Raw genomic sequence first — 57,671 nt, forward strand, 5'->3', positions numbered from 1 at the left:
TCGGCGCGGCGATCTTCGCTGGCTTGTCCATGAAACTCCTCGATCCTCAGAATGGGCCGCGCCGGCCGGCACCCGCCGCCCCGGCGCACAAATGGCCTAAGAAAACGCCAAACAAAAGTGTAATCATGCGCGAAGCGCACAGGATTTGCAAATTGGAAAACGCAAAACAACCCATTGCCATCGCGGGAGAATTCGCGGCGAATCGGGCATCAGGACCCAGGACGGAAAACAAAGGGGATATTGCCTGTCATCTCTTCTCCGCTTTACTTCACAAGACCTTTACGGATGGATTCCAATTCCTTCCGGCGCATTCTGCCTGCCTTCGGATAACTCATCCTGAGCTTCTTAAAGGTGTCGAGAATGACCTGGGAAATGATCAGACGCGCGTTCTCTTTGTCATCGGCGGGAACGATATACCAGGGTGCTGTTTTGGTGCTCGTCGCACCGAGACAGGCTTCGTACGCCTTCATATAATGCTTCCACAGCTTCCTCTCCGCGACGTCGGCCTGACTGAATTTCCAATTCTTTTCCGGATTATCGATGCGCGCTAGAAATCGCTTGCGCTGTTCCTCTTTCGACAGATGAAGAAAAAATTTGACGATCCGGGTTCCGTTTCGGTAGAGATGATTCTCCAGATCCACGATGGAACGATACCGCTCCTCCCAAATAGTCTTCTCGTCGAGCAGATCATCTGGAAGTCCCTCGCCGTGGAGAATCTCCGGGTGCACGCGAACAACCAGAACTTCCTCGTAATAAGACCGATTAAAGATGCCGATCCGCCCGCGCTCCGGCAGACGGCAGGTGCTGCGCCATAGAAAATCGTGGTCCAGTTCCTCGGCACTCGGGTGCTTGAAGCTGAAAACCTGGCAGCCTTGCGGATTGATGCCCGACATGACGTGCTTGATGGCGCCGTCCTTCCCGGCGGCATCCATCGCCTGAAAAATCAGGAGGAGCGAATAACGGTTGTATGCGTAAAGGAGGCTCTGCATCGAGCTCAACTTCTGAATATGTTCTTCGAGAAGTTTCTGATACTGTTCCTTCGATTTGTAAAGAGGCTTCACCACCGTCGGCCACTTTTTGAGTGTGATGTCTTTCCCTTCTCGCACGCGAAAGTCTTTCGAATCGATTTTCATCTTTATCCCCTCGGGGTGCTGGCCGTCTCAACTGCGTTTGCCCACTCATATCCTGTTGGAGAATGCCGAGTGCGCCCTCCCCGTGGAGAAGCCGCTCTCGATTCTCTGCCATAAATGACAGATAGAAGATTGCATAGAAGAACGCAAAAAGATATTGCTCGAAGAGTTGCGGATAAAGCTCCGAAGGAGGCAAGTTGAGAAGCGGCGGAAATGTAAATCCTTCGATCTTCAGGACAGTGATTCGTGGCCGACTAGAATGTTGAGAGTGAAGAATCTTCATTGCAGCTTAGGAATGTTTGGATGGTGCGCCTGAATCAATCCCTGTTTGTCAAAATGCCCAGAAGTTGTCCGTCCACCCGCGAAGATGCGGGCGATGCCGTGACGGATTTTGCAAATGGGCACAGAAAACCGTGCATACTTATGATGTGCAAGTAATTCCCACTGGTTGTCACGGGAAGAGAAATGAAACAAGCCTACGTTCGATTTTATGCTGAGTTGAACGACTTTCTTCCGCCAGTGCGACGAAGGCGGGCGACCGCTTATTCTTTTGTAGTCAGCGGGTCGGTCAAAGACATGATCGAAGCCCTGGGTGTTCCGCACACGGAGGTCGATGTCATCCTCGTCAACGGCGAATCCGTGGATTTCTCTTGCCGCGTGCAGGATGGGGACCGGATCAGTGTCTATCCGGCATTTGAATCGATCGATGTAGCGCCTGTGATCCGCCTGAAACGTCAGCCGCTTGGCGAGAAGTGCTTCGTTCTCGATACGCATCTTGGCAGACTGGCCGCGTATCTACGGATGCTGGGTTTCGACACCGTGTACCGCAATGACTGCCAGGATGAAGAGCTGGCGCAAATCGCATCGCGTGAAGGGCGAATTCTCTTAACCCGGGATCAAGGATTGCTGAAACGCAATCTGGTCACCCGCGGTTATTGCGTGCGGGCAACGCTCCCGCGCGAGCAGGTGGCCGAGATAGTGGAACGCTTTGCACTGGCAAGACTGATTGTTCCATTTCAGAGGTGCGTGCACTGCAATGCTTTGCTGCAACCGGTGCGCAAGGAATTGGTGCTTCACCGGCTGTTGCCGGAGACCCGGCAACATTTCGAGGAGTTTTACATTTGTCCGGCTTGCGAGCGGATCTATTGGAAAGGCTCGCACTATCGCCGGATGAGCCATCTCATTGAGACCATCCGAGCCAGGTCCCAGCGACAGCAGGAGGACAATCATCCCTGAGGCCGGGGCGTTGCGCGCGGCTAGTACTATGAATGCCTCTCGGCCATCGGCAACAGAGCGAGAAAAAACACAAGTCGGGTGAAATTGCTCATCTTGAGCGGTTTGCCACTAAACTGGAATCCGCGTATCCCCCGCAGAAAGAATGCTTTGCGGAATCTGGGCGGGTTTCAGCTCTGGCCCTCGGAATGCTCCCATCATTTGGGCAATATGGCCTAGCATAGATAGAGCGAACTCCAATGCTGAAGCCCGGTCTCCTCCGGTCTCTTCCCGCAATTCCCTCCCCCGTTCTTACCGTCTATTTGGACACGGACCGAGCTGATTCCGATAATCGCAAGCTCACTCCCGCCTACAGGACCTGGTTACGGTCCCAGGCCACTGCCCTAGCTGGGACTGTAACTCCAAGAGAGAAAAAACTCTTTCTCGAACAACTGGCGCGGGTCGAAGAATACCTCCGAGCCCATCGGCCACGCGAGCGCGGCCTTGCCATCTTTGCGGGTCCCACAACCTGGGAAGTCGTGTCTCTTCAATTGAAGCTCAGGAACGATCTCTCCTGGGGTCGTCCGTCGCTATCCCAATTGTTGTGGCTGATGGATGAGCATAGGGCGTGCGGAACCGTGGTTGTGATCCGAAAGGGCGCGCGCTTTTATCTGTACTGGCTCGGAGAACTAATCGAACTGGAGAAAAAAGAGTTCGTGGCAGACGTTTTAGAGTGGAAGAAGAAGGATCTCGGAAAATTTGAGCGCACCGGAACACGTACGCTCCCCGGAATACACAAGCCTCGAGGGTCGCAGCACGATGTTTTCGACCATCGCATGGACGCCCAATACCAGCACTTTTATCGTGAAGTCGCCGAAGGCATTCAGCTTCACTGGGCAGAGAAGGGCAGTCAGCGCACCGTGTTCTTGGTCGGGCTGGAGGAAATGGCGAACGGTGTTCTGGAAGAACTTCCAGAAGCGTTCAAAGACCGTGTTGTTCCAGTCCGAGAAGATCTGGGGTGGGGCTGGATCTCCCGCGCGGAACTGCAACGTCGCCTTGAACCGATAATCCAGCAGTGGGAGCGGCAGCGAGAAGTCGCGCTGGTCGAGGCTTTACTCAGCAGTGAGCGTGGCGTCGTCCTGGGCATAGACGAAACGCTGGTTCGTCTCCAGCAAGGGACTGCGCGCAATCTAGTTGTCGAGAACGATTTAGAGGCAGGCCTGCATCGGTGTGAAAAATGCGGATGGCTGGACCGGGTCGCAGGCCCTCCTTGCACCGTTTGCGGTGGGGAGCGCCAGGCTGCCAGTTTGCGAGAGACACTGCCCGAATTGGTGCGCCGCTTCGGGACATCGATCGAAATCGTGGCCGGTGAAGCGGCTCGCAAATTGCATGAAGCAGGCGGAATGGGTGCCTGGCTTCGGCAGGCCGAAACCGCATCCCTTCCACGGGAGACTGAGAGCAGCGCTGTCTTACGAGGAACCATTGCAGAGTGATGCCACACAAGCGCGTCCTCTTCGCCGCAAGCAACTTCGGCGGCTGCATGCCTTGTGGCATCGCTGGACTGGCCGGCTGCGGCTATCGCACGAAGCTGATCGCGACTTGCGCCATTACTGCATCGAGCGCTTCACTGCCGGCCGGGCGCGAGAAACGCGCGAGCTGACGGAAAGCGACGCGGATTGCGTCATCCAATGGCTGATGAAATTGGTGCATCACGCGGAGATGCGCCTGGATCAGGCTGCAGGAACTGCGGGACGCCATGGTTATCCCAAGAGCGGGCGTGTGCCACCGAATGCGGCAGCCTGGCGTGCACTATGGGGCTGCGCCGCAGCGCTCGGAATGAACCGTATGGAATTGGAGAAGTTCGTCCAGAGGCACTATTCTGGAGTCGGTCTGCGTGGTTTGGACAACGTGCGCACAATGGCGGACCTGAACCGTATTCTTTGGGGTCTGAAGGCAATGCTGCGGCGCAGGTCGGACAAGGAACCATCACTGCGAACACAAATGCTGGCAGCGTAGTGCCGCTACTCCGATGCCAGCAAGGATTCGGCCTCTGAAGTTTCCAATAGCAGGAGGTGTGAAGTGGCAACCTATGTGATTCTCAGCCGTTTTTCCCCGGAAGCGTTCCGAGATCCGAAGGACTTCAAGAAATTAGCCGATGCCGTGTCCAACAAGATCAAGAAGGAATGCCCGAATGTGGAATGGAAGCATAGTTTCGCAACCATGGGTCGGTTCGACGTCGTGGATGTAGTTGAGTCCAACGATCCCAAACAGATCGAAAAAGCGGCGATGCTCATCCGCGCCTATGGACACTCGACGACCGAGACACTTTTTGCAACGCCCTGGAAGGAATTCCTCGACATGCTGTAAGAGGATCCCGGCTTGACCGTCCTTGCGCAGGCCCAGGAGGAAGGCCTCTGGCCCACGGGTCCCAAGGCATTTTTGTTCCAGAAAAGTGGGAAATTTCGCTGCGAACACTGCGGGGTAAATCATGAGAATTCTGCTGGCGATCGATGACTCCAAGTTCTCGGAAGCGGCCGCGCAAGCGGTGGTCGCGCAGGCCCGGCGGCCGGATACGGAAGTCCAGGTTTTGCATGTGATAGAACCGCCGACCATATTGGTCGCCCGGGAAATGGGGGCCTATGCCTCTGCCATGGAGGCGGAATGGCAGAAACATCGCAAGCAGGCGGAAGAATTGGTGGCGAATACCGCCAAAATGCTGCGCGAGGCTGGTTTGAAGGCGAGCACGGCCGTCGAGCAAGGCGACCCCAAATCCAGAATCCTCGACCTCGCCACGGAATGGCAAGCCGATTTGATCGTCCTCGGCTCGCATGGGCGAAAAGGCCTGGACCGTTTTCTGCTGGGAAGCGTTTCGGAGGCCGTGGTGCGCCACGCTCCCTGTTCAGTGGAAATTGTTCGAATTCGCTCAGGACAGTGAATCTTCGTGAACGGTCAGAGAAGGGGGAAGGATTTCGGTGCCCTTCTCACCGCGCAGGGCCTCAACTATGTCTTCCGCGCAGGTGATCACGGCGCGGAGTCCGCCTGCCTCGAGAAACTCCAGGGCTGCTTCAATCTTCGGCCCCATGCTGCCCGGAGGGAACTCACCTTGCTGCAAATACTGATTCGCGCGCTCCGCGGTGAGACGCTCAAGCGGCAACTCATCGGCCTGACCGAAATGCAAGGTGACTCGATCCACGCCGGTCACGAACAAGAGCAACTCAGCCCCCAGGTTTCTAGCCAGCAAGGAGGAGACGCGGTCTTTGTCGATCACTGCTTCGATCCCTTCCTGGCCTCCCCGCTGGCGCACGACCGGGATGCCTCCCCCGCCGGCACCGATCACGACGATACCTGAGTCCAAACAAGCCCGGATGGCATCGAGCTCGATGATTTCCAGGGGGCGCGGAGAAGCCACGATCCGCCGCCACCCGCGGCCGGCGTCTTCGGCAATTGTCCAGCCGAGAGTCCGCTTGCGCTGCGTTGCGATCTCAAGGGAGAAAAAAGGCCCGATGGGTTTGCTGGGGTTGCGGAATGCCGGATCCTCTGGATCCACAACCACCTGCGTGACCATGCTGACCACGCCGGAACGTAGTCCGCGTTCGGCCAGTGCGTTCTCCAAGGTCTGCTGCAGCAGGTAGCCAATCAGGCCCTGGGTTTCCGCGTCGCAAACATCCAGGCGCAGCGGCGACAACGCTGGCTGTGCCAGCTCGCTGCGCAGCAGCGCATCGCCCACCTGCGGCCCGTTTCCATGCGTCAAAACCAGGCGATAGCCCGCAGCCAATACCTCCGTTAGCCCTTTGCAGATGGTGCGCGCACGGCTTAGCTGTTCCTCGAACGTTCCCCGCTGGCCCGGAAGAACCAGCGAATTACCGCCGATGGCGATGACCGCAATGGGCTTCATTGTTTCTCCGCAGCCAGCTCAGTCGGGTGCTTCTGCCAGCAAGGACAACAAGATAGCCTTGTGTGCGTGTAAACGGTTCGCGGCCTGTTGCAGCGCCACGGATTGCGGGCCGTCCAGCACTTCGGTCGTCACCTCTTCGCCGCGATGCGCCGGCAAGCAGTGCAGAAAGACGGCGTCCGGTTTGGCCAGCGCCAGCAGCGACGCGTTCACCTGGTAGGCTGCGAAGATGATTTTGCGCTCTTCGGCTTCTTGCTCCTGCCCCATGCTGGCCCATACGTCGGTATAGACAGCATCGGCATCCCGAACGGCTTCGGCCGGGTCATTCATTACGCGGATAGTCGCGCCTGTGGCGTTTGCGTCCGCGAGCGCCTGCATCAGAATCGTGGATGCTGGTTCGAAGTTCGGTGGGGACGCGATGGTCAGGTGCAAACCAACTTTAGCAGCGCCATGTGCCAGAGAGTGCGCGACATTATTGCCGTCGCCGATAAACGCAACCCGGAGCCCTTGGAGTTGCCCTTTGCACTCGCGGAGTGTGAGCAAATCCGCGACCGTTTGGCAGGGATGCAAGAGATCCGAGAGCGCGTTGATGACCGGGATGCGTCCCTGCAGGGCCATGTCTTCCAGGATACGCTGCGAGAACGTGCGCATCACCAGCGCATCTACCCAGAGAGCCAGATTCCGGGCCACATCTTTCACGGCCTCCCGCTTACCCAGTCCAATGTCGGCCGGCGCGAGATAGATGCCGTGTGCGCCCAACTGCAGTAGACCCACTTCGAAGGACACGCGGGTGCGCAACGAAGGTTTTTCAAAGATAAGTGCCGCCGTCCGGCCCTCCAGAGCCCCCGCAAAAGCAGATGGGTGAGCTTTCACTTCCGCCGCGTGATCGAGCAATGCCGCCATTTCCGTTACCGACAGGTCGTGCAGAGACAAAAAATCGCGCTTCTCAACTCCGGGAGCCCGGCCAAAAGGCCGGAATGGAATCGGAGAGGTGTGCAGGACTTGTGACATATAGAAGCCTCGCAAATCATGCGGTGACCGGCGCATGTTCCGCCACGAATTCCCGGAGCACCTGCGCCAAAGTGAGCGTGCTTCGCTCGACCACGTCGTAGGTCACGCGCACAGTCGGTTTGGAAATTTGAACGATCCGTCCCAGATCGATCGGAGTGGCGATCACGACAACGTCACAGGGTGTCCCACGGATCGTCTCCTCGAGTTCACTGAGTTGCCTCTGGCTATAACCCATAGCGGGAAGCAGGGGGCCGATGTGCGGAAAGTGCGCAAAGACCTCGCGTAGGCTTCCGACCGCGTAGGGCCTGGGGTCCACCAACTCGGCTGCGCTTTCCCGGCGGGCTGCAATCACGCCCGCGCCGTATGCCATTCCGCCATGAGTCAGCGTCGGGCCATCCTCAATGATCAAGGCGCGCGCGCTCCGCAAGCTTTCGGGATGATCCACCGCGATGTGCGAGACGGTCTCGATCAGGCGTGCTTTCGGGTTGCGTTCCCGGACATTGTGCCGAATGATTTCAACATTTTCATCGACAGCCGTATCTACTTTATTGATCACAATCACACCGGCTCGCAGCAGGTTGACCTCGCCTGGATGGTAAAGCAATTCGTGTCCGGCGCGATGCGGATCCGCCACTACGATTTCGAGGTCGGAGCGGAAAAACGGCGTGTCGTTGTTGCCGCCGTCCCAGACAATGACTCCGGCTTCCTTTTCCGCCTCCGCCAGAATCCTTTCATAGTCCACGCCGGCATAGACGATAGTGCCGGCTTCCAGGTGCGGTTCGTATTCTTCGCGCTCTTCAATGGTGCAATGATGCCGGTCCAGATCGGCGAATGCGGCAAAACGTTGCACGGCCTGACGGGCCAGGTCGCCATAGGGCATGGGATGCCGGATGACGACCACTTGCACCCCCATTTCTTTCAGGAGTTGGACAACTCGGCGGGAAACTGGTGTCTTGCCGCAACCCGTGCGCACGGCACAGACGGAAACGACGGGTACGCGGGATTTCAACATCGTGCGATCGGCGCCCAGCAGCAGGAAGTCTGCCCCGGCGGCGATCGCGCGCGAAGCCAGATCCATCACCTGGTTGTGCGAGACATCGCTATACGAGAACACCACCAGGTTCACCTTTTCCGTCACGATCAAATGTTCCAGTTGTTCCTCCGCGACGATGGGAATGCCATTCGGGTAGAGTGGCCCCGCCAGTTCGGGTGGATAGCGGCGGCCGGCGATCTCCGGGATTTGCGCCGCTGTGAAAGCGATCACGCGGTATTGAGGATCCTCGCGAAAGCAGACATTGAAGTTGTGGAAGTCCCGGCCCGCCGCACCAAGAATAGCTACGTGCCGCTGCATGAGAACCTCCTGAAGAGCCCGCCTCGCGATCTGCCTCTTATCGGCCGACAAGGGCACAACGTTGCCGCGCCCTGTGACTCCGACCCTCATTGGAGCAGTTGGCTGCCCAGCTCAAAACTAAATCTCTGGCCCACCATAACCAATTGCAAATAAAAGACTTGTCACTTCCTGAAGAGGGAAATAAAGGTGGGACTTATAGCAACTATTTGAGCGAAGCAGCCCAGATTAGTGCGGGAGTGGTGCGCGAAATAACCCAAGACGCGCGGATTTGGCCATCGGACTTGGCCAAAGGATTAGAAGTGGTGCGCCCGGGGGGACTCGAACTCCCGACCTTCTGGTTCGTAGCCAGACGCTCTATCCAGCTGAGCTACGGGCGCACTGTGTAAAAAAATTCTACCACAGCCCCGCGCTTGCTGCCAGCCGGCCGGACGGCTCGGATTTCTCACCCTGCGGGAGCTGCACCTTCCCGGAGTGCACTGTCCGGCGCGGCTGTGCGCAGAAAGCTGCGCCCACGCGCCTCCGTACCGATGAGCAGGAGCATGGCCAGAGAGACAAGGGTGACGATCTCAAAGCCGGCAAGGGCCCACTGATAACCGATATGGTCGCGCAAGGCATACTGGATGGAATTAGTCGGCGCGGCAAAGAGAATACCCAGTTGGTAGGCCATCCCGGGCATTAAACCGCGCGCCGCGTCTGCCGCCAGCTCATTCAAGTGCACGGGGATGACGCCCCACGCGCCCTGCACGCCCATCTGCATCAGGAAAGCACCGAGGACCAGCACACCGAGACTCCCGCCGAATGCCCACAGCGGAATCGCCGCCAGGGAAAGCGCCAGCGCCGCCATCATGCTTTTCCTGCGTCCCGCCAGTTCGGAAAAATGCCCGAAGATGACCGCGCCTACGATCGCGCCCACGTTGTACAGCATGGCCATATTCGCGCGCATCGCCTGCGACACGCGGTGAACCTCCTGCAGAAAGTCCGGGTAGAGATCCTGCGTGCCGTGCGAGAGAAACATCATGAAGGTCATCAGCACCACGAGGTAGGCGAAGCGCTTCCATTCGCCGGCCACGACGCGCAGAACCTTTCCCGTGCTCTCCGCGCGGTGCTGCCGCCAGGCTTCGGACTCCGGCACCTTGGTGCGGATATACAGCGCCAGCAGCGCGGGCAGCGCGCCGATCCAGAACATCGGGCGCCAGCCCCAGTGCGGCAGGATGAAGCGCGCCGCAATGGCCGCCAGCAGGTAGCCGATGGAGTAGCCGCTCTGCAGGATGCCGCTCAGGACCCCGCGCCAGCGCACTGGCGCCGCCTCCATCGCCAGCGACGCACCGACGCCCCATTCGCCGCCCATGCCGATGCCGAACAGCGCGCGAAGCACCAGAAAAAAACTGTAGTTCGGCGCGAAGCCGCACAGCAACTCGATCACCGAAAAGAAGATCACGTTGGCCATCAGCGGCACGCGCCGGCCGAAGCGGTCCGCCAGCAGGCCGAAGAGCAGCGCGCCGATCGGGCGCATCGCCAATGTCGCCGTGGTCGTCAGGACGATCTCTTTCTTGCTGACCCCAAACTGGTGCGCCAGCGTGTCGATCAAAAAGACGACGACGAAGAAGTCGAAGGCATCCAGCGTCCAGCCGAGAAAGCCGGCCAGGACGGCATGGTGCGCTTTGGAGCCTTTTGTCGTGGAAGTGGCGAGTGGCAACGGTGAACGATCCCCCTGGTTTCGGCCGCGAAACTCTACTTTGTGAACGGGGCGCGGGCCGCGCGCCCCGGAAACACCCCGTCCACAGACTTGCCGTCGCGCACGACGGGCACGCCGCTGACAAGGACAAACGAAATGCCGTCGGAGGCCTGCAGGGGTTCCTCGAACGTGGCCCTGTCAATGACCCGCCCAGGATCGAAGACGGTGATGTCCGCATCGGCCCCCAGGCGAATCCGGCCCTTGTCGCGGAAGATTGCGGCGCGCTTTTCCAGCCGCTGTGCCGGAAGCAGGGTCATCTTGCGCAGTGCGGTCATCAGATCCAGCGCCTTTTCCTCGCGCACGTAGTGCCCCAGCACGCGCGCGTAGCTTCCCTGCCCGCGCGGATGAACCTTCGCTCCGGTGATGGGCATGCCGTCGCTTCCGATCATCACCACGGGGTCGGCCACGGCCATGCGCGCGGCCTCTTCGGGAATCGCGTGGATCACCACCACGCCCCCCTGCTTGCGGTATTTCTCAAACGTCTCCGCCGTCAGCCGCTCCCCCGTCGCGGCCCACTGAATGTCCTTGTAGGTGATGCCCATCCGCTCCTGCCAGCCGGGATCGAAGATGGCCGACTCCAGGCTCGTGCTCGCTGCGGTGTAGGGATAACACTCCGTAGTGACGTCCAGGCCGCGCTTTTGCGCCCCTTCGATCATGGCCAGGAGCTGCGGCGTGTGCTTCAGGCCCATGCTGGTGATGTGCACGACGTGCAGCGGCGCGCCCGTCGCAGCCGCTGCCGCAATTACTTCTTCCAGCGCCGCCAGCCCCGTTTCCGGCTCTTTCCCGCCGGCGTAGCGCAGGTGCACGTGCACCGGCGCGCCATATTTCGCGGCCAGCTGGAACATCTCCACGATCTCCTGGTGCGACGCGCCCGGCGTGTAGTTGATGCCCATGCCTTCGCCGAGAGCCCCCTCCCGGAAACCCTTCTCCATCTGCTCGCGGATCTTGACCATCTCTTCCGGCGTGGCCTCCCGATGATTGGCCGCCTCCATCGCAGCGATCTCCGGTCCCGTGGCCATTACCCGCTCGCGCACCGGGATATGCCCGATGCTCACGCCAAAATTGATGAGCGCCTTCCCCTCGCGCTCGGCGTACCACGCTCCCACATCTTCCGTGCCGCCCTCCAGTTCGAGCGAAGTCGTCACACCGTCGTGCGCCTGAAACGCGTAATTCCGCGGCTCCTGCCCGTGCTCGTGGAGATCGATGAACCCCGGCGCGACCACCAGTCCCCGCGCCTCCAGCGCCACCTTTCCGCGCAAGGGCTGCGTGGAAATGGCGCGAATCTTGCCGCCCGTGATGCCGATATTGCGCACCGCGTCCAGCTTCGATTCCGGATCCATCACCCGGCCGTGCAGGATCACCACGTCGTAGCCGCCCGCGGCGGTGCTGCGACCCGCGGCGATCAGCGCCGCCGCCGCGGCCAAACACGCCCCCGCCAGCATCAGGATGCGCACACGCACCCGCCGTTCCCATTGCACCATTGCCTGGCCTCTCCCGGTTGGCCCGGCGCGGACGATGCTACGTTCCGCTCCGGCTGCCTAGTGTCATCAGCGCGTGCCCCGCTGTCAAAGGAAAACTCGCCCCCGCGTCTTCCCGGCAACTCCGCTCTTGACCCCGGGCGCGGCGAGCGATAGAACGGCGTACATGGCCAAGCGGCAGAAAACTCCCTCGATTGTCTGTTTATCCGATTACCAGCAGGCGGCACAGAACAAGATGAGCGCCGTCGCCCGCGAGTACCTCGACAGCGGCGCCGCCGATGAGATCTCCCTGCGGCGCAACCGCACGGCCTTCGACGAACTCCTCCTGCAGCCGCGCGTCCTGCGCGACGTCAGCAGCCTGGACACCACGCTCGAGCTCTTCGGCCAGAAGATGGAGCACCCCATCCTTCTCGCTCCCGCCGCATACCACAAGCTGTTTCACAAGCAGGGCGAGCTGGCCACGGTGCGCGGCGCGGGGAAAGCCGCCGCCACGCTGGTGGTCAGTTCCTTCGCCACCATCGCTCTCGAGGAGCTCGCCCGCGCCGCAACCGCGCCCCTCTGGTTTCAGCTGTACATGCCGCCTGACCGCGCCATCTCCAGGGACCTGGTGCAGCGCGCCGAAGGCGCCGGCTACCGCGCCATCTGCATGACCGTGGACCTGCCGGTGCTCGGCGTGCGCAACCGCGAAATGCGCACCGGTTTTGGCCTGCCGCGCGGCGCCCAGCGCGCCAATCTCAGCCGCTACAATACCGCCATGGTCACCGCGGCACATTTCGACGAGACCGGAGCAACCATTGCCACGCTGGACGCTTCGTTAACCTGGAAAGACTTCGAGTGGGTGCGCTCGCTGACCAAGCTGCCGGTGCTGGTCAAGGGCATCCTCGCCCCCGAAGACGCGCGCCTCGCCGCGGAGCACGGCGCCGCCGGAATCATCGTCTCCAATCACGGCGCGCGAAACCTGGACACCACGCCCGCCACCATTGAAGTTCTGCCGCGCATCATGGAAGCCGTGCCCGCAGACTTTCCCGTACTTCTCGATGGCGGTATCCGCCGCGGCACCGACGTGGTCAAGGCCTTGGCCCTGGGTGCGCGCGCCGTGCTGATTGGCAGGCCGTATCTGTGGGCTCTGGCGGTGCACGGTGAAGCCGGGGTGGAGCGCGCCGTGCGCATTCTCCTCGACGAGCTGCGCGCGGTGCTGGCCCTCTGCGGCCGCGCCTCGCTGGCCGCAGTGGACCGCAGCATCCTCTGGACGAAGGAAAACTAGCGGCGCAGATCCCGCGCGCGCTGCTGCTCAGGGCTTCTGGCTCGCTTTGCGTGCCGGCTCGAACTCATCGCCGGGCTGCCAGCTGGCCAGTCCCGGCAGCGTGGCGGCTTTCCATCCCAGCGCGAAGCCGAACCGCGCCATCTTCGCATCGCCCGTGAAATCCATCTCCGGCTTGTACTCGTCCGTGGGCTGATGGTAGTAGTGCTCGTTGTAATCCTTGTGCTGCGCCAGGCCCCATTCCGCCGTATGCCCCGCGAATTTTACGCCTTCGTTGACCGAGAAGGACGGAATCCCCACGCGGGCCAGGCTGAAGTGGTCGGAGCGGTAGTAGTGCCCGGCCTCGGGCTGGGCATCGGGCGCAATGGCCATACCGAAGCTCTTGGCCGTCTCCTCGACCGCCGGATAAAAGGTTGTGCGCTCCGCGCCGTTCACTTCCACCTCTTCCGGGTCGCCCAGCGGCGGCAGGTCGTCGTAGTTCAGATCCAGTGTGATCCTGGACGGCGCGATTGGTGTGTGTTTGCCCAGATACTCCGAACCGAGCAGCCCCTGTTCCTCGGCGGTCACCGAAGCGAAATAGATCGACCGCGCCGGAGCCTCTTTCAACGAGGCGTAGGCGCGCGCCAATTCCAGCAGGATCCCGCAGCCTGTCGCGTTGTCCAGCGCCCCGTTATAGATGTTGTCGCCGGACATCGCCGGATCGATTCCCAGATGGTCGTAGTGCGCTGTGTAGAGCACCCCCTCGCCGCGCCGCTGCGCATCTGTCCCTGGCAACATCGCCAGCACGTTATGCGAGACGAACGGGCGCAGATGGCTGGCCAGATGCGCCTTCAAACGTACGGGCAGCTCGATCGGCTTGAAATCGCGCGATTGCGCCGCCTGAAACAGCTTGTTCAGATCGTACCCGCCAAAGCCCACCAGCCGGTTCGCCACATCCCATTGAATCCAGGCCGCCGCCTCCAGCTTCGGCGTGCCGTCGCGCTGCAGGTAGGAATGCTCGCCGCCCCAGGAGCTGCGCACCACCTCCCAGCCGTAGCTGGCCAGGTCCCGGCGGTGAATCACCAGCGCTGCCACTGCGCCCTGCCGCGCCGCTTCCTCGAACTTGTAGGTCCACCGCCCGTAGTAGGTCAGCGCCTTGCCCTTGAAAAACTTGGGATCGTCCGACGACGGTTCCGCGACGAACATCACCACGACTTTGCCGCGCAGGTCCACGCCCTTGAAATCGTCCCAGTTGTACTCCGGCGCCTGAATGCCGAATCCCACGAAGACCACCGGGGCGTCGATCTCCGCCGTTTCCGTCTGGCTTTCGTTGTTGGTCACGAAGTCGTCCAGCAGCTTCAGCCGCACCGGCTCGCCCTGAGCCGGCGTAAAGGTAAAGGATGTCTCCGGCAGGGTACGCACGCCTACCATGGGCACCTTCTGCATATACGAGCCGTGATCGCCCGCCGGCTTCAGTCCATACAGCGCGAACTGCGTCGCAATATATTCCGCCGCGATGTCCCCGCCGCGCGCGCCCGTGCCGCGCCCCTCCAGCAGGTCGTGCGAGAGGAAGCGCACGTGCGCGCCGATCTTCTGCGCGTCAATTCCCCGCATCGCCGCCCCCGCCGCCGCGGGCAGCCCCGCGGCCTCTTCCCCGGCGGCCCAAACGGCAAGATAGCCCGTGGCTCCGCCCAGCAGCAAAACGAACAACAGCCTGGCAAGACCCAGACGGGTCCTCTGCAATCGCATGTTTGCTTCTCCCAAGAGCGCGGCGGACCGGTTACTTCTTCGTCCGATCCTTCAGCAGCCCCTTCAGCTCGGACATGAATTCCTTCACGTCCTTGAAATCCATGTACACGGAGGCGAAACGCACATAGGCGACCTTATCCAGCTTTTTCAGCCGGTGCATGATCATCTCGCCGATTTCCGTGGTGGTCAGCTCGCGCTCGGTAGCTTCCTGCACCACGCCCTCGATTTCGTCGACAATGCCCTCGAGCTTGGCAGTCGGCACGGGCCGCTTCTCACAGGCTTTGAGCAGCCCCTGCAGAATCTTCTGGCGGTCGAAGCGCTCGCGCCGCCCGTCCTTCTTGATCACCATGTAGGGAATTTCGTCGATGCGTTCGTAGGTGGTGAACCGCCGGCCGCATTTGAGGCATTCGCGGCGCCGCCGAATCGTATCGCCGGTGCGGCCTTCGCGGGAGTCGATCACCTTGTCGTCAAGATGCGCGCAAAAGGGACATTTCACTCGGCCGCCTCTCCCCGCCGCCCTGCCGTCTAGGCGGCTTCCTTTTCTTCGCGCCCAACCATCCGGCGCAACTCCCCGAACGACAAACCTTCCTGGATCAGCAGCGGCACACCAGCCAGGCTGCAGGCCGCAAACGTAATCAGCCACACCACCACCGCCGCCACCACCGCCGGCTCTCTTTCTACTCCAAAGATTGCCGTGTAAGCAAGAATAGAACCGATCTGCGATCCCCCGCCCACTGCGGGCAACTGCACCACCGAGCCCACCAGCGTGAACGCCATCACCACCGTCGCCTCGCTGAAGGTGATCGCGCCGAGGCGGCCTCCGAAGCTGTGCGAGACCCAGTAATAGACCATCGCCACCAGCACCCAGTGCGCTCCCGAATAGAACACCGCGGACGCCAGGTCCCCCCAGCTGCGGATGGTCTGGATGCCGCGCACAAATCCCAGGACAATGTGCGCCAGCGTCGCCCGCCAGCCGTGCGCCGCCCGCCAGCCCTGCAGCCGCCGTTCCAGCATGGCTGTGCCGTGCAGCCGCAGATAGACGAGGAAGGCCACCATGCCGAAGACCCCGGTGAAGAGCAGTGTCCCGGCCGTCCGTGCCGCATGCTCCAACGCTCCCGCCGCGCCCGCCGTTCCGGTATGCACCGGCAGCAGGAACAGCCCGACCGCCGCAATCACGGCCATACTCGCCGCGTCGAACAGCCGCTCCAGGGCATAAATGCCAAACGTATCCGCCACTGGCTGCCGCTCCTTGCGCGCCAGCAGCAGCGGACGGAGCGGCTCCCCGGGCCTCCCGAACAGAAAGAGCAGGGAAAAGCCGGCCAGAGTCATGCTGTAGATGTTGCGGAAGGAGACCGGTCCGAGGTGCCGCGAAAAGCGCATCCAGCGCAGCGCGCGCAAGGCATAGCAGGCGTAGATGGCCGCCAGCCCGAGCAGCAGCAGCTCAAGGCGCGTGTGGTGCAAGGCCTGCAGCATCTCCCCGGCGTGAAATTCCCCGTGCTTGAGGCGGCCGCTCGCGTGGTAGAACACCGCGCCCAGCAGCACAATCCCCAAGCCGATCAAAATACCCCTGCGAGTCCCCGAGCGCATGAGGTGTCAGCGTACTGGCCGAGGGCTGGAAGGTCAAGAGCGGCTTGCCCTGGCCCTCTCCGGCAATCCTCGTAATCCCAAATACTTAGCCCAGGCTTGTACCCCGGCTCGGGGGTGGGTAAGATGCCGCCGAGGGGGGCCCCTTACCAGGTCCGCCAGCAGGGAACATTCCAGGAGCAGTTTGCGTTCCATAGTGTGGCAGGCCGAAAGACCTAGCAGGATTCGAGGCTAATGCAACGTTGGAGCAGGATGCCCAACTGGTCCAGCAATGCCTCCAGGGCGATGGTTCGGCCTGGGAGGAACTCGTGCGCCGCCACACCCGGCGCGTGTATAACCTTTGCTATCGCTTCACCGGCAATGGCAGCGAGGCCGAGGATCTGGCGCAGGAGGTTTTTTTGAGGATTTACCGCACGCTCGCCACTTACCGCTCCGCCCACGGCGGCTTTGCCACCTGGATGACCAGCGTGACCCGCAACCTCCTCATTGACCACTACCGCCGCACCAAGCGCGATCGCCTCACCGATTCCCTCGACTACGCCATGCCCGTGGTCGAGAACAAGGAGTCCTCGGCGCGCCGCCCCGATGAGCAGGCGCTGCTCGCTGAACTCAGCGCGCAGATTCAGGCTGGCCTGCAGAAGCTTTCTCCGGAACTGCGCGAAGCGGTTATCCTGCGTGACTTGCAGGGTCTGGAATATGTCGAAATTCGGACGGTACTTGGAGTGCCCGAAGGAACGGTAAAATCGAGAATCAACCGCGGCCGGATCGAACTGGCGCGCATTCTTCAGCAGATGGGAGTGCGGCCTCATTAGGGAGATGCTAGCGCGGAGCGAACCATGAGCTGGACCTGCGAACAAATCGAAACGAGCCTCAGCGATTACCTCGACGGCTTGCTCTCTCCCGCCGACCGCGAGGCTTTTCTCGCGCACGCCAGCTCCTGTGCGCAGTGCGCTCCGCTGGTAACCAGTCTCCCGCAGCTCCTGGCCGGACTTCACACTCTCGCGCCGGTGGAGACGCCCCCGCACCTCGTCTACAACATTCTCGACAAGACCCTCGGTCCGCGCGAATCGTCTTCCCCCTGGCGCTTCCTCCGCGATTTCCTGCGCGGCCTGGCGTCGCCGAAATTCGCTTATGGCGCCGCCTCCGTCCTCGCCACCTTGGCCGTGGTCCTGACCGCCGCGGGTTTCTCCTGGCGCAAGCCCCGCCTCGCGGAACTGCACCCGGTTACCCTCTACCGCAGCGCCGACCGTCAGGCACACCTGGCCTACGCCCGCGGCTCCAAATTCATCAGCGATCTGCGCGTGGTCTATGAGATCCAGTCGCGTCTGCGCCCGGATACCGAGAACCCCGCCGCCCCGGAAAACTCCGCTCCACCCTCCGCTCCGCCATCGGGTCCGGACGACCAGCCGGGCATTTCCAACACTCCGCGGCATTTCAATCGAACTTACGGCAATCGCCCCGGCCTGACCGTTCTGGCGACCATCTTGACGCCCTTCAGCCAGTTGACCGCTTCGCGGTCACGCATGCAAAGGAGCCTCCCATGAACTGCGCGGTCCATACGGAACACGAAGCCGTCGGCTACTGCCGCAACTGTGGCAAGGCCCTGTGCGCCGCCTGCACGCGCCCGGTCCGCGACGTTCTCTACTGCGAGGACTGCCTCGCCGCGGTCATGGGCCATGCCGCTCCCCCCGCCGCTCCGGCCGCTCTGCCCCCGGCAGCTTCCGGCTCCAACCCAGCCGTGGCCTTTATTCTCGGCTTCTTTCCCGGCTTGGGCGCCATCTACAACGGCGAATACAATAAAGGGCTGATTCACATCCTTGTTTTCGCCGCACTCGTGATCGGTCTCAGCACCGTAACCAACGAGAACCTGGAGCCGGTTCTTGGTCTTTCCCTCGCCGGCTTCATCTTCTACATGGCCTTCGACGCCATGCGCACCGCGCAGGCCCGCCGCGCCGGTCAGGCTGCTCCCGATCCCCTCGAAACTTGGGTCAAGGAAAAACCCATCGGCGCCATTCTGCTGATCGTGCTGGGCGCGCTCTTCCTGTTGAGCAATTTTGGCTGGTTTCCCTGGGACCGCCTGGGACAGCTCTGGCCGCTGATTCTCATCGTGGCTGGGATCCTGATGCTGCGCAAGCGCCTGGGACGCGCCGCGTGAGAGGAGTCTGACAATGGCTGATCGAATCCGCTGTGCGTGCCAGCGCTGCATGCTGCACGGGCTGATGGGCCCGGCTGTGCTCATCACTCTGGGCGTGCTCTTTCTGCTCAACGAGTGGCGTGGCGACTATTTTGGCTTCCACTACACCTGGCCGGTCCTGCTGATCGTCATCGGCCTGATCAAGCTGGCCGAATCGCTGGCCTCCACGGAAGGCCACGGCGCGGCCAGGGTGCAACCGCCGGCGCCGGGCAACCCGGGACAGGGGCGATAGATCCTCATGGCCGCCAACCGCACACGCCGCAGTTCACTCTTCAGCGCCTTGGTACTGCTTCTCTTCGGCGTACTCTTTCTCATTCATAATTACCGCGGCGGCCTCGACTTTGGCCACCTCTTCCGCCACTGGTGGCCCCTGCTCCTGATTCTCTGGGGGCTCACCAAGCTCTACGAACGCACCGCCGCCCGCCGCCTGGGCGCCGCCGGCTCCGGCGCCATCACCACCGGCGAAGTTTTTCTCGTGCTTCTGCTGCTGGCCCTCGTCGGCATTTTTGCCGCCAGCGATTTTGTTCTGCGGAAGAACCCCGAGATTGGCGACGTCTTCGGCAACTCCTACACCTACGACCTGGACGTCGCTCCCCGCGCCGTGCCCGCAAACGCACGCATCACCATCCGCAACGGACGTGGCGATATCCGCGTGCGCGCAGGCGACACCGCGCAGATCCGCCTTTCCGCCAAGAAGAACATCCGCGCCTGGAGCAAGAGCGAAGCCCAGCGCTTGGCCGCTCCGGCCTCCCTGCAGATCGTTCAGGAGGGCGACGCCTACGAGGTCCGGCCCGCCGGCTACGATCCCGGCGACCGCCGCATCGCCATGGACCTGGACGTCGAGGTGCCGCGCAAGGCCATCCTCACTATCCGCAAGGAAGGAGGCAATGTGGAAGTTTCCGACGTCGCCGGAGAGATTGACATCACCTCGCAGACGGGCGATATCGAAGTCCGCGAGGCGGGCTCCGACGTCAGCGTGGACCTTCGCCGCGGCGACGTGAAAGTTTCGGGCGTGAACGGGGATGTAAAACTTTCCGGGCGGGGCGGCGAAGTCGAAGTGATCAACGCCACGGGCGGGCTGACGCTCGACGGCGAGTTCTACGGCCCGATCCGCGCGGAGAAGGTCGCCAAGGGCGTGCGTTTCATCTCCCACCGCACCGATTTGACGCTTACTCAGCTCGCCGGCCATCTCGAAGCCGGCTCCGGCAACCTGGACATCTTCGATTCCACCGGCAACCTGACCCTGCGCACCAATTCCTACGACATCACCCTCGACAACGTCACTGGCAAGCTCAAAATCGACAACCGCGACGGCGACGTCAAGCTCCGCTTCGCCTCGCCCCCCAAGGAAGACGTCGAAATCACCAACAAGTCCGCGGGCATTACCCTCATGCTCCCCGCGGCTTCCGCCTTCACCATCGCGGCCGACTCCCACTCCGGCGACATCGACTCCGAATTCGACGCCGCCTCCCTCAAGAAGACCACCACCGAATCCGGCGACGCGCATCTCGAAGGTCAACTCGGCGCGCACGGCCCCAAAATCACCCTGAAGACCAGCTACGGCTCCATCGCCCTCCACAAGGGCACCTAAAAAGAGTTCACGAGTACAAGAGCCGGAAGAGTCCAGTCATTTGCAGTCACCGTCTCTTACACTCTCATGCTTTTGAACTCTTCTACTTTTTGCTTTTGAACTTACCTCTCCGCCAGCCGTTCCAGTTCCTTGTAGAACTCCGGATAAGACACCCCCGCGCACTCCGCATCCCGTATCCGTGTCGCTCCCTCCGCCGCCAGCCCCGCCACCGCAAACGCCATGGCAATCCGATGATCCCCGTGCGGCTCGATCTCCGCTCCGCGCAGGCGCCCCGCGGCGCGGCCCTCCACGCGCAGCCCGTCCGGCCGCTCTTCCACTCGCGCGCCCATGCGCTTCAGATTCTCCGCCAGCGCCGCGATGCGGTCGCTCTCCTTCACGCGCAGCTCTTTGGCGTCCCGGATCTCGATGCCCTGCTCGGTGAATGGCCCAAGCGCCGCGAGCATCGGCAGTTCGTCGATCACCAGCGGCACCGTCTCTCCTTCGATCACCCCGCCCTTCAGCTCCGAGCCGCGCACCACGATATCGCCGGCAATCTCCCCGTTGGCCACCCGCGGCGAAACAATATTGATGGTTCCCCCCATGGACGCCAGCAGGTCCAACACCGCCGTGCGCGTCGGATTCAGCCCGACGTTGTGGATCAGCAGGTTCGATTCCGGCAGCAGCAGCGCCGCGGCGATGAAGAAAACAGCGGAGGAAAGATCGCCCGGCACATCGAGCTGCCGCGCCTCCAGCCGCCCGCCGCCCTTTCCGAAGACCAGGCCCTGCACGCTCACCGTCCGCCCTCTTTTTTCCACGGGCACCCCGAAGGCCTCCAGCGCCAGTTCCGTGTGATCGCGCGTGCGCGCCGGCTCGCTGACCGACGTCGTCCCGTCCGCAAAGAGGCCCGCCAGCAGCACCGCGGACTTCACCTGCGCGCTGGCCATGGGCATCACATACTCGATCGGCCGCAGGTCCCCGCCGCAAATCTCCAGCGGCGCGAAATTATCCTCGCGCGCTTTGATCTCCGCACCCATTTCGCGCAAGGGCGCAATCACCCGGCGCATCGGCCGCCGCCGCAGTGAAGCGTCCCCGGTCAGTGTGGACGTGAATCTCTGCCCGCAAAGAATCCCCGCGAGCAAGCGCATCGTCGTGCCCGAGTTGCCCGCATCCAGCGCGCGTTTGCTCCCGCGCAGCCCCCGTGGTCCATGCCCCGTGACCCGCGCCAGGTCCTTCTCGCGCTGCACCGCGGCGCCCAGCGCGCGCATGCACTCCAGCGTGCTCTGGCAGTCCGCCGCGGAGGAAAAATGCCGCAACTCGCTCGTGCCCTCGGCCAGCGCAGCAAACATCGCGTAGCGGTGGGATATGGATTTGTCGCCGGGCGGCTCGAGGCCCCCGCTGATCAATCTTGCCGGTTCGACAGTATGTTTCCCCATCGGCTCAGTGTATCACGCACTTTTTACGGTCATGCCCCATGCAGCCTGCGTTATCGCCATCCCCTTGCCCCCTTCCTTGCCCTTTGGGCCAGCTATGCGATTGTGGAACACCGCCGCGAACGCCTTGCTATTCTCTGGCGCCCTGTTGCGTAACATGGTCAGGGGGAAAACGGGTATGACCTCTCACACCTGGATTCGACACATCACCAGAGCCCTGTTGACCGTCTGCGGATTGCTCGCGCTCGCCGTGCTGCTGGCGGCCATGCCCGGCCGGCGCTCTCCCGAGCTTCCGCAGCAGGAGCCTTCTCCCGCGCAGGTCCCCGCGCCGCAAGCCATCGAACACAGCGACGCCATGCAACACGATCAGATGCCCGGCATGGACATGAGGGATGAAAAAAGCACCGAGGGGAACGCCGTCAACGACATGATGCACCGCCATGCAGCCGGTCCGCACATGCACCTGACTGCGCCCCGGCCGCGCAACGAGGCCGATGAGCAGCGCGCCGCCCAACTCGCCGCGCAGTTGCGCGAGGCCATCGCCAAATACAAGGACTATCACGCGGCGCTCGCCGACGGTTACAAGATCTTCCTGCCCGGCGTTCCGCAGCCCGAATATCACTTCACCAACTACTGGCACGGCTTTCTCGAAGCCCTGACTTTCGACCCCGCGCGTCCCACTTCCCTCCTCTACAAGAAAATCTCAGGAGGCTACGAATTGGTCGGCGCCATGTACACCATGCCGAAAAGCGCCACCGAGGAGCAATTGAACGCGCGCGTCCCGCTCAGCATCGCGCGGTGGCATTTGCACACCAATCTTTGCCTGCCCCCGCGCGGCCAGAAAAAGTCCGCTGACTGGACCAGGTTCGGCCTGCACGGCTCGATCAGCACGCAGAGAGCCTGCGATGCCGCCGGCGGCCGCTTCCGGCCCTCGGTCTTCGGCTGGATGGTCCACGTTTACCCTTTTGAGGATTCTCCGGAAAAAATCTTCGGCATGCACTAGCACACAGAGTGATCTTTTGGGCCGCAGAGGCACAAGGGCTGTGCCTGCCCTTACTTGTTAGCTGTGGAGCGCGTACTGTTCTTGCGTTCACCGCATTGCGGTCACACTTATCGGTGACCGCTGAAAAATTCAGCCAACCGGGTTCGACTTGCTGGTTTTGCTTTTGTGTTCGGGAATGATTTCACCCATTGCCCCGCGTTTCCACGGCCGGTCGACTACCAGCTCAGGATGCTCGTGCCGGAAAGTTTCCGCGATGTGGCAGTCCCAGCAGACCGGCCAGTGCGTTTCAAATACTTCCAGCAGGCGCTCCGCGGGAATCTCATTCCACTGCACTGTCTTCCGATCCGGGCCCACCAGCGCCGGCCGGTGATCGTGCCAGTGGATCTCACCGAAGGGCTTATGGCAGTACGCGCAACTCTGCCCCGCATACCAGTTCGCAACCTTCGTCCACACCAGGCAGTTCTCCGGATCGGCTTCGATCTGGGTTAGGCATTCTTGTCCGCAGTTCTTGCGCTCCGGCCAGCGCGAGCATTCCTCTAGCCAGATATGCCCGTGGCCCAGCACGGACTCACGAACCGCCTGTCCAGTATTCACGCTCACCGCGGCAGGCTTCCCCGTTTCCGGGCAGGTCACCAGCATCTTCCCCCGATACCGCAAGTAAGTACGCACACCGACGATGCATCCGACCAGGAGCACTCCCGCAGCCACAACCAGCGTTGCAAGGAGCAGAAAGTTTCCCAGAATCATCGCAGCCTCCCTTTTCCGGCAGGAACCTCTGTCGGGGCCTTCCCGGGCATTTTACATAAAAGAGCACATCAGAGACCAAAAATCGCACGCCGCCAATACAAGCTATCACGCTGCAGAGAAAGCAGTTGCGAAATCAGCGGGCAGCCCCCGCCGTTCTCCGGAGAGATGTCTACCGCCAAATAGCGCAATTCAGCGGGCTATCTCTCACCCGCAAGCCGACCATCGCTCCGGTCAGGACTGCGCGATGGAGTAGCTGCTGGTTGTCCTGGCCGAAACGATGCGGGGCACCTCATCGCTCCAATTGCTTCCCGCTACCCTGCCAAGTATCATTGTAAATTCATGATGCCCGTCCAATCCCATCGAACCATGTCTCGCCCTATTTTGCATCGTCTTCTCGCCGCGCTTCTCGCGTTCGCGGGGAGCCTCAGCCTGGCCGCTGCCCTCTCCGCCGCCCCGAATGCCGGCGAGATTCTTCCTCTGGATCAGGTCCGCCCCGGCATGCAGGGCTATGCCTACACGATCTTTGCCGGGGACCAGATCGAAAAGTTTGACCTCGAAGTCATCGGCGTAATGCCCAATTTTCTCGGTCCGAAGCAATCGATCATTCTGGTCCAGCTCAAGGGCCCCAAGGTCGAGCACACCGGTGTAGTGGCCGGGATGAGCGGCAGCCCGGTCTATCTCGAAGGCAAGTTGGCCGGCGCGCTCTCCCTGAAACTCGGCATCTTCACCAAAGAGCCCATCGCTGGCGTCACCCCGATCCAGGACGTTCTCCAGCCGGAACCGGCTTCCGGCGAACTGCGCGCCGCTCTGCAGCCGTTTTCCCTGCCCGGCGACATCGCCAGCCATAACGCTCTCCCCAGCGGCTCTTCGCTCGAGCCCATCGACACGCCGCTGGTCTTCTCCGGCTTCCAGCCCGCCACGCTGCAGCAGTTTGCGCCGCAGCTCGCCGGATACGGCTTCGTCGCGGCGCAGGGCGGGACGGCGGCGCCCCGCGCCGATGACGCCCAGTTGCACCCCGGCGATATGGCCGGCATGGTGCTCGTGCAGGGCGACGCCTCCATCAGTTCGGCTTGCACGGTCACCGCCATCCGCGACGGCCGCGTCTATCTCTGCGGCCACCCGTTCCTCAAACTCGGCAGCGTCAACCTGCCCATGGCCCGCAGCCGCGTCCTCACCACGCTCTCCTCCGATCTCTCCTCGACCAAAATCGTGAACGTCGGCGGCCCCATCGGCGCTATCACGGAAGACCATCTCACCGCCGTCATCGGCAAACTGGGTCCCCCCCCGCCGCTCGTGCCCCTGGATCTGACGGTGGTCGCCGGCGCCGCCGAAAAAAAATATCATTTCGAGCTGGTGAACCACCCCAAGCTGACCCCGCTCCTCGTGGCCATCACCACCCTGAACGGCCTGACGCAAAACGCCCTCTACGGAGAAGGCACGACGCTGCGCCTGCAGGGTGAAGTGCGCATCAAAGGCCACTCCAGCGTGCACCTCGAAAACATCTACGCCCCCGGCGATACTCTTAGTCCCGACGGCTTCCCCGTGGCCATGAGCGTACAGAATGCCTTTGCCCGGCTCTTTGCCAACAGCTTCGAGGAGCCGTCCGTGGAAGGCATTGCGCTGCGCGTCGAAAGCACGCCGGGGCGTCGCTCCTACACCATCGAAACCGCCTGGCTGGAAAACGGCGAAGCGCACCCGGGCGAAACGCTGCGCGTGCGCGTCCTCTTGCGGCCCTATCGCGGGGCGTCGCGGATCCAGGAACTGGCCGTGCGCGTCCCGGAGCAGATCGTACGCGGCACCACGCTGCGCGTCGTCGTCAGCGACGCGGAATGGCTGACGCGCGCTTCGCGCGGCTTCTCTCCCGGCGGGGCCGGCTCCGAAGACGGCCTGGAACAGCTCATTTCGCAGCTGAACAGCGAGCGGCGCAACGACCGGCTGTATGCTGGCCTCTTCGTGCCCTCGCCGACACTGCTGTGGGCCGGCACGGAAATGCCCAACATCCCGCTGTCGCAGATCAATGTTCTCGACGGCCGGCCCGCGCCGGGCAGCGTCCGGATCCTGCCGGAATCGCTGGCTAGCGAGGATTCGGCGGAGCTCGGCGGCCCCGTTTCCGGGGTTATTTCGCTGACGCTTTCGGTGCGCTAGATGCCGGCAGCGCGCAAACTTACATGGAACCAATCGAGGAAACCGATGAAACCATCCCTTCGGCGCGGCATTTCCCTGGCCCTGGCGCTCGGCCTGCTCCTCGCGGGGGCCGCGGCGCTTCGCGCGGAGCGCACCCGCCGCTGGCGCCAGACGAGTTACGAGAACTTTCTGAAGGGCACGGCGCGCGGCATCGCTGTGCGCAGCGACGGGCACCTCGAACTGGCCCCGCGCATTCGCCTGATCGCCGATGCCGACGCCTCCTACCTCTGGTCGCTGCGCCTGGACGGCAAAGGCGGGCTCTATGCCGCGGGGGGTTCCCCGGCAAAAGTCTTCCGCTTCGATGCCGCCGGCAAGCCCTCCACGCTCTTTGAATCCACCGAACTCTCCGCACAAGCCATCGCCTTCGACGGCAAGGGCGGGCTCTACGTCGGCACCTCGCCCGACGGCAAGGTCTATCACGTTACCGCGCAGGGCGAAAAATCCGTCTTCTTCGAACCCAAGACGAAATACATCTGGGACCTGGTCACCGGACCCGACGGCACGCTCTATGTCGCCACCGGCGACAAGGGACAGATCTTCGCGGTGGCGCCCGGCGGCAAGAGCGAACTTTTTTACGCCAGCGACGAGGCGCACATCCGGGTCCTGGCGCTGGACGGCCGCGGCAACCTCCTTGCCGGCACCGAGCCCAGCGGGCGCATCCTGCGCATCGCCTTGGCCGCAGGCAATCCGGAACGCGGAGCCTTTGTCCTGCAGGAAACCTCCAAGCGCGAAGTCACCGCCTTGCTGGTGGCGCCCGACGGCAGCATCTACGCCGCGGCCATTGGCGAAAAACCGCGCCCCACTCCGGCTGGCGCGCCGCAGATCCAGACTCCTCCCCAGATGCAGCTTCCCGCCGGAGCCGCCACCGGAATTGTCGTTTCTTCCGGCGGCCTGCAGATGGCTGCTCCCTTCACGCCCTTTCCGCAGCTCATTTCCAGCAGCATCTACCGCCTCGCTCCCGACGGCGCTCCCGAAGAGATTTGGTCCTCGCGCGAAGAAACCGTCTATTCGCTGGGGCTGAACAGCGACGGCCGCGTCCTCGCCGGCACCGGCAACAAGGGCGCCCTGCTGGTGATTGACGGCCGCGGGGTCTTCGCGCAGCTCGCCAAGTCCGGCTCGGCGCAGATCACCGGGCTCGCGCGCGCCGCCGACGGCAAGGTCTATCTCTGCACCGCGAATCCCGGAAAAGTTTTCTCCGCCGGGCCGGAGTTCGAACCCGAAGGCACGTTCGAGTCGCAATCCTTCGATGCGCAGCTCTTTACCCAGTGGGGCCGCATCGAATGGTGGGGCCCGCCGCCGGCCAATGCGGCGAAGCAAGCCGCTGCCCCGGCAAGCGCCGAGCCGCGTATCTCCTTCTATGCGCGCTCCGGCAACACCGAAGATCCCGGGCGCGAGTGGAGCCCGTGGTCCGGGCCATACACAACATCGGGAGAAACCGTGCAGGCGCCGCCCGCGCGTTTCGTGCAGTGGAAGGCAGTGCTCCGCGACGCCCGGCCGGGCGCCGGCATCGACTGGGTAAGCATCGCCTATCTTCCGCGCAATGTCGCCCCGGTAATCGACGCCATCGTCGTGCAGGACCCCGGGGTGCGCGTACAGGGTGCGCCCTCTGGCAGCCCCATGCCCGGGCAGACGCCCGTCAACCTGAAGCTTCCTCCGGCCAGCAACGCCCCCGCCTCCCCCTTTCCCCAGCCGCTGCAGCGCGCGGGCGTGGCGAGCATGGAAGCGCCGCCCCAGGCCTTCGCGCAGAAGGGCTACCGCTCCGTCCTGTGGAGCACGCATGACGACAACGACGACGAATTGCGCTACGCCGTCTACTACCGCGGCGAAGCCGAGACCCAGTGGAAGCTCCTGAAGGAAGGCCTGGAGCAGAGGCATTTCAGTTGGGACACCACGGCATTCCCCGACGGCGCCTACTACCTGAAGATCATCGCGACGGATGTCCCGTCCAATCCGCCGGCGCTGGCGCTTACCGCAAGCCGCGAGAGCGAGCGCTTCGAGGTGGACAATACCCCGCCTGCCGTCGAACAGCTCCGCGCCGAAGCCGATACGAAGAAAGGCGCGGCCATGGCGCATTTCCTGGCGCACGACGCCGCCAGCGGAATCGACCGTGCGCAGTACAGCCTGGACGGCGGCGAGTGGACTCTGGTCGCACCTGTGGGCGGCATCAGCGATGCTCCCGAAGAGCGCTACGAGTTGCCGCTCACCGGCCTCTCCTCCGGCGAACATACGCTCGCCCTGCGCGCCTACGATCGCTTCGAGAATGTAGGCAGCGCGAAGATCGTCTTCAGCCTGCCGGGCGCCAAACCCTAGCGCCGGGCGGCAAACGCTCCCTGCCGGCGCCTATGCGATAATGAAGCTGTGCGAGGACGCGTTCCTGCGCCACACAAAGCCATGACCACCGCGCCTGCTCCGGAAACATACGACGGCAGCGGCCCCAGCCCGGCGGAGATCGCCGCGGCTCATGCACGCATCGCGCCGAGAATTCACCGCACGCCGGTCCTGACCAGCGCTTCGCTGGACGCCCTGGCCGGGGCACGCCTCTATTTCAAGTGCGAGAACCTGCAGAAGACCGGGTCGTTCAAGATTCGCGGGGCGACGAATGCGATTTTTTCGCTGAGCGACGCGGAGGCGGCGCACGGCATCGTCACGCACTCCAGCGGCAACCATGCCGCCGCAGTGGCTTGCGCGGCGGGCTGGCGCGGCGTGCCGGCCTGGATTGTCATGCCCAGGAATGCTGCGGCGGTGAAGTGCCGCGCCGTCGAAGCCTATGGGGGAAAAATCACGTTCTGCGAACCCAAGGTTTCTGCGCGCACGGAAGCTGCCGCGCGCATCCAGCAAGAAACCGGCGCGGCGCTGATCCATCCCTACGATGACGACCGCATCATCGCCGGGCAGGCCACGGCCGCGAAGGAATTGCTCGAAGAAATTCCGGATCTGGACGCCGTGCTGGCCCCGGTCAGCGGTGGCGGGCTGCTCAGCGGCACGGCCTTGGGGGCCAAGGGCCTTCGCGCTACGGTGCGCGTCTTCGGCTGCGAGCCCGAGCGCGCCGACGACGCCTGCCGCTCGCTCACCAGCGGCACACTGCAGGGACTCGACCACAGCGATACCATCGCCGACGGCCTGCGCGCTTCGCTGGCCCCGCGCACCTTCGCCATTTTGCGGCGCAATGTCGAAGGCATCCTGCTGGCGAGCGAAGAGGAGATCATCGCCGCCACGCGTACCGTCTGGGAGCGCATGAAGATCGTCATCGAGCCGTCGTCCGCGGTCGCCGTGGCGCCTCTGTTGAAGCCGGGCGGCGTGGCGGCGCTGCGCCTGCCGGCGCGCGGCGACGGCGCGGCGCCCAGGATCGGCGTCATTCTCTCCGGCGGCAACGTGGATCTCGCCTCCCTGCCCTTCTAAACAGCGTTCTTCCGGTATCTTGCCGCCTCCTTTTTTCGACACACTGTAAAACCAAAAAATGGCGGCATAAACTCGCCGCTACAAAGCATTCGAAAAAGAAACGGCGCGGCTCGTCGTGAGCCGCGCCGGGAATGGATTCCGGCCTGTGAAGCTTCAGTTGACGACCAGCGTTACCGTTGCCCTGGACGTTGACGCCCCTGACGTGCCGGTCACCGTAATCGTGTAAGTTCCCGCCGTCGTGCCGGTCGCTCCTCCCCCGCCGCCCCCGCCACTGCCACCACCGCAGCCCGCCGCCATGGCGGCAAGCAACAGGAGCAACCCTGCCAACGGCAGGGAAAATGCCAGAGCGTGCCGCGGCCGGCGCGCCACAGATACCGCGAAGAAGAGAACCAGAATGGCGAGAAGCCCGAGCGGGGCCCTGCGGCCGAGCGGACTATAGCGCCCGGGAAAACGCGGCGGCGGCAACGCGCCGCGCCGCGTGGTGGCCACGGTTACCGTCACGTTGGTGCTGCTGCCCAGTGTCACGGAGGTCGGATTGACCGAGCAGCTCGTCGCCGGCGCGGGCGAAGAGCAACTCAGCATCACGGTGCCGGTGAATGCGTTAGCCGGCGCGACCGCAATCGTATAGCTGGCCGAATTTCCGGCGGAGACCGTGACACTCGTAGGTGCCTGCGGGGTCAAAGAGAAGGGCGGCTGCCCAAACTGGAAATTGAGAACGCTCTTTCCGCCGAGCGCGATGGGGTTGGGATCGGGCGGGCCGAACGAGCTGACCATGATGTAGTAGGTCGTCCCGCCCGTGAGTGCTACCCCGCTCAATTGCGACTCGAGCACGATGCCCGGAGTGATGTCGTCGTTGCACCCGCCGGAAACGGCCGTCAGGCTGGCCTGCGAAGAACCGGTCCAGACCGAGAGGACGGAATCGTAGCTGCTTCCGATCGTGTCCAGATTCAACGTGCCGCCACTGCTCGGGGCCGTGAATTTGTACCAGATAGTGTTGTAGAGACCGTTTGCATAGGGGCCGTTATTCCCCCCCTGGCCACTGGTGAATTGATATACGCAAGCCGGAAGCGGATCCGCAGCCTCGGTCGTCGCGCCGGAGCTGTCCTTCGTGTCCGTATAGCTATTCACCGTAATGTTGATGGCGTTGGCGAAGTTGTCGTTCGGCGGTGCGGGCGCAACCACCGCAAAAGTCTTCGCGTTGGAAGCCCCGCCCCCTGGCGGCGGGTTCACCACGGTGATGTCGTCCGTGCTGCCGTAGGGCCCGAGGAGCGCGGCCGCAAGCTGCGCCTTGAGCGTCGTCGGCACACCCGTGGTATCCGTCACCGTGACATTCGCAGTCGAGCCGTTGAACGCCACCTGCGAACCGGAAGTGAAGTTTGTTCCGGTCAGCGTGATCGTCGCCGCTGCCGAACCTACAGTGACCTGCGCCGGCACAATGCTGGTAAGCGTAGGTGGGTTGCCCAGCACCGTAAACGTCAGCGCGTTGCTGGTATTCGCGCCGGCAGTAACCGTAATCTTCGGTGTGCCACTCGCTGCTACCAGCGCCGCCGCGATTGTCGCCGTCAATTGCGTATCGCTCCCTCCGCCCTGCGTCACGTTTGTCGTCGAGCCATTCCACCGCACCGTACCGCCCGTCAGACCGCTTCCGGTGACCGTCAGGGTGAAAAGGCCATCGCCGGCATTGGCCTTGAAGGGTGCGATGGAACCTATCCGCAGGGCTGGTGTGCCCGCGGCAGGCCCCAGGTTGAGGTCCCAGACGCCGCGGCCGTGCGTTGCGGCCCGCAGGGTGCGCGAAGGATTGTGCAGCACCAGCGAGAGGATCTCCGAATTCGGCAGGGTGTTTGGCGCGCCCAGCACGGACCAGCTCGTGCCGCCGTCGGTGGTGAAAAACGCGCCGACATCCGTGGCGATGTATAGCGTGTTATGCGTCGGATCGTCGGGGTCGATGACGATGTCGTTCACCGGAATGTCCGGAAGGGCGCCAGCGCCAGTGCCGCTTATATCTGTCCACGGATTCGCGGCCAGATTTGTCGCATCTGCACTCATGAAGACGTGGCCCTTGCCGTCGCAGATTATCGCCACATTGCTGCAGGTACCGAAGCCCGAAAACGCCACATAGGCTTTCTTCGAATTGGCGGGGTCTACGGCAACCTGCGTGATGCTGCGCCCCGGAAGAGCTGAGGTGGTCAGGCTCGTCCAGGTGCTGCCGCTATTGGTCGTGGCTTCGATCTCGCCGTTATCCGCGCCCGTGTAAATTGTCGTCGAGGCGCTGGGCGCAGCTGCAATCGCCGTCAGATTTCCGCCCGTCGTGCCGGAGCAACCGGCGGTATGGGCCGATGTGGTGACATCAGGCGAAATCGCATTCCAGGTGTTGGCGCCGTCCGTGGTCTGCCAGACGCGGCAGGTGCCGAAATAGATTGTCTGCGGATTGTTCTTGTCCAGCACCAGAGGAGGGATGAAGCTGCCGCGGTCCGTCGGATCGATCCCGGTGGTGGCCAAATAGCCCTTGCCCAGTATCCCGTCTCCCGCATAGGAAACGGCGATCACGAGAATGCCGCCGGGATTCGGAATGTACTCGCACTCCCCATACGTCGTGCTGGGAATTTGCGGATCGATGGCGGTAAAGCCGCCGTCGCAGCCCAGCCCCGTGTCCGTCCAGACCAGGCTGCCCGTATTGCCGGGATTATAAAGCTGCACGCCGTTGTCCTGCGTGCCGCCCAGCGCGAAATTCGGCGTCGAGGGGTGAATGGAAAGGCCGGGATAGAACTGCGTGATGTTCAGCGAGCCGTTCAGATTGTTCCAGTAGCCGCCGCTGACCGTGCCTTTCGGATCGTTGGTGCTCCAGACGCCGCCATCGTTGCCCACATAGAGAACGCTTCCGGTAGTGTTGAAGGCGAAGGCATGCGTATCCACATGCAGGGCATCCAAGGCGCCCGAGACGTTATTGCGGGAAATTTCCGTCCAGGTGGAACCACCATCTAGGGAGCGGATGACCGTGGCGTTATTCGCCGCGCCCCCGGCGAATACCGTATTCGCGTCGGCCGGGTGCACGGCCAGCACCAGGTCGTAAAAGCATTGATCGTTGCAGAATCCATTCGCAGCGTTCACCAGCGATGCCGTCAGTTGCGTCCAACTGGGAGTGGCGTTACTGGCGTTCGTCGTCTTGACCACGCCCAGCAGTTTGCTGGAGCTCGTGGAACTGTCCGCAATCGCCGCGTACAGCGTGTTGTTGTTGGAGGGAGCAATCGCCAGCGCGATTCGCCCGATCTTCGAGGCAGCGACGCCCGCGGGCAAGTTCTGCAGGGTCCAGGTGATCGTGCAGGACGTGACCGGGGCGCTGGATTTGTAGATGCCGTTATTGGAATCGCCGAAGGGAAACCCCAGAGCCGCCCATGCCGTCCCGTCGCTGCCGAAGGCCACGTCGGTTCCCGGATCTCCCGTCGCCGTCGGTGCGATGACGGGAAGCACGTGAGTCCAGTTCACCCCGCTGTCTGCCGAACACCACACCCCGGACTGCAACGCCGCCCCGCGGCCGCGGACCGCGGCGAGCAGGATATTGTTCGCACCTGCCTTGCGGTTCACCGCAATCGCGCCGATCATCGGCCCCGCGCGAGTGTCGTCCAGCGGAGGGTTACTGGGCAGGCCGAAAGCGGAAAACGTGTTGTCGCGGGTCCAGGTCGCGCCGCCGTTGGTGGACTTGAACACTCCGGCGCCGTAAATGTTGTCGCCGCCGAAATTGTCTTCGCCCGTACCCACGTAAACGACGGACGCTGCGCAAGTATGCGATGTGGGGTCGATGGCGATCGCGCCGACGGAGATCAGCGGCTGGTAATCGAAGAGCGGCGTCAATATCCCGCTGCCATTGGTCAGCTTCCAGACGCCGCCGTCGGCTCCGCCGAGAAAGAACGTATTGCCCGTCGCGTCGCAGGGGTCCACGGCTAGCGCGGTCACGCGCCCCGAGGTGTACGGCAGATTGAAGGTTGAAATTGTGGCCTGCGGGCCGATGGCCGCCCACGCCGCTCCGGTGCCGCTAGGCGGCGGCGCGAAACCGGGCCCGGTGCCGCTGCCGGGGGCCGCGAGTTGCGCGCTACCCGAACCCGGGGCGCTCTGCGGCTGCACGGCCTGCAACTGCGCGCCCTGTATCGTGCCGCCCTGCGCCAACTGTTGCTGTTGCTGCATGCGGCGCACATGCGCCAGAGCCCGCTCGCGCGCCCCCGCGGGAATGAAGCCCAGGGGATAGGTGCGCGGGTGGAAGAACCACCGCTGGCGGCGCTGCAGAAAAGCCGCTCCTTCGCGCTCTTCGCCCGCCGCGTGCAGGGCGAGGATGCGGGGTCTTTCGGCCGTGGGTTTGCCGGCCGGGGGAGTCACCGCCGGCTTATCCTGCGCGCGCAAGCGCGGGGCGAACGAATCGCTGCCCAGGAGCAGCGCAGCAAGCAGCACCGCCATCCGACACAAGCGATTCATGTACATACGACGTGAGCCATCCAGTACGGCGCGGTGCGGGTTCATGGGCGAAAAAGACCTCATTAGTGTGACCGCGAACCGGTCAACACTCAGGGCGCTCTGCATTCAGATGGTCCGGAGGCGGCGGTGGTTGGCCGGGCCACCCAGCAAGAAAGCCACCCCGCGAGAGGTTACACCACTCTCTGCGTGGCAACAAAGTAAAGAATAGGCGCTCTCGTGAGGAAATAAACTGGCGTTCAGCTTCCCGATGGGGGGAAAAAGATGTTCCAGAAGGCCGGGGCGCGCGCCGCAAACTCCACGGGAACGAGCGAGCCTTCGGAACTGAATTGCGGGGCGCGGGTGACGCTGGCGCCGAGGCGCTTCTGCGACGTGGGATTTTCCACGATCAGCCTGGTACCCAGGGGCAGCGGCTCGGAAAGCACCAGCATGGCCCCCAGTTCGTTCACGGCCACGGTCATGCCGTTGATCGAGTTCTGCTTGCCGGGCACGTGCAGGATCACCGGCATGCGCAGCATCACCCGCTGGCTGCGGCGGCGCTCTTCCAGCAGCATGGCGGGCTTCGTGGGCCCTTCGTCGGCCCTCGCGGGTCTTTGCAGTTTCTGCGGCGTTTTTTCCGGCAGTTTCACAGTTCCAACCCCCAGAAATCCATCTCCGGCGAGATCAGTTCCACGCCGTATTCCCAACCCTCCGGCCGTGCCTTGCCCTTCCAGACGACGACGGCGACGTTGCTGCTCTGCGTCGCCAGATTGGTGAGCGCCAGGCGGTGCTCGATCTCCAGAGACTGCGGCAGCACCACCATGCAGCCATAAGGATTGACGACCCGCGTATGGGCTTCCAGACGAATGCGCTTGCCGTCGGCGGCGTCCCATTCCAGGCGCACCGGCACGCGGGAGTTCATCCGCCTGCCACGGCGGCTTTCATTCGCTGGGAGTTCGATCTTGCGTCCTTCTCGTGTAGGCACAGCCATTCTCGGGACCCACTGACCATGCTAGAGTTGGCATTCGATGCGGTCAATAGTACCGGGTCGTAAGATACATAGCTGTACCCAGGGACAGCGCACCCGGCCGCTCGCCGCTTGGATTCAGACACGGACATCTGTATGCGCGACCGCGAAGCGGTCAACTCTTGAAAGCACTCATCGTCAACGCCGATGACCTTGGCTGGACCGAGGACGTGAACCGCGGCATCGCCGAGGCTCACCGCCACGGCATCCTCACCAGCGCCTCCCTGCTGGCCAATGGCACGGCCTTCGCCGGCGCGGTGCAGCTGGCGCGCCTCGAAACGCGGCTGGGCGTGGGCGTGCACCTCAACCTGAGTGACGGACCGCCCATTTTGCCGCCCGGGGAAGTGCCCAGCCTGGTCAACGGCGAAGGGATGCTGCGCGCCGGCCCGGGAACGCTCTTCGTGCGCCTGCTGCGTGGGCGCCTGCATCGGGCCGAAGTCGAACGGGAATGGGAGGCGCAGGTACGCAAAGTGCGCGACGCCGGTATTGCGCCCACGCATCTCGACGGGCACAAGCACGTGCACATGCTCCCGGGGCTGTTCGAGATTGCCGTGCGCATCGCGCGGCGCCACGGCATCCGCGCTATCCGCGTCGCGCTGGAAGCGCCGCAGCTCAGCGCGCTGTTGGACAAGGGCGCGCCGCGCGTTACGCCCGGCCCCGCCAGGCGTTTCACCAAGGCGCTCGCAGTGCGCGGCCTGCGTCTGCTGGCCAGGGACGCCCGGGAGGAGGCGCGCCGCGCGGGCCTCGTGACCTGCGATTTTTTCTGCGGCATCACGCAGACGGGCTTGCTGACGGAGAGTGGCGTGGCCACTCTGCTCGCCAACCTGCCGCCGGGCCTGACCGAGCTGATGACCCACCCCGGCTACGCCGGGGAGGAGCTGCGCCGCACCCCCACCCGCCTGCAGGACTCCCGCCAGGCCGAGCTGGCTATTCTGACGGCACCGGGGATTCGAAATCTTGTCGCCAGCCAGGGCATCCGCTTGCTACACTACGGCCTTGCAGCCGATTGACATGAAAAGCGAAAACGCCATTCAATATTCTCTGGTCGTCCCGTTCTTTAACGAACAGGAGAACATCCCGCAGCTCTATCTGCACCTCACCGAAGTCATGGATGGGCTCGGCGGGACGTATGAGCTGGTGTTCATCGACGACGGCAGCCGGGACAATACCTACAAGGTGCTCCAAGACATCTTCGAGCACGACCGCCGGGTCAATCTGGTGCGGCTGCGCCGCAACTTCGGGCAGACCGCGGCGCTGAAGGCGGGTTTCGATTTCGCGCGGGGCGACGTGATCATCTCCATGGACGGCGACCTGCAGCACGATCCCGACGAGATCCCCAAATTCATCGAGAAACTGGAAGAGGGCTACGATCTGGTGAGCGGGTGGCGCGTGGCGCGCAAGGATCACTGGCTCACGCGGCGCCTGCCCAGCCGTGTCGCCAACTGGATGATGGCCAAGCTCTCCGGCGTCCCGGTGCACGATTTCGGAACCACCTTCAAGGCCTACCGCCGCGAGATCATCCAGGAAATCCAGCTCTACGGCGAGCTGCATCGCTTCATTCCCGCGCTGGCGGCCTCCGCCGGAGCGCGCATCGCGGAAGTGCCCATCGTCAATCTGGAGCGCAAGAACGGGAAATCGAATTACGGCATCGGGCGCACCATCCGCGTCTTTCTGGACCTGCTGATCGTGAAGTTTCTCCTGGACTACTCCACGCGGCCGCTGCAGTTCTTCGGGCTGATGGGGATGTTCGGCTCGGGCACGGGGCTGCTGATCTGCCTGGTGCTGGCCTTCAAGAAGCTGTTCTACCATACGCAGTTGCTGGCGCAGCACGGCCCCTTGCTCCTGCTGGGCATCGCGCTGTTCGTGAGCGGAATTCAGTTCATGTCCATGGGGCTGCTCGGCGAGATGATGGCGCGCACCTACTACGAATCGCAGAACAAGCCGATTTACTCGCTGCGCGAAGTGAAGAGCCACCGCAAGGAGATGGGCGACTCGGCCGAGTCCGCCCGCCCCTCCGGCAGTTCCGACCGCTAGCCCGCCCGCGGCGCTTCCCCGCTGCCGCATCCTTCCGGATTCAATGACAATTGGAGCTTTCCTGCGGCGGGATTAGTCCGCGGTCTGCTGCGCGGCCTGCGGGGTTCCTCTGCGGAAGCTGCGCGTGATCCAGCTTTCGAATTGATCCATGTAGATGAAGACCGCCGGCGTCAGGTACAGCGTGACCACCTGCGAGAGCAGCAGCCCCCCCACCACGGCCAGGCCCAGCGGGCGGCGCGATTCCGCACCCGCGCCGTAGCCCAGGGCGATGGGCAGGGTGCCCATCAGCGCGGACATGGTGGTCATCATGATGGGGCGGAAGCGCACGATGCAGCCCTTGAAGATGGCCTCCGCGGGAGCCAGGTTGTCGTGGCGCTGCGCTGCCAGCGCGAAGTCGATCATCATGATCGCATTCTTCTTTACGATGCCCACCAGCATGATCACGCCTACGAAACCGTACAGGTTCAGGTCGTAGTGAAACAGGTACAGCGTGAGCAGCGCCCCGAAACCCGCCGAAGGCAACCCGGAGAGAATCGTCAGGGGATGAATGAAGCTCTCGTAGAGAACTCCGAGAATAATGTAAATGACCAGGATGGACATGAGCAGGAGTACGCCCAGCCCGGCGACCGAGGATTCGAAGGCCTGCGCGGTGCCCTGAAAACTGGTGGTGATGGTCGCGGGCAGTGTCGTTCGCGCCAGCTCGCTGACCTGGGCCACGCCGGTGCCCAGCGCCACGCCAGGCTTCAGGTTGAAGGAAAGCGTGACTGCGGGAAGCTGCCCGAGATGCGTGACCGCCAGCGGCCCCACCGACGGGCGCAGCCGCGCCACGGCGTCCAGGGGCACAAGCTGTCCCGTGCCAGAACGGATGTAAAGCAGCGGCAGGGCCGCGGGATCCCTCTGGTAGCGCGGCTCAAGCTCCATGATGACCCGGTACTCGTTCGTCGGGGTGTAGATGGTGGAAATCTGGCGGGCGCCGTAGCTGGTGTACAGCGCGTCTTCGATCTGTGCCGCGGTCACCCCCAGCGCGGAGGCCTTGTCGCGGTCGATCAGCACGTCCACCTGGGGATTCTTGATCTGCATGTCGGTGTTGACGTCCTGCAGGCCGGGCAGCGTACGCGCCTTGGCTTCGAACTCCGCGGCCGCGCGGTACAGCGCGGTGGTCTCGGTGCTCTGCATGGTGAACTGGTAGAGCGCCTTGGTGAGCTGCCCGCCGATGCGGATGGGCGGCAGATTCTGCGGATAGGCGCGGATCCCCGGCACCACGGCGAGCTTCGGACGCAGATCCTCGATAATGCGGTCCACGTGGGGCCGCGTGTTGCGCGGCGTCAGCCGAATGAACAGCCGGCCGGAGTTCGATCCGCCGGCGGCGCCCGACGAGCCGCCGCCGATGCTCGAGAAAGCGTTGGCCACGTAAGGCTGCTGCTGCACGATGGCCATGAGCTGCTTCTGATGCTCGGCCATGGCTTCGAAGGAGATGCCCTCCTGCGCTTCGGTAAAGATAAATACCTGGCCGGTATCCTCGCTGGGCAGGAAGCCCTTGGGGATCACCCGGAAGAGCTCCACCGTCCCGGCCAGCATCAGCACGGAGAGCAACACCGTGGCCAAGCGGTGGCGCAGGGCGAAGCGCAGCGAGCCTTCGTAAGCGCGCTCCACCGCCTGGTATCCGTTTTCGAAGGAATTGTAGAGCCAACCGTGCTTCTGCTCGTGCGCGGAACGCAGGAAGCGGCTGCAGAGCATGGGCGTCAGGGTCAAGGAGACAAACCCGGAGACGAGAATGGCCATGCCGATGGTCACCGAGAATTCGTGCAGCAGCCGGCCCAGAATCCCGCCCATGAACAGCACCGGCAGGAACACCGCGGCCAGCGACAAAGTCATCGACAGAATGGTGAAGCCGACCTCGCGCGCCCCGCGGAAGGCCGCCTCCATCACCGGCTCACCCGCCTCCATGTGGCGGACGATGTTCTCCAGCATGACGATGGCGTCGTCCACGACGAAGCCGACCGAGAGCGTCAGCGCCATCATGGAGAGGTTGTCCACGGAATAACCGAGCAGGTACATCACGGCAAAAGTGCCAATGATGGACATGGGCACGGCCAGGCTGGGTATGACGGTGGCGGAGAGATTGCGCAGGAACAGGAAGATGACCAGGATGACCAGAGCGATGGTCAGCAGCAGCGTGGTTTTGACGTCGTGCACCGAATCGCGGATGGAGACCGAGCGATCATAGAGGATTTCGAGCTTCACCGAGGGCGGGATCTGCGCGCGGTAGACGGGCATGAGCCGCTTGATGGAATCCACGACCTCGACGGTATTGGTGCCCGGTTGCCGCTGCACGGCCAGAACGATGGCGCGTTCGCCGTTGAACCAACTGGCCACCTTATCGTTCTCCACGCTGTCCAGGACGCTGCCGACATCAGCGAGGCGCACCGGCGAGCCCCCGCGGTAGGCCACGATGAGCGACCGGTAAGCCGCCGCGTTGGTGAGCTGCCCCGTGGCCTGCACGGTCACCGCGCGGTGCTGCCCCCAGAGCGTGCCCGTGGGCAGATTGACGTTGCCCTGCTGCACCGCCTTTTGCACCTCGTCCACGCCGATGCCACGGCTGGCCAGCTTGCGCGGATCGAGCTGCACGCGCACGGCATACTTCTGCGCGCCGTAGACGCTGACCTGGGCCACGCCGCTGATGGTCGAGATGCGCTGCGCCAGATAGGTCTCGGCGAACTCGTCCACCAGAGAAAGCGGCAGGCTCGGCGAGGACATCGCGATGTACAGAATGGGCTGGTCCGCCGGGTTGACCTTAAAAAACGACGGTGGGGCGGGCATGTTCTGCGGCAACTGCGCGCCCGCCTGGGTGATCGCGGTTTGCACGTCCTGGGCCGCGCCATCCAGGTTGCGGTTGAGGTTGAACTGCAGGGTGATCTGCGTGGTGCCGAGCTGATTCACCGAGGACATCGAATCCAGGCCCTGAATCGTGGAGAACTGCTTTTCCAGCGGAGTGGCCACGCTCGAGGCCATGGTCTCCGGGCTGGCGCCCGGCAGCGCCGCAAACACCTGAATCGTCGGAAAATCCACGTTGGGCAAGTCGCTCACCGGCAGGATGCGGTAGGCGAACAGGCCGAAGAATAGAATCGCCAGCATCACCAGGGTGGTGGCAATCGGGCGGCGAATGAAGAGATCAGACATGCCGGAATCCGCTCAGGAACCGGACTTCGGGGCGACGTGCGAGCCGTTGAGGAGCCGGAGCTGCCCGTCGGTCACCACGGTTTCGCCGGCGTGCAGCCCTGCTTCCACGATGGTTTCCCCGCCTACGGTGCGCCCCACGGTAACGTTGCGCATCTCCGCGGTGTTGTCGGGCTTGACCACGAAGACGAACGAGCCGCTCTGGCTAGTGCTGATCGCCTGCGACGGCACGACTAGGGCATGCGGCTGGGTCGTCAGCGTCAGGACCACGGTGACAAACTGCCCGGGCCACAATCGCCGCTGCGTGTTGGCAAAGGTGGCCTTCAGCCGGATCGTGCCGGTGGTGTAGTCCACGACGTTGTCCACAAAAGAGAGCGTGCCCTGTTCCGAGACATTCGGCTGATCAGGAATCATAGCCGTCACGCGCATTTTGCGCTCGGCGTGGTAGCGCTTGACGTCGGCAAGATTCTGCTCGGGAATCGCAAACGTCACATAAATGGGCGTGATCTGGTTGATAGTCACCAGAATGGGCACGTCGTTGGCCTTGGTCAGGTTGCCGGGGCGGACCAGCACGCTGCCCGTGCGCCCGTTGATCGGCGAGCGGATTTCGCAATACTGCAGATTCAGCCGCGCCGATTCGATGGCCGCGCGGTCGGACTGCACCACGGCTTCCTGTGCCTCGGCGTCGGCGCGTTGCGTGTCGTACTGCAGCTTGGGGACAATGCCCTGCTCGAAGAGGTTCTGATAGCGCTCGGCCAGCACGCGCGCATTCTGCGCTTTGGCCTGGTCGCGGGCGAGATCCGCCTGCGCCTGCTTCAAGGCCACTTCAAACGGGCGCTTGTCGATTTCGAACAGCAGCTCGCCCTTGTGGACGTCCTGGCCCTCCAGGAAATGCACAGCCATCACCGGGCCGGTCACCTGGGCCTTGATGGACACGCTGGCGAGGGCCTCCACATTCCCGATGGCGCGCAGCTCGACCGGAACGTCCTTCTCCACGGCCTGGGCGACCACCACCGGCACGGCGGGCGCTGCCGGAGCCGCGGCCTGCGGCTTCCCGCAGCCGGCAAACAACAGCGCGGCGAACCCCAGACCCACAGCGGCCAGCGCGGGGCGCCTTACGGCGGCAGGCAGCCGCCGGACATTTCGAAACAAGGTCGACCGCTTCGCGGTCATGCATACGATTGAGGGCATCATCTCGTCTTGATATCGGATTCGACTTGCGTCGGGAACGGCCTGGATCTCCGTCTGGACTTCCTGCTTAACCAGCAGTCACGGGCAGAAATATTCTCCTATCGCTCTTCCTACCACATAGATGCGGCCAGCAACGAACCGGTTTCATGAAATCCGCCCCTCTATCCAAGGGGCTGACCGCTGCGCTCCGGGACGCCTGGCGCCGCGCTCGATCCTTTCTTTCGCAACCCGATTGCGCCAGCCTGTAGCCCGGGCAAGCTCGTTTTCCGGGGTGAAGTTCAGGATTCCGGAGCGAGGCGTCGGTATTTGCCCCGGAAGAAGAGCAGCGGCTCCCCGCCCTGGATTTCCGCGCTTTGCACTTCGGCGACGAAGATGGTGTGATCGCCGGAAACATGTTTGGCTACCACCTGGCAGGCCATCTGCGCGATCGTCCCTTCCAGGAGTGGAATGCCGTTTTCCGTCCAACGGTAGCGGATTCCCAGCTTCTCTTCGGTTTCGAGACTCTTCTCGCTCCGCGAGAAATACCGCGAAAGGTCCTGCTGCTCCGCGGTAAGCACGGCAATGCCGAAACGTCGCTTCTTCTGCAGCAGCGGCAGCATCTTCGCCTGCTGGTCCACGCAGATCAGCACCAGCAGCGGCTCCAGGGAAACCGAAGTGAATGAATTTGCGGTCATGCCATGGACCTGGCTCCGCGGGGCCGCCCCGGAACTCGTTGTGTCCTCGACGGTAACGACCGTGACGCCGGTGGCAAACTGCCCCACGGCGCGCCGAAACTCTTCCGGTGTCGGTGTGCGTGTGTTCATCTGGATTTTTCACACCATACCATATCATCCGCCCCGGACGCGAAACCCGGCGCAAAACAGGCACGCGGAAGAAAACCCCGACTTCGCGTATAATCGGTGATTCTTTTCACCCCGCCGCGGGCCTCTGCTGCGGCGGAGCAAAGTACAAGGGGAGAAACCCATCATGTCACGCATCGTTTCCATTCTCGGCGGCACCGGACCCGAAGGTTCGGGGCTCGCTTATCGCTGGGCGCGCGCCGGCGAGCACATTGTCATCGGCTCGCGCGACGCGCAGCGCGCCGCCGAAGCCGCGCGGCAACTCAAGGCCCGCATCGGCGCCGCCGCCAGCGTGGAGGGTGCGGACAACGCCGCCGCCGTGGCCAAGGGCGACATCGTGGTGCTCACCGTGCCCTTCGCCGGCCACGCCGCGCTGCTGAAATCGCTCAAAACCGCCTGGAAGCCCGGCGCTATCGTCATCGACACCACCGTGCCGCTGGCCGCCACTGTCGGCGGGCCTCCAACGCGCATGCTCGGGGTCTGGCAGGGTTCCGCGGCGCAGCAGACGCAGGAGCTCGTCCCCGCGGGCGTCTCCGTCGTCGCTGCGTTTCAGAACCTCGGCGCGGAGATCCTGGCCACCGATGCGCCGGTGGATTGCGACGTTTTGGTGTGCAGCGACGACGAAAAGGCTAAGCAGGCGGCCTCCGAGCTGGCGCTGAAGATTCCCGGCGCGCGCGCGCTCAACGGCGGCAAACTGGAAAACGCGCGCATCGTGGAATCGCTGACCGCGCTGCTGATCGGGTTGAATATCCGTTACAAAGTGCACAGCGCGGGGATTCGCTTTACCGGACTGCCGGTGAAGTAGTTGACCGCTTTGCGGTCACGCATGAAGTTGATCGCTTCGCGGCCGCGCACCACGTTATAACGCGAGGAGCGCGCGGGCGAGTTTGCGCTTCTGCGCCAGCGTGCTCATCACCGTGGGGATCACCGCTACCTCCATCCCCAGCGAGCGGATCGAGGTAGCCTGCGCCCGGTCCGCGGGATCCACCACAAACGTACCCGTGAAATCGGCGTAGAGCCGCGCCACCCCGCGCGCGGAAACTTCGTAGCCCAGTTGCGCCAGCATGCGGTCTGAGGGGCCCTTCAGCGACTTCCCCCCGACGATCGGGCACACCGCGACCACGTCCTTCTTGCGCGCCTGCAGCGCCTCGCGCACTCCCCGCACCGCCAGGATTGGTCCGATGCTGATCAGCGGATTGCTCGGGCAGATGATGATCCGCTGCGCCTCGCGAATGGCTTCCAGCACGCCCGGGGCGGGCGCAGCAGTTTCCACGTTTTCGAAGCGGATGCCGCGCACCACCGGCTCGGCGCGGCGTTTCACCAGATACTCCTGAAAGTGCAGCGGCCCCTCGTTCGAATCGATGATCGTGGGCACCGGCTGGTTGGACATCGGCAGGATGCGCGACTTCACTCCCAGCGCGAGGCGGATCGCCTGGGCCGCCTCGGCCAGCGTCCTCCCCTCGGCGAGCAGCGCGGTGCGGTGGAGGTGCGTGGCGAGATCGCGGTCGCCGAGGTTGAACCATCCCTCGCGGCCGTACGCGCGCAGCCGCTCCAGCACGTGAAATGTCTCCGCCGGAAAGCCCCAGCCCTTGGCCGCGTCCACGATCCCGGCCAGCGTGTAGGTGACGATGTCCAGGTCCGGCGAGATGCGCAGCCCGTGCAGGACGATGTCGTCGCCCGTATTCACAATGACGTCCAGCTTGACCGGGTCGCACACCGCATACAGCCCGAGCAGAAGCTTCGAGGCGCCCACGCCGCCAGCCAGCGCGGCAAGTTTCAGGGATGGCCGCCGCGCCCGCGGCACTTTTTTCCTCCCGGAGACGCCGCTCATGCCTTCCCCTGTACTACGGGCGTGCCACCCCGCAGGGCCACGGCGTCTTCGCGCGCGTAGCCCTCGCCATCTGTAAGGCGCAGCGCGCGCTCGCGCACGGCTGGCGCGAGAAACTCCGGGCGCGCCAGATACTCGGGATAGAGCGCCAGGCGCTCGCGCAGTGTGAAGCCGCGCGCCGCGCTCTCCTGGTGCAGGCGCGCGATCTGCGGCCAGGCCGCTTCGGGATTGATGAAGTCGCGCGTCACCGGCGAAATGCCGCCCCAGTCGTTGATCCCGGCATCGAGCAAGCGCGGAAAATCGCCGTAGCTGAGGTTGGGCGGCGCCTGCAGGTTCATCTCCTCGCCGAGCACCAGGCGCGCGATGGCTACCGTGCGCAGCATCTCCTCAAGCGTGGGATCGGGGTGCCCGGCCATGGGAATATCGGGCTTGGCGCGAAAATTCTGCACGATCACTTCCTGGATGTGGCCGTAGCGCTCGTGCAGCGCGCGGATCGCCAGCAGCGAATTCACGCGCTCTTCCGGCGTCTCGCCGATGCCGATGAGAATCCCCGTGGTAAAGGCCATGGAGAGCCGCCCCGCCTCTTCGATCGTGCGCAGCCGTACCGCGGGAACCTTGTCCGGGGCCTCCGCGTGCGGGCCGCCGTCGCGCACTAGCCGCGGACTGACGTTTTCCAGCATCAGGCCGACGCTGGCGTTCGATGCGCGCAGGCGCTCCAGCGCCGCGCGGTCCATCACCCCGGGATTGGCGTGCGGCAACAGGCCGGTTTCCTCCAGCACCAGCTCGCACATCGCCGCAAGGTAATCGAGCGTGCGCGCAAAGCCCTGCCCGCGCAGAAACTCGCGCGCCTCGGGAAAGATGCGCTCCGGCTGGTCGCCCAGGCTGAAGAGCGCCTCCTTGCAGCCGGCCTCCCGCGCGGCCTCCGCCGCGGACAGGACTTCCTCCGGGGTCATGAAGTGCGCACCGGGCTCGCCGGGATCTTTGCGGAAGGTGCAGTAGCTGCAGTAATCGCGGCAAAGCGTGGTCAGCGGAAGGAACACCTTTTTCGAAAAGGTGACGATGCGGCCCTTGCGCCGCGCGCGCACCTGGGACGCCGCGCGCAGCAGCTCTTCCGTGGGCGCCTGCGTGTAGAGAAACAGCGCCGCCTCGCGCGCCAGTCCGCGGCCTTCGCAGGCGCGCGCCAGGGCGGCATCCAGTGTTTGCTGATCCGCCGGCTTGGCGCCCGGCTGCGCTCCGTTTTGCAGACCCGTATTCATCCCATCTCGTTCAGCGGAAGAGGTCCTCGCGCGCCGGGCGGATGATCTTCGCCGCGGGCTCCGACGCCGGCGCAAACGGATATCCGCGGATGACCACCGCCGGCACGCCCTCGGCCTTGCCCATCAGCAGCCCGGCCGCGGCGGCCAGTTCATCGGCCACCGCCAGAATCGTAGCATGCAGGCGCTTGCCGGTGCGGTCCCGCTCCCCGCGCAGGTCGCGCAGCACCGGGAGCCCCGCGGCGCCGATAGCCACGTTCACCAGGCCTAACCGCCAGGCGCGGCCAAAGGTGTCGCTAATGATCACCGCGACGCGTTTCTTGGTGCGCTTGCGCAGGGCCGCGGCCAGCCGCTTTGCCGAAGCGTCCGGGTCCCGCGGCAGCAGGGACACCACATTGCGCCCCGGCACGTTGGAACGGTCCACCCCGGCATTGGCGCAGACGAAGCCGTGGTGCGTCTCCACAATCAGCGCATGCGGGCTTTCGCGCACGATGCGCCGCGTCTCGCTCAGCACCACCTCGACAAACCGCGGATCGCTGTGCAGCGTCTTGCCCAGCGCGCGCGCCGCCGCGGACGGCCGCACCTGCGCCAGCGCCACGATGCACCCCTCGGCCTTGGAAACGATCTTCTGCGCCACGACCAAAACGTCGCCGTCTTCGAACGCCAGTCCTTGTTTCCGGGCGGCGCCGGCGATCGCGCTGGCCAGATCATCGCCCTTGCGGATCTCGGGCATCCCCGGCAAAGCAAGGAGCTGCACGGTGTCTTTCGGCCGGAGACCGGCGGCAACAGGTTTGATGGGTGCGCGCATGGCAAAGAACAAAATTGTACGCGAGCGGCGGGCGCAATTCACGCGGGAAAGCGGGCGCGAAAAACAAAACGGACGAAGCGCCGGTTGAACGTCCGGCGCCTCGTCCGCTTGGCTCGCGGGCTCGGCCAGTGGGACAGACACTGCTTCTGAGCGAAGTTGCAGCATTCCGGTCTGTCGCGTCTCCTCTGCGCGCCAGACCGCAGGAGCACAGCCAGGAATGCCTGTCCTACCGGTTGTCCTTGCGCTCGGAAGCCGGCGGCTTTTCCTTCTGCTTTTCCTTCTGTTTTTCCTGAGCCTTGTTCTTCTGCTGCTCTTTCTGCCGCTCCTTCTGCTGCTGACGTTGTGCCTGCTGGTCCAGCTTCTGCCGCTCGCGTTGCTGGCGTTCTTGCAGCTTCTCCTGTTCCTGCTGATGCTTCTGCTCCAGCCGCCGCTGCTGCTCCTCGTACTTCTGCCGTTCCCGCGTTTCACGTTCGATCTGCTGCGGGGGCTTCGGCGGACGGTCCACACGCTCGCTCGGCCGCGGCTGCTGCGGGCGCTCCTGGCTTCGGACCGGGGGAGGTGGCGCCGGCGTTACGGGCTTCTCCGGCTGTGCGGGCCTTGCTGCTTCGGGCTGTGCCGGCGGAGTCGGAGCCATTGGACGCTGCGCCGCGGGCGGCCGGCCCTCACGGATGCGCTCCGAGGGAGGTGGCTCCTGTGGTGCTGGTCTCTCCGGCTGCGCGGGCCTTGCCGTTTCGGGCTGCGCGGGTTGTATGGGAGCTTCCGGCGGCTTCACGGGCGGCTTCACCGGTGGCCTCGCCTGCGGCATCTCCCTCTGTTCCGGCCTCCTGGGCCGCGGCCGTGCCACCTTCTCTACCGGGACGGGCTTCGGAGCGGGCGGAGCGACGCGGACATTGGGGCGTGGAGCCTGCTGTTCAGCCGCCGGGCGCAGTCTCCTCATCTCTTCCGGATCGAGCGGCCGGCCTTGATTCGTCTGAAGCGCCTTTTGCTGCGCGGTGAACGGCACAGGCCGCGGCGGAGGCGGCGTCTTGGCGACCACCTCGCGATTCTGCAGCCTGGCAGGCGGCCGTGCCACGTTCGCTCCTTCCGCGCCTGCGCCGAAAACGCTCCTCTGCTCTGGCGCAATTGCGGCCCCCGGGCTCACCGGAGCCGACCTGATCTCTCGCTCGTTCACGCGCACGGCATTCCGGGACACCGGCTGCGCCGAAGCAAATACGTTCCGCGGCACGGCCGTCACCGCCCCGGGCGCGTCCCGGTTCACGTAGTGGATATCCATCACCTTCTTCGCCGTGTAGTTGTTATAGACATTCGTGACATAAACGTTGTTGACCGTCGTGTTCGTCACGTTGACGTTCGTCACGTAGGTGCGGCTCACCCGGTACGGCGGAATATAGACTTCCCGCGGGCCCAGTGGGAACCACGCCACTCCCCCGCCACGCCCAAACGTCAGCGTCAAGCTGAAGCGCGGTCCGCCCACCCAGGCGACCAGCGCGGGCGCGTACACCGGCCGCGCCACATGCGGGCAAGGTATCCAGCCCCAGCGGCCGCGCCAATGGACCCAGCGGCCATAGTGGAACGGTGCAAATCCCCACGGCGCGTCATCCACCCAGGTCCAGCCCCAGGGCCAGATCCACACCCAGTGGCCGAAGCGATACGGCGCCCAGCCAACGGCGACCGTGGTGGGCATCCAGATGTACCCGTAGTCGGGCGCCGTCACCCACTCGCCGTATTCGTCCAGATCTTCGTAGCCGATCACGTCGCGGGAAACGTAGCGCGTGGAGAGCGCGCGATCCTCGCGGCGATCCCGGTCGCGGCACCACTCGTCGAAATCATCGTAGCCGCCCGCGTCATCCACGTCGGCCGTCAATTGCTCCGTGCCGGTAAAGGTGGCCCGCTGATCGGCATGCACGGTAAGCGCCTGGCCGCCCCCGGTCATTTCGCCATCGCCGTCGCGCACGGTGATGATGGTCGCATCGCCGGTTTCATTTACCTCAATGCGGTATTCGCCGGGTCGCAGGAGTGAGAACGCCAGATTGGGCGTATCCACCTCAAACATCTCGTCGGGATCGAGCTGCCGCAGACGCACGCTGATGACGCCTTCGGTCAAGCGGATCTGCACAATGCGGTCGGTCAAATTCAGGAAACTGAAACCCGTTTCGCCTTTCAGCCGGATCGCTGCGGAACCCATGTGCAGCTCGGCGCGCGCGTCCCGGTCGGTCCAGAGCTTGTCCCCGGTCGTGATCGGCCGATTGACGACTGCGGAGACCCAATCGTCGGTCCCCGCCGGTTGGAATGATATTTGACCTTTGGTGTAGCTCAGCCGGGCTATGCGGCCGGGAGGATCATCTACGTCAGCCGCAGCGCGCTGCGGTGTCAGAAGGACCACAGCCAGCGCCACGCCGAGCAGGCTTGCCCATTTCCACAGGTGCTTCCTCATTTTGACTCCCCTCACGGCCCCTCCGGTCAGCTTCCCGAGGAGCCGCACGGCTCCGTCTGCTTCTCCAACGAATTTGGTATGGGGCCGCCGCGCGCGTCCGGAGCCGGCGTCCTGCGGCAAGATGCCCTTACGCCGTCAGCATACTCCTGTTCATACCAACACGCAGTGGGACAAAGAGTTGTGGGTGCATCGGGAGGTGGATTCGGGTTCAAGGGACCCGCCAGAGGCCCCCGGGGACCGGGGGCCTCTGGAGAAGCTGGCTATCCGTTACTTTAGTGGGGACTGCGGTTCGACCCGCCCGAGCCACGCGAAGATGGTGCGGAAGAACCGCGCGAGCCGCCACCGGAGCTGCCACGCGGGGCGGAGTAGCCGCGGCCAGAACCGCCGGAACTCCGCGGCGGTGCCGAGTAGGAGCGCTCGCGCGGCGCGGAATACGTCCGCGGAGCCGAGTACGTACGCGGTGCGGGCGCCGAATAGCGCGGGCTGTCCGGCACGCGCGACCCCCGGTCATACGAAGGCGCTGGGCGCGAGTACACCGGCGGCTCATACGAGCGGCTTGGCCGCTCCACGGAGCGTTGCGCCGGGCTGTTTTCGTAGCGCGGTTGTGGCGCGCCTCGCTCGTACGACCGCTCATTTCTCGGTGACGTCTGCGGCGCTCTGGACGCGCCACGGTCCACGTTGCCCATGGGCCGAACGTCGGACACGCCAGCAGCCGAGCCGCCGCCGCGCGCCCACGGCGGACGATCGGCTTGGGTCATGCTCCCTGCGCGCATGCGCGGTGTTCCGGCGGGTTGCGATGCGGACGCCCGCTGGCTGTACCGTGCGTCATTATTCTGCACGCTCGGCGGCACGCCCGAGCGGACGCCGCCCGAATTGCGCACCTGCGACTGCGGCGAGATCATCGCGCCGCGGCTGTTCTGTCCGTAGCGCTGCGGCTTGTCCGTCGCCAGCTCGCGCTGCCGCGGCGACATCGGCGCCACGTCCGGCACCCCGGAACGCCCGGCTCTTGGCCCAACAGTGGGCCCGGCCTGGGGCCTGCCGAGCGGCCCGGCGTTTGGTGCTGCCGTCGGAGCGCGCTTCGCCGTCGGCCAGCCTGCATTGGCCGAACGCACGGGGAGATTGCGTGCCGCCGTGGCGGGCTGGGTACGCGTGAAGACCGCGCGGTTTTCGATGGCCCTCGGCGGCATCGCCACGCGCGCGCCTGCCGATGCGCCCAGCATGCTGCGCTGCGTCGGCACCGGCATGTTGGCCAGCCCGCGCGGATTGATTTGTGCGTTGCGCAACTCCCCCGGCGTCAGACGCAGCGCCGCACGATTCACGGCTTGGGCGTTGACGAAGGTGCGCTGCGGCACCGCCGTCACGGCATTGACGTTCCGCGCGTTCGCGTAATGAAAATTCCTCCCGCCGTTCCCATTGATGATGTTGATGTTGTTGATCGTGGTGTTGGTGACGTTGACCCGCGTGATGTAGTTCCTGCTGGAGCGATACCAGGGATGGTACGGTTCGCCATAGCCCAGCGGGAACCAGCCCACTGCCCCGCCCCAGCCGCCGCCGAAGCCCAGCGAAACACCCCAGTGCGATCCGCCGATGAAGGCCACCAGCGCCGGCGCATATACCGGTCGCACATACATCGGGCCGGGGCACCAGCCCCAGCTGTTGCCGACATAGGCCCAGCGGCCGTAGTGGAACGGCGCAAAGCCCCACGGCTCGTAGTCAATCCACGTCCAGCCCCACGGGCCCACCCACGACCAGTAGCCATAGCGATACGGCGCCCAGCCCGCCGCTACCCCCGTGGGATACCACATCGGCCCGTAGCCTGGCACCACCCGCCAGGAGCCGTAATCGTCGAGATCTTCGTAGCCCACTACGTCGCGCGAAACGTAGCGCGCGGAAACCGAGCGCTCCTCGCGCACGTCGCGCTCCATCGCCCAGCGGTCAAACTTGTCCGGGCGCGGCGCCGGCAACACGCTGTATTCCAGCTTCTCTGTGCCCCGGAATTCTGCGCGTTCGCCTTCGCGCACCTTGTAGCTGCTCCCGCCGGCGGTGATCTCACCCTCGCCGCGGAAGACGCTCACCCCGGTGAAATCTCCGGCTTCGTTTACGTCCACGCGGAAGTCTCCCGCCTGGGTCACCGTAAACGCCAGGTTCGGCGTGTCCACTTCATCGAGATCGCCGCTGCGCAGTTCGCGCACCCGAAAATTGATCGCGCCTTCCGCCATGCGCATCTGCGTGGTGCGTTCATCCAGGTTGAGGAAAGAGAGCGCGGTGCTGCCGTCCAGGTGAATAGCCGCCGAGCCAGCTTGCAACTCAACCCGCGCGTCGGAGTCGCTCCACAGGCGGTCCCCGACGGTCACCGGGCGGTTGATCACCGCATTGCCCCACTCGCCCTCCCCGCCGGGCTGGAAGGAGACCGATCCATGCAGATAACTGATACGCGCCACGCGTGTGGGTGGATCGTTTTCGTCCGCACGGGCTGCGCTGGCAAAGCTCAGTAAACAGGTAAGACCCAGGACCGGGGCCAAAAGCATGGCCGGCAGTATCTTAGGGATGAAGGCGTTCTTCATTGCAATCCCCCTCTTCTCGGCACTGGCTGAGAGCGGCCGAAACGAGTATCTCGCCACTTCTATCCACCTAAACCCGGCCGGGGGAAAGAAGTTGCCGCTGAAAATAGGCCGGAACCTAATAAATGCAGGATAAAAAGGGGGTTAGGCCAGCAAAATACTAGTACTCGCTAGGCAGACCACCCTTGAATCCTCATCCCGCACGCCCTCTGTCCCTACCTGCCCCCGCCAATCTGATAACCTACACCCCGCACAGTGCGGATAAGCGGTCGGGGAAAGCCTTCGTCCACCTTGCCGCGAACGTAGTTAATGTACACGTCCACAACGTTGGTGGGTGCTTCGCCCTTTAAACCCCAGACCTGCTCCACGATCGAGGTGCGGTTCACCGGCTGCCCGGAGTGCTGCATCAGGCACTCCAGCAGTGCGAATTCCTTGGGGGTGAGCTCGATGGGCCGCCCGCCGCGCTGCACCTTGCGCTCCACGCGGTCCAGTTCGAGATCCTCCACCTGCAGATGAACGGAAAGCGGGCGGCTGCTGCGGCGCAGCAGCGCGCGGACGCGCGCCGCCAGCTCTGCGAAGGAAAAGGGCTTGCCCAGATAGTCGTCCGCGCCGGCATCGAGCCCGCGCACCCGCGCGTCCACGGGCGAATCGCCGGTCACGATGAGCACGGGCAGATCAGGCTTGCGTTCGCGGATGTGCCGGAGGACGCCGAGGCCGCTTTCCCCGGGCAACCCCAAATCCAAAATGAGCAGATCGAAGAGCTGCTCTTCGGCGCGGCGCCGCGCTTCGAGACCGTCGGATACGACCTCCACCGTGAAATGTTCCTGCTGGAGGCGATCCTTTAGAAATTCCGCTAGCGGCTGATCATCTTCCGCAACAAGGATTCGCATGGTCGGACACTTCTGCTTGCAAGGCTTTCTGGAAGGGGGACAACCCAAGTGTGGCCGCTTGCCCCACGGAAGTCAACGCGGAGTGCGCCCGCACCCCGCGGCGGAGATGGCCGGCGGCAACTCTCCTGAAAACTTTTTCTGGCGGCATTTCCGTTGCCGCCTCAGGGCGCCTAACTGCCTCGCATTCATTACTTCCGCCGGCGCAAACATAGAATTCAACTGCGTTCCCTCAGCGTGCTGGACAGGATCACCGAACGCTCCGGCCGGACTGGCAAGGGATCTCTCTTAAGAGTGCGAAACGAAAATGGAAAATTTCTTACTAACCGCGGAGAACTGAGTGAGGAAAGTTTTACCCAGCGCTGCCGTGCGCCGTTGGAACGTCATCTCGCAGATACCCTTGCCGCACGGAAACTGAAAGAGGATGCGGTGTCCCGGAGCAATCTTGGCCCGCGGACTCTCCTTCTTGTCGGCCAGCACCAGCCACTCCCCGATCACCAGGTAACTTCCTTCCCGCCCGTGGATTTCATACCGCCCATCCTCGGTCAGGATCAGCGGCTGGCTCTTGCACGGCACCGCCTTCCCTCGAATTTTGGCGCTCACACACTGATAGCGCCCGGATACCTTTGCCTGGGCGCGGCTGCACGGCGCCTGCAGAAAAAATGAGACGCCGAGAACAACCAGGATGGTCGAAGCGAGCCGGGGCATGGGAAGGCAAACCTCCCGGCCGAGTCGCAGCTTTCCGAGCGCGAACCCGGGCGCCCAACGTACTGCAAGACCCGTTCCACACCGGCCCGCAATTATCTGCTTTATTCAAAACAGTTTAGAGATACACGCAGGATTCTCAACCGCCCGGGCAACGGAACAGTGCTTCCTACCTGCATACTACGAGAAACCATTTGCCCTCTCCCGGGCCATCCCGGCCCCGGTTCCTACTCCGCAGGAAGCTCCGCCACCGCAGCTCCATCCTTGCGTGGGTCCGACGCCCCATAGTTCACCCCCGCCGCAAAATCCCGCAGCACCGCCTGTCCTCCCCCCACCACGCTCCCGGCAAACGCTCCGCGCAGTTCGATCTGGTGCCCCTTGGCCGCCAGCGCCGTCCGCTCCTTCTCCGCAATGCGGTTCTCCATCGCCACATCGCAGCCCGCGAAGGTGTGCTTGCTGAATCTCGGCGCTTCCAGCGCCGCCTGTATGTTCATCTTGAAATCCACCACGTTGGCCACGAACTGCGCGTGCGCTTGCGATTGGTTCCACCCGCCCATGATCCCGAACGCGATCCGCGTCTCGCCTTTTTCCGCGAACGCCGGAATGATCGTGTGCAGCGGCCGCTTCCGCCCCGCCAGCGCATTGGGCGTCCCCGCCTCCAGGTTGAACAGCGCCCCGCGGTCTTGCAGCGCAAATCCCGTCCCCGGCGCCACCATCCCCGATCCGAAATGTTCATAGTTGCTCTGGATCAGCGACACCATGTTCCCCTCGCGGTCCACCACGCTCAGGTACGTCGTCTCGCTTCCCCCGCGAATCTCTCCCGCCCCCACATTACAATTGGCGTGCTCCGCATCGATCCGTTTCGCCCGCTCCGCCGCCCACTCCTTCGACAGCAGTGTCCCCACCGGCAGCTTCTGTCCCCGCGGCTCCCCGATGTACCGCGCCAGATCCGCGTATGCCAGCTTCTTCGCCTCGATCATCGCGTGCAGCGCCTTCGCCGAGCCGAACCCGTACTCCCCTAGCGGAAACGTCTCCATAATGTTGAGCATCTCCAGCGCCGCCAGCCCCTGCCCGTTCGGCGGAAGCTCGTACACCGTCCACCCGCGGTACGTCGTGGCGATCGGCTCCACCCATTCGCTCGAATACTCCGCCAGGTCCTCGGCGGTCATCGTCCCGCCGTGGCTCTTCATCATCGCCAGAATTTTTTTCGCAATCGCTCCCTTGTAGAATGCGTCGCGCCCCTGCTCCCCAATCTGCTGCAGCGACCACGCCAGATCCGGATTGCGGAATACTTCGCCGATGCGCGGCGCGCGCCCCTGCATCAGATAGGTGGCCGCGGCGGCTTCGTTCTTCTGCAGAAGTTCAATAGACTCACCCCAGAAGCCGGCAGTCAGCTCCGTCACCGGGAAACCCTCCTGCGCCGTGCGCACCGCCGGCCCCAGGTCCTCCCCCAGCTTCTTCCGCCCAAACCGCTCCGCCAGTTTCTGCCAGCCATCCACCACGCCCGGCACCGTGATCGCCTGCACCCCGAACTGCGGCATCTCCGTAAATCCCTGCTGGCGCAGAAATTCGATGCTCAGCCCCTTCGGCGCCCACCCGCTGGCGTTCAATCCATAGAGCTTCCCGCTCTTCGCCTCATAGTAAATGACGAACAGATCCCCGCCGATCCCGTTCATCATCGGCGCCACCACGCCCATCATGGCGTTCGCCGCGATCGCCGCATCCGCCGCGTTCCCCCCGCGCTCCAGCATCCGCGCCCCGGCCTGCGCCGCCAGCGGCGATTCCGCCGCCACGATCCCGTCGCGCGAGATCACCATCGACCGCCCCTGCTCCCGGTCCTGCCCTTTCGCCATCGGTATCACCGCCATCCCCGCCGCCAAGCACAGAAAAACAATCAGCCTGCGAGAGTTACGCATGTTTCTCCTCTGTCTTTTCACCCGCGTTTCGCATTCTACATCCGTCACGCAAAAAGCCGGGAGCCTTCTCCGGCTCCCGGCCTCCCGGGCCTTGCCATCACCGTTGATTCCACACCTACTGCCGCGCCAGCTCCACCCTCCGGTTCCGCGCGCGCCCCTCCATCGTCTCGTTCGTGTCGGCAGGCCGCGAGGCTCCGTAGCCCGCCGTCGTCAGGTTGTTGGCTGGAATGTGGTAATCCTCCACCAGCGTTTTCTTCACCGCCGCCGCACGCTGCTCCGACAGTCCCTGGTTGAACGCGTCTCCGCCCACGTTGTCCGTGTGCCCTTCCACGCGCAGCACCCAGTCCGGATGCGCCTTCATCACTTCCGCGATTTCATCCAGCGTCGGCTTCGATTGCGGCCGGATCTTTGCGCTCGCGAAGTCAAAGTAGATGCCGTAGACCTTGACGTTTTCCTTCTTGGCCAGCTTCTCCTCCATCTGCTGAGCCTCCGTCGACCCGTTCCCCTCATTCTTTTCCGCGGGGGCATACCGGATGTTCACCACCTGCAGCCGGTCCGTGTCTCCCAGCTTCCAGGCCAGCGACAAGGGATTATCCGGATCATCCAGGAAATAGAAATCGGCCTTCGTATCGTCATCCGAGGTGCACGTCGCCCGCACCGCCGGCAGCTCCACCGGTTCGTTGTTCAGCAGCACCGGAAACGCCGCGTCCTTATCCCCCACGCGTTTCAATTGGCAGCTCGCTTTCGACAGTTTCTCCATCTCGGCCTTCGACTTGGCCATCTCCTCCTTGTCCTTCGCGTTGCCTCCCATGCCGTCCGTCATCGCGCCGATCCCGTTCAGCAGACCGCCCAGCGCTCCCATCAACCCTCCCTGCTGGTAGCGGAACGCCGTCTCTCCCTTGGTCTTCAGGTCATTCAGTACCGCCGCCGAAACCCCGATCGCTGTCGAGCCCGGCAGCGTTTCCGGCATGCGTTCCCCGAAATTCTGCTGATACTCCCGCGCATTCTGCAGATCCTCGCGCAGGATCCGCCGTGACGCGTGCACCGGCTGGTTTCCGGGCTTCGGCTTGGCCCCGCCGGCGGACTCCTCCTTCGCGAACGGGTTCTCCGGTTCCGGAACGTTGTCCGCCGAATACTTCAGGGTCACGCTGTCGTTCGTCACGCTCACGATTTCCTTGATCGACTCGTAGTCGCCGGCATACTGCGCTACCGCGGTGACCACCGTCAGCCCTTTGCGCAGCGGTACCAGCTCTGTCCCCGCCCCGGCACCGCCATTCCCCGCAGCCCCGGAAAGCGCACCGCCCGCTGGCACTCCTGCCGCGCCCGGCCACTCCTTGAACTCCGGAAACGCCTCCTTCAGCTTCTTCGACTCGCCCCCCGCCGGTGCTTTCCCCCCCAGCGCCTCCGCCATCTTCCCGATGTCGTTCGACTTGTAGGCCTGCTTGATCTCGTCCGCCTTCTTCTTCGCCCGGTACCCCACATAGACCAGGCCGCCAATCACCGCCACCAGCAGGAACACGAAGATCCCGGCCAGCACCAGCGCAACCTTGCCGCAGCCGCTCCCCTTCGCCGCGCCCGGCGCACCCCCTGGTGCGCCCCCTGTAGCGCTGCCCGCAGCAGCCGGCGCACTCCCGCTCCCTGCCGGACTCGTCTGCGCCCCCGCATCCAGCGGCCCGCCGCACGACTGGCAGAATCGCGTTCCCCCATCCGCCTTCGCTCCGCACTTCGGACAGAACATGGCCAGGACTCCCCCCGGTCAATTTTGTGCGCGCACTATACATCACCCGCCGCCCGTTTCCCACACTTTGCCTTCGCCACCGCTCTCCCCTCCTGCTACCCCTTTCTCCGCACACCCTCGCACCGGAACGTTTGGCAATTCCCCCGCAACACCCTAGAATTGATTGCTGGAGGCGGCAGGGCCCGCAGCACGCCGCGTCCATCTTCGTCCCGGAGTCACCCCCAGTGCCGGAGCCACGCACACCAGCGCCAATGGAACGCCAGCCCGGCACACCTGCGCCGCACAGAAAATCACCGCTCGACGCTCAGATCGACGCCCTGCTCCTCGGCCGCAACTCCGATCCCTTTGCCCTGCTCGGCCCGCACCCTGCAACAGCTCCCGGCGACCGCGTCTGGTCCGTGCGCTTCTTCCTCCCCTGGGCCGAGGAAGCCAGCGTCCTCGTGGAAGGCACAGCGCGCGCCGTCCAAGCCCGCCGCCTCCGCCCCGAAGGCTTCTTCGAAGCCCTCGTCACCGGCCCGCCGCAGGGCGCCCTGCAACCCGCCGGCTACCGCATCCTCTACCGCGCCAACTTCGGCGAACGCTTCGAACTCCATGACGCTTACGCCTTTCCCTTTCTCCTCTCGGACCTCGACCTGCACCTCATGGGCGAAGGCCGCCACTACGACACTTACGAAAAACTCGGCGCGCACCTGCACACCCTCGCCGGCGTTTCCGGCGTGCACTTCGCCGTCTGGGCTCCCAGCGCCCGCCGCGTCAGCGTCGTCGGCGACTTCAACCGCTGGGACGGCCGCGTCCATCCCATGCGCCCCCGCGGCTCCTCCGGCATCTGGGAGCTCTTCGTTCCCGGCCTCGCCGAAGGCGCCATCTACAAGTTCGAAATCATCTCCCCCGCCGATGAATTGCTTCCCCTCAAAGCCGATCCCTACGCCTTCCGTTCCGAACTCCGCCCCAACACCGGCTCCGTCGTCGCCCGCATGGACATCCACCCCTGGGCCGATGCCGGCTGGATGCGCCAGCGCGAGCAGAAGAACTGGTTCGAATCCCCCATCGCCATCTACGAAGTGCATCTCGGTTCCTGGCGCCGCGTCCCCCACGAAGAACACCGCTGGCTCACCTATCGCGAACTCGCCGACCAGCTCATCCCCTACGTCAAGGAGATGGGCTACACGCACATCGAATTGCTTCCCGTCATGGAACACCCCTACGACGGTTCCTGGGGTTACCAGACCCTCGGCTATTTCTCCGCCACCAGCCGCTTCGGCTCCCCCGCCGACTTCATGGAGTTTGTGGACCGCTGCCACTGCGCCGGCATCGGCGTCCTCCTCGACTGGACTCCCGCCCATTTCCCCCGCGACGAGCACGGCCTCGCCTTCTTCGACGGCTCCCATCTTTACGAGCACTCCGACCCGCGCAAGGGCGCGCACCCGGATTGGGGCACCCTGATCTTCAACTACGGCCGCAACGAGGTGCAGAACTACCTCATCTCCAACGCCCTCTTCTGGCTCGACAAATACCACATCGACGGCTTGCGCGTGGATGCCGTCGCCTCCATCCTCTATCTCGATTACTCCCGCAGCGAAGGCGAATGGATCCCCAACGAATTCGGCGGCCGCGAAAATCTCGAAGCCATCTCCTTTCTAAAGCACCTCAACGAAGTCGCCCACTCCCGTTTCCCCGGCGTCCTCACCATCGCCGAGGAGTCCACCTCCTGGCCGGGCGTTTCCCGCCCCACTTATCTCGGCGGCCTCGGCTTCAGCCTCAAGTGGAACATGGGCTGGATGAACGACACTCTCAAATACTTTTCCGCCGACCCCATCCACCGCAAATACGAACACAACAACCTCACCTTCTCCATGCTCTACGCCTTCAGCGAAAACTTCATCCTGCCTTTCTCCCACGATGAAGTCGTCCACGGCAAAGGCTC

The 57,671-nt window shown here is 63.9% G+C and carries 45 protein-coding genes and 1 tRNA gene (1 of these 46 running past the window's edge); 19 read left to right on the forward strand and 27 right to left on the reverse strand.

Annotation, left to right across the window (positions count from 1 at the left end):
* Nucleotides 1-263: 263 nt before the first annotated feature.
* Nucleotides 264-1,133 (reverse strand): polyphosphate kinase 2 family protein, encoded by an 870-nt coding sequence (locus LAN61_15065; GenBank protein MBZ5541836.1) that lies wholly within the window; start codon nucleotides 1,131-1,133, stop codon nucleotides 264-266.
* Between the two features lie 462 nt (nucleotides 1,134-1,595).
* Between LAN61_15065 and LAN61_15070 the strand changes: the two genes are divergently transcribed.
* The 5 genes from LAN61_15070 (at nucleotide 1,596) to LAN61_15090 (ending at nucleotide 5,277) form a co-directional block, all read left to right on the forward strand.
* Nucleotides 1,596-2,366: a Mut7-C ubiquitin/RNAse domain-containing protein gene (locus LAN61_15070; GenBank protein ID MBZ5541837.1), complete on the forward strand. Its 771-nt coding sequence runs from the start codon at nucleotides 1,596-1,598 to the stop codon at nucleotides 2,364-2,366.
* Between the two features lie 515 nt (nucleotides 2,367-2,881).
* Nucleotides 2,882-3,835, forward strand: a complete 954-nt coding sequence (locus tag LAN61_15075; protein MBZ5541838.1) for a hypothetical protein — start codon at nucleotides 2,882-2,884, stop codon at nucleotides 3,833-3,835.
* Nucleotides 3,825-4,358 carry a hypothetical protein gene (locus LAN61_15080; GenBank protein ID MBZ5541839.1) on the forward strand — a complete coding sequence of 178 codons (534 nt, stop codon included), beginning with the start codon at nucleotides 3,825-3,827 and terminating at the stop codon, nucleotides 4,356-4,358. Before LAN61_15075 ends, LAN61_15080 begins: the two co-directional genes overlap by 11 nt.
* A 63-nt stretch (nucleotides 4,359-4,421) precedes the next feature.
* Nucleotides 4,422-4,709 (forward strand): GYD domain-containing protein, encoded by a 288-nt coding sequence (locus LAN61_15085; GenBank protein MBZ5541840.1) that lies wholly within the window; start codon nucleotides 4,422-4,424, stop codon nucleotides 4,707-4,709.
* Nucleotides 4,710-4,830: 121 nt separating this feature from the next.
* Nucleotides 4,831-5,277 (forward strand): universal stress protein, encoded by a 447-nt coding sequence (locus LAN61_15090; protein ID MBZ5541841.1) that lies wholly within the window; start codon nucleotides 4,831-4,833, stop codon nucleotides 5,275-5,277.
* Here LAN61_15090 and LAN61_15095 read toward each other — a convergent pair.
* The 6 genes from LAN61_15095 to LAN61_15120 all read right to left on the reverse strand — a co-directional run bounded on the left by LAN61_15095 (nucleotide 5,266) and on the right by LAN61_15120 (nucleotide 11,773).
* Entirely contained in the window at nucleotides 5,266-6,237 is a 972-nt protein-coding gene (locus LAN61_15095; protein MBZ5541842.1) for a carbamate kinase, read from the reverse strand. The genes LAN61_15090 and LAN61_15095 overlap by 12 nt on opposite strands.
* An 18-nt stretch (nucleotides 6,238-6,255) precedes the next feature.
* Nucleotides 6,256-7,245: an ornithine carbamoyltransferase gene (gene argF, locus LAN61_15100; GenBank protein ID MBZ5541843.1), complete on the reverse strand. Its 990-nt coding sequence runs from the start codon at nucleotides 7,243-7,245 to the stop codon at nucleotides 6,256-6,258.
* 16 nt (nucleotides 7,246-7,261) lie between these two features.
* A complete protein-coding gene (locus tag LAN61_15105; GenBank protein MBZ5541844.1) occupies nucleotides 7,262-8,596 on the reverse strand; it encodes a cyclic 2,3-diphosphoglycerate synthase in 1,335 nt (444 codons plus the stop codon).
* Between the two features lie 300 nt (nucleotides 8,597-8,896).
* Nucleotides 8,897-8,973 (reverse strand) — tRNA-Arg (locus LAN61_15110).
* 65 nt (nucleotides 8,974-9,038) lie between these two features.
* The gene (locus LAN61_15115) at nucleotides 9,039-10,292 is read right to left on the reverse strand and encodes an MFS transporter (GenBank protein MBZ5541845.1); all 1,254 of its coding nucleotides are present in this window, start codon (nucleotides 10,290-10,292) and stop codon (nucleotides 9,039-9,041) included.
* A 35-nt stretch (nucleotides 10,293-10,327) separates the two neighbouring features.
* Nucleotides 10,328-11,773: an amidohydrolase family protein gene (locus LAN61_15120; GenBank protein MBZ5541846.1), complete on the reverse strand. Its 1,446-nt coding sequence runs from the start codon at nucleotides 11,771-11,773 to the stop codon at nucleotides 10,328-10,330.
* Between the two features lie 202 nt (nucleotides 11,774-11,975).
* Between LAN61_15120 and LAN61_15125 the strand changes: the two genes are divergently transcribed.
* On the forward strand, nucleotides 11,976-13,073 hold the full coding sequence (locus tag LAN61_15125; GenBank protein MBZ5541847.1) for an alpha-hydroxy-acid oxidizing protein: 1,098 nt from the start codon (nucleotides 11,976-11,978) through the stop codon (nucleotides 13,071-13,073).
* Between the two features lie 27 nt (nucleotides 13,074-13,100).
* On the opposite strand, the gene LAN61_15130 is transcribed toward LAN61_15125, so the two are convergent.
* Genes LAN61_15130 through LAN61_15140 form a run of 3 tightly spaced genes read right to left on the reverse strand, consistent with a single transcriptional unit; the run spans nucleotide 13,101 to nucleotide 16,385 of the window.
* Nucleotides 13,101-14,798: a M28 family peptidase gene (locus tag LAN61_15130; GenBank protein ID MBZ5541848.1), complete on the reverse strand. Its 1,698-nt coding sequence runs from the start codon at nucleotides 14,796-14,798 to the stop codon at nucleotides 13,101-13,103.
* 31 nt (nucleotides 14,799-14,829) lie between these two features.
* Nucleotides 14,830-15,294: a transcriptional regulator NrdR gene (gene nrdR, locus LAN61_15135; protein MBZ5541849.1), complete on the reverse strand. Its 465-nt coding sequence runs from the start codon at nucleotides 15,292-15,294 to the stop codon at nucleotides 14,830-14,832.
* Nucleotides 15,295-15,323: 29 nt separating this feature from the next.
* Entirely contained in the window at nucleotides 15,324-16,385 is a 1,062-nt protein-coding gene (locus LAN61_15140) for a flippase-like domain-containing protein (protein ID MBZ5541850.1), read from the reverse strand.
* A gap of 239 nt (nucleotides 16,386-16,624) precedes the next feature.
* Between LAN61_15140 and LAN61_15145 the strand changes: the two genes are divergently transcribed.
* The 5 genes from LAN61_15145 to LAN61_15165 are packed head-to-tail and all read left to right on the forward strand — an operon-like array spanning nucleotide 16,625 to nucleotide 20,167.
* The gene (locus LAN61_15145) at nucleotides 16,625-17,194 is read left to right on the forward strand and encodes a sigma-70 family RNA polymerase sigma factor (GenBank protein MBZ5541851.1); all 570 of its coding nucleotides are present in this window, start codon (nucleotides 16,625-16,627) and stop codon (nucleotides 17,192-17,194) included.
* Between the two features lie 24 nt (nucleotides 17,195-17,218).
* Nucleotides 17,219-17,926: a zf-HC2 domain-containing protein gene (locus tag LAN61_15150; GenBank protein ID MBZ5541852.1), complete on the forward strand. Its 708-nt coding sequence runs from the start codon at nucleotides 17,219-17,221 to the stop codon at nucleotides 17,924-17,926.
* Entirely contained in the window at nucleotides 17,923-18,537 is a 615-nt protein-coding gene (locus LAN61_15155) for a DUF5668 domain-containing protein (GenBank protein MBZ5541853.1), read from the forward strand. The genes LAN61_15150 and LAN61_15155 overlap by 4 nt, the downstream gene beginning before the upstream one ends.
* A gap of 13 nt (nucleotides 18,538-18,550) precedes the next feature.
* A complete protein-coding gene (locus LAN61_15160; GenBank protein ID MBZ5541854.1) occupies nucleotides 18,551-18,808 on the forward strand; it encodes a DUF5668 domain-containing protein in 258 nt (85 codons plus the stop codon).
* A gap of 6 nt (nucleotides 18,809-18,814) precedes the next feature.
* The gene (locus tag LAN61_15165) at nucleotides 18,815-20,167 is read left to right on the forward strand and encodes a DUF4097 family beta strand repeat-containing protein (protein MBZ5541855.1); all 1,353 of its coding nucleotides are present in this window, start codon (nucleotides 18,815-18,817) and stop codon (nucleotides 20,165-20,167) included.
* 101 nt (nucleotides 20,168-20,268) lie between these two features.
* Here the strand turns inward: LAN61_15165 and aroA are convergent, their stop codons facing one another.
* Nucleotides 20,269-21,579 carry a 3-phosphoshikimate 1-carboxyvinyltransferase gene (gene aroA, locus LAN61_15170; GenBank protein MBZ5541856.1) on the reverse strand — a complete coding sequence of 437 codons (1,311 nt, stop codon included), beginning with the start codon at nucleotides 21,577-21,579 and terminating at the stop codon, nucleotides 20,269-20,271.
* Nucleotides 21,580-21,754: 175 nt separating this feature from the next.
* Between aroA and LAN61_15175 the strand changes: the two genes are divergently transcribed.
* Nucleotides 21,755-22,579, forward strand: coding sequence for a hypothetical protein (locus LAN61_15175; protein MBZ5541857.1), 825 nt, complete (start codon nucleotides 21,755-21,757; stop codon nucleotides 22,577-22,579).
* A gap of 129 nt (nucleotides 22,580-22,708) precedes the next feature.
* On the opposite strand, the gene LAN61_15180 is transcribed toward LAN61_15175, so the two are convergent.
* Nucleotides 22,709-23,326, reverse strand: coding sequence for a hypothetical protein (locus LAN61_15180; protein ID MBZ5541858.1), 618 nt, complete (start codon nucleotides 23,324-23,326; stop codon nucleotides 22,709-22,711).
* A gap of 366 nt (nucleotides 23,327-23,692) precedes the next feature.
* Here LAN61_15180 and LAN61_15185 point away from each other — a divergent pair, with 366 nt between their 5' ends.
* From LAN61_15185 to LAN61_15195, 3 genes are all read left to right on the forward strand, one after another.
* Nucleotides 23,693-25,471 (forward strand): hypothetical protein, encoded by a 1,779-nt coding sequence (locus tag LAN61_15185; protein ID MBZ5541859.1) that lies wholly within the window; start codon nucleotides 23,693-23,695, stop codon nucleotides 25,469-25,471.
* Nucleotides 25,472-25,516: 45 nt separating this feature from the next.
* Nucleotides 25,517-27,820: a hypothetical protein gene (locus tag LAN61_15190; protein ID MBZ5541860.1), complete on the forward strand. Its 2,304-nt coding sequence runs from the start codon at nucleotides 25,517-25,519 to the stop codon at nucleotides 27,818-27,820.
* Between the two features lie 81 nt (nucleotides 27,821-27,901).
* Nucleotides 27,902-28,909 carry a pyridoxal-phosphate dependent enzyme gene (locus LAN61_15195; protein ID MBZ5541861.1) on the forward strand — a complete coding sequence of 336 codons (1,008 nt, stop codon included), beginning with the start codon at nucleotides 27,902-27,904 and terminating at the stop codon, nucleotides 28,907-28,909.
* A 153-nt stretch (nucleotides 28,910-29,062) separates the two neighbouring features.
* Here LAN61_15195 and LAN61_15200 read toward each other — a convergent pair whose 3' ends face one another.
* The 3 genes from LAN61_15200 to LAN61_15210 all read right to left on the reverse strand — a co-directional run bounded on the left by LAN61_15200 (nucleotide 29,063) and on the right by LAN61_15210 (nucleotide 34,334).
* Nucleotides 29,063-33,379, reverse strand: a complete 4,317-nt coding sequence (locus LAN61_15200) for a hypothetical protein (GenBank protein MBZ5541862.1) — start codon at nucleotides 33,377-33,379, stop codon at nucleotides 29,063-29,065.
* 230 nt (nucleotides 33,380-33,609) lie between these two features.
* The gene (locus tag LAN61_15205; GenBank protein MBZ5541863.1) at nucleotides 33,610-33,999 is read right to left on the reverse strand and encodes a hypothetical protein; all 390 of its coding nucleotides are present in this window, start codon (nucleotides 33,997-33,999) and stop codon (nucleotides 33,610-33,612) included.
* Nucleotides 33,996-34,334 (reverse strand): hypothetical protein, encoded by a 339-nt coding sequence (locus tag LAN61_15210; protein ID MBZ5541864.1) that lies wholly within the window; start codon nucleotides 34,332-34,334, stop codon nucleotides 33,996-33,998. The genes LAN61_15205 and LAN61_15210 overlap by 4 nt, the downstream gene beginning before the upstream one ends.
* 164 nt (nucleotides 34,335-34,498) lie before the next feature.
* Here LAN61_15210 and LAN61_15215 point away from each other — a divergent pair, with 164 nt between their 5' ends.
* A complete protein-coding gene (locus tag LAN61_15215; protein ID MBZ5541865.1) occupies nucleotides 34,499-35,386 on the forward strand; it encodes a ChbG/HpnK family deacetylase in 888 nt (295 codons plus the stop codon).
* Between the two features lies 1 nt (nucleotide 35,387).
* Complete coding sequence (locus tag LAN61_15220; protein ID MBZ5541866.1) at nucleotides 35,388-36,410, forward strand: glycosyltransferase family 2 protein; 1,023 nt, start codon at nucleotides 35,388-35,390, stop codon at nucleotides 36,408-36,410.
* A 72-nt stretch (nucleotides 36,411-36,482) separates the two neighbouring features.
* Here the strand turns inward: LAN61_15220 and LAN61_15225 are convergent, their stop codons facing one another.
* The 3 genes from LAN61_15225 to LAN61_15235 all read right to left on the reverse strand — a co-directional run bounded on the left by LAN61_15225 (nucleotide 36,483) and on the right by LAN61_15235 (nucleotide 41,581).
* Nucleotides 36,483-39,590 (reverse strand): efflux RND transporter permease subunit, encoded by a 3,108-nt coding sequence (locus LAN61_15225; GenBank protein ID MBZ5541867.1) that lies wholly within the window; start codon nucleotides 39,588-39,590, stop codon nucleotides 36,483-36,485.
* Between the two features lie 12 nt (nucleotides 39,591-39,602).
* Entirely contained in the window at nucleotides 39,603-40,760 is a 1,158-nt protein-coding gene (locus tag LAN61_15230; GenBank protein MBZ5541868.1) for an efflux RND transporter periplasmic adaptor subunit, read from the reverse strand.
* Between the two features lie 296 nt (nucleotides 40,761-41,056).
* Nucleotides 41,057-41,581: a flavin reductase family protein gene (locus tag LAN61_15235; protein ID MBZ5541869.1), complete on the reverse strand. Its 525-nt coding sequence runs from the start codon at nucleotides 41,579-41,581 to the stop codon at nucleotides 41,057-41,059.
* 163 nt (nucleotides 41,582-41,744) lie between these two features.
* Here LAN61_15235 and npdG point away from each other — a divergent pair, with 163 nt between their 5' ends.
* A complete protein-coding gene (gene npdG / locus LAN61_15240) occupies nucleotides 41,745-42,422 on the forward strand; it encodes an NADPH-dependent F420 reductase (protein MBZ5541870.1) in 678 nt (225 codons plus the stop codon).
* A 54-nt stretch (nucleotides 42,423-42,476) separates the two neighbouring features.
* On the opposite strand, the gene cofD is transcribed toward npdG, so the two are convergent.
* The 9 genes from cofD to LAN61_15285 form a co-directional block, all read right to left on the reverse strand.
* Nucleotides 42,477-43,448, reverse strand: coding sequence for a 2-phospho-L-lactate transferase (cofD, locus tag LAN61_15245; protein ID MBZ5541871.1), 972 nt, complete (start codon nucleotides 43,446-43,448; stop codon nucleotides 42,477-42,479).
* The gene (gene cofG, locus LAN61_15250; GenBank protein MBZ5541872.1) at nucleotides 43,445-44,701 is read right to left on the reverse strand and encodes a 7,8-didemethyl-8-hydroxy-5-deazariboflavin synthase CofG; all 1,257 of its coding nucleotides are present in this window, start codon (nucleotides 44,699-44,701) and stop codon (nucleotides 43,445-43,447) included. The genes cofD and cofG overlap by 4 nt, the downstream gene beginning before the upstream one ends.
* 10 nt (nucleotides 44,702-44,711) lie before the next feature.
* On the reverse strand, nucleotides 44,712-45,506 hold the full coding sequence (gene cofE, locus LAN61_15255; protein MBZ5541873.1) for a coenzyme F420-0:L-glutamate ligase: 795 nt from the start codon (nucleotides 45,504-45,506) through the stop codon (nucleotides 44,712-44,714).
* Between the two features lie 226 nt (nucleotides 45,507-45,732).
* Entirely contained in the window at nucleotides 45,733-47,940 is a 2,208-nt protein-coding gene (locus tag LAN61_15260; GenBank protein ID MBZ5541874.1) for a hypothetical protein, read from the reverse strand.
* A 272-nt stretch (nucleotides 47,941-48,212) separates the two neighbouring features.
* The gene (locus tag LAN61_15265) at nucleotides 48,213-50,504 is read right to left on the reverse strand and encodes a hypothetical protein (GenBank protein MBZ5541875.1); all 2,292 of its coding nucleotides are present in this window, start codon (nucleotides 50,502-50,504) and stop codon (nucleotides 48,213-48,215) included.
* A gap of 212 nt (nucleotides 50,505-50,716) precedes the next feature.
* Nucleotides 50,717-51,391 (reverse strand): response regulator transcription factor, encoded by a 675-nt coding sequence (locus LAN61_15270; protein ID MBZ5541876.1) that lies wholly within the window; start codon nucleotides 51,389-51,391, stop codon nucleotides 50,717-50,719.
* Between the two features lie 285 nt (nucleotides 51,392-51,676).
* Nucleotides 51,677-52,096: a hypothetical protein gene (locus LAN61_15275; GenBank protein MBZ5541877.1), complete on the reverse strand. Its 420-nt coding sequence runs from the start codon at nucleotides 52,094-52,096 to the stop codon at nucleotides 51,677-51,679.
* 224 nt (nucleotides 52,097-52,320) lie between these two features.
* Nucleotides 52,321-54,009, reverse strand: coding sequence for a gamma-glutamyltransferase (gene ggt, locus LAN61_15280; protein MBZ5541878.1), 1,689 nt, complete (start codon nucleotides 54,007-54,009; stop codon nucleotides 52,321-52,323).
* 115 nt (nucleotides 54,010-54,124) lie between these two features.
* Nucleotides 54,125-55,747, reverse strand: coding sequence for an OmpA family protein (locus LAN61_15285; GenBank protein MBZ5541879.1), 1,623 nt, complete (start codon nucleotides 55,745-55,747; stop codon nucleotides 54,125-54,127).
* A gap of 251 nt (nucleotides 55,748-55,998) precedes the next feature.
* Here LAN61_15285 and glgB point away from each other — a divergent pair, with 251 nt between their 5' ends.
* Nucleotides 55,999-57,671 carry the 5' portion of a 1,4-alpha-glucan branching protein GlgB gene (gene glgB / locus LAN61_15290; GenBank protein MBZ5541880.1) on the forward strand. The gene runs 580 nt beyond the window's last position, so only the first 1,673 of its 2,253 coding nucleotides appear in the window; its start codon is at nucleotides 55,999-56,001; its stop codon lies off the right edge, out of view.

The sequence above is a fragment of the Terriglobia bacterium genome, from assembly GCA_020072785.1.
Classification (GTDB): domain Bacteria; phylum Acidobacteriota; class Terriglobia; order Acidiferrales; family UBA7541; genus Acidiferrum.

Bases quoted from the DNA above. Each gene is read 5' to 3' on its own strand.
- LAN61_15065 (MBZ5541836.1), bottom strand. From the start codon at position 1,133: ATGAAAATCGATTCGAAAGACTTTCGCGTGCGAGAAGGGAAAGACATC.
- LAN61_15070 (MBZ5541837.1), top strand. From the start codon at position 1,596: ATGAAACAAGCCTACGTTCGATTTTATGCTGAGTTGAACGACTTTCTT.
- LAN61_15090 (MBZ5541841.1), top strand. From the start codon at position 4,831: ATGAGAATTCTGCTGGCGATCGATGACTCCAAGTTCTCGGAAGCGGCC.
- LAN61_15095 (MBZ5541842.1), bottom strand. From the start codon at position 6,237: ATGAAGCCCATTGCGGTCATCGCCATCGGCGGTAATTCGCTGGTTCTT.
- argF (MBZ5541843.1), bottom strand. From the start codon at position 7,245: ATGTCACAAGTCCTGCACACCTCTCCGATTCCATTCCGGCCTTTTGGC.
- LAN61_15105 (MBZ5541844.1), bottom strand. From the start codon at position 8,596: ATGCAGCGGCACGTAGCTATTCTTGGTGCGGCGGGCCGGGACTTCCAC.
- LAN61_15120 (MBZ5541846.1), bottom strand. From the start codon at position 11,773: ATGCTGGCGGGGGCGTGTTTGGCCGCGGCGGCGGCGCTGATCGCCGCG.
- LAN61_15125 (MBZ5541847.1), top strand. From the start codon at position 11,976: ATGGCCAAGCGGCAGAAAACTCCCTCGATTGTCTGTTTATCCGATTAC.
- LAN61_15130 (MBZ5541848.1), bottom strand. From the start codon at position 14,798: ATGCGATTGCAGAGGACCCGTCTGGGTCTTGCCAGGCTGTTGTTCGTT.
- LAN61_15140 (MBZ5541850.1), bottom strand. From the start codon at position 16,385: ATGCGCTCGGGGACTCGCAGGGGTATTTTGATCGGCTTGGGGATTGTG.
- LAN61_15150 (MBZ5541852.1), top strand. From the start codon at position 17,219: ATGAGCTGGACCTGCGAACAAATCGAAACGAGCCTCAGCGATTACCTC.
- LAN61_15155 (MBZ5541853.1), top strand. From the start codon at position 17,923: ATGAACTGCGCGGTCCATACGGAACACGAAGCCGTCGGCTACTGCCGC.
- LAN61_15160 (MBZ5541854.1), top strand. From the start codon at position 18,551: ATGGCTGATCGAATCCGCTGTGCGTGCCAGCGCTGCATGCTGCACGGG.
- LAN61_15165 (MBZ5541855.1), top strand. From the start codon at position 18,815: ATGGCCGCCAACCGCACACGCCGCAGTTCACTCTTCAGCGCCTTGGTA.
- aroA (MBZ5541856.1), bottom strand. From the start codon at position 21,579: ATGGGGAAACATACTGTCGAACCGGCAAGATTGATCAGCGGGGGCCTC.
- LAN61_15175 (MBZ5541857.1), top strand. From the start codon at position 21,755: ATGACCTCTCACACCTGGATTCGACACATCACCAGAGCCCTGTTGACC.
- LAN61_15180 (MBZ5541858.1), bottom strand. From the start codon at position 23,326: ATGATTCTGGGAAACTTTCTGCTCCTTGCAACGCTGGTTGTGGCTGCG.
- LAN61_15185 (MBZ5541859.1), top strand. From the start codon at position 23,693: ATGTCTCGCCCTATTTTGCATCGTCTTCTCGCCGCGCTTCTCGCGTTC.
- LAN61_15190 (MBZ5541860.1), top strand. From the start codon at position 25,517: ATGAAACCATCCCTTCGGCGCGGCATTTCCCTGGCCCTGGCGCTCGGC.
- LAN61_15195 (MBZ5541861.1), top strand. From the start codon at position 27,902: ATGACCACCGCGCCTGCTCCGGAAACATACGACGGCAGCGGCCCCAGC.
- LAN61_15200 (MBZ5541862.1), bottom strand. From the start codon at position 33,379: ATGTACATGAATCGCTTGTGTCGGATGGCGGTGCTGCTTGCTGCGCTG.
- LAN61_15220 (MBZ5541866.1), top strand. From the start codon at position 35,388: ATGAAAAGCGAAAACGCCATTCAATATTCTCTGGTCGTCCCGTTCTTT.
- LAN61_15225 (MBZ5541867.1), bottom strand. From the start codon at position 39,590: ATGTCTGATCTCTTCATTCGCCGCCCGATTGCCACCACCCTGGTGATG.
- LAN61_15230 (MBZ5541868.1), bottom strand. From the start codon at position 40,760: ATGACCGCGAAGCGGTCGACCTTGTTTCGAAATGTCCGGCGGCTGCCT.
- LAN61_15235 (MBZ5541869.1), bottom strand. From the start codon at position 41,581: ATGAACACACGCACACCGACACCGGAAGAGTTTCGGCGCGCCGTGGGG.
- npdG (MBZ5541870.1), top strand. From the start codon at position 41,745: ATGTCACGCATCGTTTCCATTCTCGGCGGCACCGGACCCGAAGGTTCG.
- cofD (MBZ5541871.1), bottom strand. From the start codon at position 43,448: ATGAGCGGCGTCTCCGGGAGGAAAAAAGTGCCGCGGGCGCGGCGGCCA.
- cofG (MBZ5541872.1), bottom strand. From the start codon at position 44,701: ATGAATACGGGTCTGCAAAACGGAGCGCAGCCGGGCGCCAAGCCGGCG.
- cofE (MBZ5541873.1), bottom strand. From the start codon at position 45,506: ATGCGCGCACCCATCAAACCTGTTGCCGCCGGTCTCCGGCCGAAAGAC.
- LAN61_15260 (MBZ5541874.1), bottom strand. From the start codon at position 47,940: ATGAGGAAGCACCTGTGGAAATGGGCAAGCCTGCTCGGCGTGGCGCTG.
- LAN61_15265 (MBZ5541875.1), bottom strand. From the start codon at position 50,504: ATGAAGAACGCCTTCATCCCTAAGATACTGCCGGCCATGCTTTTGGCC.
- LAN61_15270 (MBZ5541876.1), bottom strand. From the start codon at position 51,391: ATGCGAATCCTTGTTGCGGAAGATGATCAGCCGCTAGCGGAATTTCTA.
- LAN61_15275 (MBZ5541877.1), bottom strand. From the start codon at position 52,096: ATGCCCCGGCTCGCTTCGACCATCCTGGTTGTTCTCGGCGTCTCATTT.
- ggt (MBZ5541878.1), bottom strand. From the start codon at position 54,009: ATGCGTAACTCTCGCAGGCTGATTGTTTTTCTGTGCTTGGCGGCGGGG.
- LAN61_15285 (MBZ5541879.1), bottom strand. From the start codon at position 55,747: ATGTTCTGTCCGAAGTGCGGAGCGAAGGCGGATGGGGGAACGCGATTC.